The sequence below is a fragment of the Pantoea sp. LS15 genome (genome assembly GCF_012241585.1).
Classification (GTDB): domain Bacteria; phylum Pseudomonadota; class Gammaproteobacteria; order Enterobacterales; family Enterobacteriaceae; genus Enterobacter.
Map to the genome: position 1 here is coordinate 57,672 of NZ_JAAVXA010000001.1, position 57,671 is coordinate 115,342.

Here is a 57,671-nt window from a genome sequence, read left to right on the forward strand (position 1 = left end):
GCCCGTGGCAAAGTAGACAATAAGGCCTGAGCTTCACGCTAATCGCCCAGACGCCGGTTAAGCCGGCGTTTTTTATGGGCGCAAACAAAAGAGAACCCGTTTTGAATTACCAGATGATCACGACCAATGACGAGCTGGCTTCGCTGTGCGAAGTGACGCGCGACTTTCCTGCCATTGCCCTGGATACCGAATTTGTCCGTACCCGGACTTATTATCCGCAGCTGGGTTTAATTCAGATGTTCGACGGTAAACATGTGTCGCTGATCGATCCTCTTGGTATTACCGACTGGACGCCAATGCGTGACCTGCTGCTCGATACTGCCGTGACGAAATACCTGCACGCAGGCAGTGAAGATCTGGAGGTCTTTCTCAACACGTTTGGCATCATGCCGCAGCCGTTGATTGATACGCAGATCCTGGCGGCATTCAGCAATCGTCCGCTCTCATGGGGCTTTGCTGCCATGGTGGAGGAGTACACGGGCCTGACGCTGGACAAAAGCGAATCCCGTACTGACTGGCTGGCACGCCCTCTGACTGAGCGTCAGATGGAATACGCGGCGGCAGACGTATTTTATCTGCTGCCGATTGCCGGACAACTGATGAAAGAGGCTGAAGCTTCAGGTTGGCTGGCTGCGGCCCTGGATGAGTGTCGTATGGCGCAGCAACGTCGTCAGGAAGTGGTTGACCCGAAAGACGCCTGGCGCGATATCACTAATGCCTGGCAGTTACGTACGCGTCAGCTGGCGTGCCTGCAACTGTTAGCGGACTGGCGTCTGCGCAAAGCCCGCGAGCGTGACCTTGCCGTTAATTTTGTGGTCCGTGAAGAGCATCTCTGGGCGGTTGCACGCTATATGCCAGGTAGCCTGGGCGAGCTGGACAGCATTGGGCTTTCAGGAAGCGAGATCCGTTTCCACGGCAAAACCCTGCTGGCGCTGGTCGCAAAAGCGCAGGAGCTGCCGGAAGATGCGTTGCCGGAACCGCTGCTGAATCTGATGGATATGCCGGGCTACCGTAAAGCGTTTAAGGATATCAAAGCGCTGGTGCAGACCGTCGCAACGGAAAGCAAACTGAGTGCGGAACTGCTCGCCTCACGCCGACAGATTAACCAACTGCTGAACTGGCACTGGAAGTTGAAACCGCAAAATGGTTTGCCGGAAATGGTGGCAGGATGGCGTGGGGAATTGATGGCCGATCGTCTGAATACGCTGCTGGAAGGGTATCCGCGCTAATAAATATGCCGGGTGAAATACCCGGCATATTCCCCCGGCGGCGCTGCGCTTACCGGGGTTACAAAACCACAAACCTACGGACGTGACTCTTCCGCTTCCGGGAGCGTAACGTTCAGCTCCAGAATCGAAATATCCCCGTCTTTCTGCTCCAGCTGTACGGTGACCATCTCCGGGTCAATCTGCACATACTTACAGATCACTTCCAGGATGTCCTTACGCAACTGCGGCAGGTAATGAGGCTCGGCGTCGCTACGACGGCGCTCCGCCACGATAATTTGCAGACGTTCTTTAGCGATGTTGGCGGTGTTCTTTTTCCGCGAGAGAAAAAAGTCCAGTAATGCCATAACTTATCCTCCGAACAGGCGTTTGAGGAAACCTTTCTTCTCTTCTTCAATGAAGCGGAAAGGACGTTCTTCTCCCAGCAGACGGTCAACAGTATCAGCATACGCTTTACCTGCATCTGCCATTGTATCAAGGATCACTGGCTCGCCCTGGTTAGAGGCGCGTAACACGGACTGATCTTCCGGGATTACACCCACCAGTTTGATGCGCAGGATCTCCAGCACGTCTTCCATGCTCAGCATGTCACCTTTGTTCACGCGGCCAGGGTTGTAGCGGGTGAGCAGCAGGTGTTCTTTAATCGGGTCTTCGCCATTTTCCGCACGACGTGATTTCGACGCGAGGATGCCCAGAATGCGGTCAGAGTCACGCACGGATGACACTTCAGGGTTGGTGGTGATGATCGCTTCATCAGCGAAGTAGAGCGCCATCAGGGCACCGGTTTCGATACCCGCGGGGGAGTCGCAGACCACAAAGTCGAACTCCATTTTTTTCAGATCATCGAGCACCTTTTCGACTCCTTCACGGGTCAGGGCGTCTTTGTCACGCGTCTGAGAGGCCGGGAGAATGTAGAGGTTCTCGGTGCGCTTATCTTTAATCAGCGCCTGGTTCAGCGTAGCATCGCCCTGAATGACGTTCACAAAGTCATACACGACGCGACGCTCACATCCCATGATCAGGTCGAGGTTACGCAGACCGATATCGAAGTCGATAACGACGGTTTTCTTTCCCTTCTGGGCCAAACCAGTAGCGATGGCCGCGCTGGAGGTGGTCTTGCCAACGCCTCCTTTACCCGAAGTAACAACAATAATGCGTGCCATAGAAATTCCTTGTTAAAAAGGGATCAATTCAACGGTTGAACGGTCAACGCGTCGTCTGCCAGGCGCAGACGAGCCGCTTTGCCATAAAATTCGGCTGGGATCTTGTCGCTCAGCCAATATTCACCTGCGATGGACACCAGTTCCGCCGTCAGGTGAGTACAAAATATTTGTGCATCCCGATCGCCACTTGCACCCGCGAGCGCACGTCCACGCATCATACCGTAAACGTGAATATTGCCATCTGCAATCAGCTCTGCGCCAGCACTGACGTGGCTTGTAACAATCAGATCACAGTTTGGTGCATAAATGCGCTGACCGGAACGAACCGGTACATCAATCATTCGCGTTTTTGTGACAGCGGTAACGTTTTGCACCGCAGGAGGGGGCGTCTGGACGGCAACAGGTGCTGCACGTGAGGCTTTTTCTTTGCCCTCAGTCAGAAGTGGCAGCCCCGCACGGTCAATTTCCGCTTTCAACTCAGCATCTTTGCAGCCACTGATGCCCACAATACGCAGCCCGGTCGAGGAGACGGCTTGCTGGAGAAGTTTCCAGTTAACCGGCGCTTCAAGCGCGCTGACATTGATAACAACAGGGGCGTGTTTCAGAAAAGCGGGAGCCTGGGCGATTTTGTCTTCTAACGCCTGACGAATAACCTCGGGTTTTGCATCATGCAAATGTACCACTGATAAGGTGAAGCTACTGCCTTTAAGCTCGATGGGCGTGTTTGACATCCTGGCCTTACTCAATTTGCTATTAACCGCAACCACTCGCTGCGATATTCCGAAGAGTATCAGGCATGTTATAGTCAGGAGTATATTGAGGCAAGCAACCACCCATTAATTCAGAGTAAAAACATGTTTTGTGTGATCTACAGAAGTACAAGTCGTGACCAGACCTATCTTTATGTCGAAAAGAAAGACGATTTTTCCCGCGTGCCTGAAGAATTAATGAAAAGCTTTGGCCGACCACAGCTGGCGATGCTGCTGCCGCTGGATGGTCGTAAGACTCTGGTGAATGCCGATCTGGAAAAAGTGAAAACGGCATTAACCGAGCAGGGCTATTATTTACAGCTTCCACCACCGCCTGAGAATTTATTAAAACAGCATCTTGAGGCGAATGGAAAAAAATAGTCTCAACTGTTTTTGGACACAACACATCAACCGTTTAGGGGGCGACCATGTATCAACATCATAACTGGCAAGGTGCATTACTGGATTATCCCGTCAGCAAAGTGGTCTGCGTGGGCAGCAACTATGCAAAACATATTCAGGAGATGGGTAGCGCGACGCCAGAAGAACCGGTTCTGTTCATTAAGCCTGAAACGGCGCTTTGTGATATCCGTCAGCCGCTGGCCTTACCGCAGGGGCTGGGTTCAGTCCATCACGAAGTTGAACTCGCTGTGCTGATCGGTGCGACGCTGCGTCAGGCCTCTGAAGAACATGTCCAGAAAGCGATTGCCGGTTACGGCGTGGCTCTCGATCTGACACTGCGTGATGTTCAGGGCAAAATGAAGAAAGCGGGGCAGCCGTGGGAAAAAGCCAAAGGTTTTGATAATTCCTGCCCCATTTCCGGTTTTGTTCCGGTCAGCGAATTTACCCGCGATCCGCAGGACACGCCGCTCAGCCTCAAGGTCAATGGGGAGATCCGTCAGCAGGGCACTACGGCCGATATGATCCATAAGATTGTGCCGTTGATCGCCTATATGAGCCGCTTCTTTACCCTGAAACCGGGTGATGTGATCCTGACTGGTACGCCCGAAGGTGTCGGCCCCCTTATTAGCGGCGATGAACTGGACGTTGGTTTTAATGGCCTGTCGCTGAAAACCCGCGTGCTGTAACCGCATCTTGCCGCCTGAAGAGGGCGGCAAAACTTGCAACAACGTGCCAGACTCGTTATAAGGTGCGCTTTCTTTTGACGTGTGGACATCCTGATGAACGACATCCCTTTCTGGCAAAGCAAAACTCTTGATGACATGACTGACGCGGAATGGGAATCATTGTGCGACGGATGCGGGCAGTGCTGCCTGCACAAGCTGATGGATGAAGATTCTGACGAAATCTACTTCACCAACGTTGCCTGCAAACAGTTGAACATCAAAACCTGCCAGTGCCGTAACTATGAGCGTCGGTTCGAGTTTGAGCCGGACTGCATCAAATTAACCCGCGATAATCTGCCAACCTTCGAATGGCTGCCGCATACCTGCGCGTATCGCCTGCTGGCGGAAGGGAAGGATTTGCCGAACTGGCACCCGCTGCTGACGGGGTCGAAAGCGGCGATGCACGGTGAACGCATTTCAGTACGCCACATTGCGGTGAAAGAATCTGAGGTCCGGGACTGGGAAGATCACATCATGAATCATCCCAACCGTTGAGTTGAAATAAAAAACCCGCCGAGGCGGGTTTTTTATTGTTTGCTGTGTATCGGTTCGTGCTGCGTTTACCTTCCAAACAAATCGCGTTTCTTCGGTTTGAATGGCTGAGCAATCAGCACCAGCAGTGCCACGACGAAGTAGGCCACAAAAATACCCACCAGCCACTGCGGCATCTCCAGAGTCAGGAATTCCCACTGACGAACGGAGCAGTCACCGGAGGCAACAAACACCTGCGGCAGCCATTTATCCAGCGGCAACCAGCTCGGGAAGCGGGCGGCGAAATCACAGGTCATAAACGGTGACGGATGCAGCTGCATCATAGTGTGCTGCCAGGAGAGTTCAATCCCTTTCCAGGCGCTGTACAACCAGATAGCGATTGCGGCGTAGCGCAACGGCGTTTTCGGTGCAATCGCACCCACCAGGCCAGCGCCCATAATGCCGAACAGTGCGCAGCGCTCGTAGATGCAGAGCACGCAGGGTTTAAGTCCCATCACATGCTGGAACCACAGCGCGACCATTTCCAGCGCAAAGGCGGTCAGGGCCATTAACAACCACGCTCCGCGACCGCGGGAGCACTGGTTTAAAAATCTCAACATAATCATTTCCCTGGAACATGCTTAGAAAGCGCAGTGTAAACGAATTCGTCTTTCGCGCCAGATGTACCTGACGAAATAAAACGTAATTGGATGTTTATCGTGCGAAAAGGCAAACGGGCAGCGAACTGCCCGATATACATACTTTACTGCGCCGCAAGTATACCCGCTTGTATCAACCATTGCGTACAGGGAATGAGGGTAATTTTGACGCAAAGCAATCCCACGATCGTGAGCACCAGCGTATAGGGCAGGGCCATCCAGACCATCTTGCCATAAGAAAGTCGTATTAGTGGCGCCAGTGCAGAGGTCAACAGGAAGAGGAAAGCGGCTTGTCCGTTAGGCGTCGCCACCGACGGCAGATTGGTGCCGGTATTGATCGCCACAGCCAGTAACTCAAACTGACCTGTGCTGATGACGCCTTGCTCCATGGCAGCTTTCGCTTCGTTGATGTAGACCGTTCCGACAAAGACGTTATCTGATATCGACGAAAGCAGGCCGTTAAACAGATAAAACAGTGAGAGCTGAGCATCCGGTGCAGCCTGTAAAACAAAGGCAATAATTGGCGCGAAGAGGTGTTGGTCAATAATCACCGCCACAACGGCAAAAAATACAGCCAACAGTGCGGTAAACGGCAGGGCTTCAGTAAACGCTTTGCCGATAGCATGCTCATCCGTCACACCAGTGAAAGTGGCGGCGAGGATAATGACCGACAGGCCAATTAATCCTACTTCTGCAAGATGAAACGCCAGCGCGGCAATAAGCCAGACACCGATGATCCCCTGTGCAATAAGACGCAGTGTCTCCTGGCGTGTCCGCTGGCTACGGCTTTGCAGATCGAATTTTTGCAGTTCCTGACGTACCGGGTCCGGGAGTTGTGCACCGTAGCCAAAGAGACGAAACTTCTCCACCAGCATACAGGTCACCAGGCCGCAGAGCAGAACCGGTACACTCATCGGTGCCATTCGCAGGAAGAAATCACCAAAGTGCCAGCCTGCCGCTTTGGCAATGATCAGGTTTTGCGGTTCACCCACCATTGTCATCACGCCACCCAGTGCGGTGCCGACACCGGCATGCATCATCAGGCTTCGCAGGAAGGCGCGGAATTGTTCCAGCACTTCCCGGTGGTAAGTGTCAACCTGGCTGTCATCCAGCAGATCGTCCCCGGGGCGCGAAGAGGCCGCCCGGTGGTAAATTCCGTAAAATCCAACGGCTACGCTTATCACCACGGCAACAACCGTCAGTGCATCCAGGAAGGCCGAAAGAAACGCGGCAGCCATGCAGAAGGCCAGCGACAGAAGCGTTTTCGACGGAATACTGAGCAGCAGGCGGGTAAAGATAAACAGCAGTAGCTGCTTCATAAAGTAGATACCGGCCACCATAAATATCAGCAGCAGAAGTACTTCAAGATTCGAGGCCAGTTCTGCTTTCACGTGCTCTGCGCTGGTCATACCGATAACGACTGCTTCAAAAGCCAGCAAGCCGCCAGGCAGCAGGGGATAACATTTTAGCGCCATAGCCAGAGTGAAGATAAATTCCGCGACCAGCAACCACCCGGCAATAAACGGGTTCACAATAAAAATGATGGGGTTAACGATCAGGAACACCAGTAATAACAGTTTGTACCAGTCGGGTGACTGGCCTAAAAAATTGCGCCACACTGCGCGCCCAAAAGAAATTTCCACGACAGACGTCCTTCCCCGTCAACTAAGACAAAACATGAGTATACGCAAAAATCGCGGCCTGGAGGTGGATATGACAGCATTGTAAATTTCACAAAAATGAAACCGTGATCCCTCTTTTCTCTCTTTGCCGCGCTATCTGCTACAGCGTGCCTCTGGTATGATGAGTCCAATTTGCTAAAGCTGTGTAATGGAAATCTCACTATGGTCATTAAGGCGCAGAGCCCGGCGGGTTTCGCGGAAGAGTACATCATTGAAAGCATCTGGAATAATCGTTTTCCTGCGGGGTCCATTCTTCCGGCTGAACGCGAACTCTCTGAACTGATTGGCGTCACTCGCACCACGCTGCGTGAAGTGCTCCAGCGACTGGCACGTGATGGGTGGTTGACGATTCAGCACGGCAAACCAACGAAAGTGAACAACTTCTGGGAAACTTCCGGGCTGAACATTCTTGAAACGCTGGCGCGTCTCGACCATGAAAGCGTGCCGCAGTTGATCGATAATCTGCTTTCTGTTCGCACCAACATCGCGACGATCTTTATTCGTACCGCTTTTCGTCAGCATCCTGAAGACGCTCTTGCAGTACTGGCCAGTGCGAACGAAGTTGAAGATCACGCAGATGCGTTTGCAACCCTCGATTACAACGTCTTCCGTGGGCTGGCGTTTGCCTCTGGCAACCCAATCTATGGTCTTATTCTGAACGGGATGAAAGGGCTGTATACCCGCATTGGTCGCCACTATTTTGCTAATCCGGAAGCCCGCAGCCTGGCACTGGGTTTCTACCATAAACTGAGCAAGCTCTGTTCTGAAGGTCTGCACGATCAGGTCTATGAAACCGTGCGTCGCTACGGCCATGACTCTGGTGAAATCTGGCACCGTATGCAGAAAACCCTACCGGGTGATTTAGCGATTCAAAGTCGTTAAATAAAAAAACCTCTCATATGAGAGGTTTTTTTTCGTCGGATGGCGCGACGCTTAGCGGACAAACAGGGCAGAGCTACAGCGTATTCAACCGCGCCGGACAACGCTCAAGTAACTCCACGCTACCATCTTCATTCTGCTGCTCAAGTTGCACGTCAAAGCCCCACAGGCGATGCACATGCTTCAGCACTTCTTTACGCCCTTTATCCAGCGGCGCGCGGTTGTGCGGGATATAACGCAAGGTCAGAGAGCGGTCACCGCGTAAATCAACGTTCCACACCTGAATATTGGGTTCAAGATTGCTCAGGTTGTACTGAGAAGAGAGGCGAGAGCGGATCTCACGGTACCCCTCTTCGTTATGGATCGCTGAAATCTCCAGATAATTATTCCGGTCATCGTCCAGAACGGTAAAGAAGCGGAAATCACGCATGATCTTCGGCGACATAAACTGGCTAATAAAGCTCTCATCCTTAAAGTCGCGCATGGCGAAATGCAGCGTTTCCAGCCAGTCGGAACCGGCGATATCCGGGAACCAGTACTTGTCTTCCTCTGTGGGTGACTGACAGATACGTTTAATGTCCTGGAACATGGCAAAGCCAAGCGCGTACGGATTAATACCGCTGTACCACGGGCTGTTGTACGGCGGCTGGAACACCACATTGGTATGGCTATGCAGGAATTCCATCATAAACCGCTCGGTGACTTTTCCTTCGTCATACAGGTGGTTGAGAATGGTGTAGTGCCAGAATGTTGCCCAGCCCTCGTTCATCACCTGGGTCTGTTTTTGCGGGTAGAAATACTGGCTTACCTTGCGCACGATACGCAGGATCTCACGCTGCCATGGCTCCAGCAGCGGAGCATTCTTCTCCATAAAATAGAGCAGGTTTTCTTGCGGCTCAGACGGATAGCGACGCGCTTCGGCAACTGCTTTCTCTTCCTCACGCTTCGGCAGGGTACGCCACAACATATTCACCTGGCTTTGCAGATACTCTTCGCGGCTTTTCTGCCGGGCTTTCTCCTCCTGCAGGGAGATTTTCTGTGGACGTTTATAGCGATCCACGCCGTAGTTCATCAGCGCGTGGCACGAGTCGAGCAGTTTTTCCACTTCATCCACGCCGTAACGCTCTTCACAGTCGGTAATGTACTTACGGGCGAAGATGAGGTAATCGACAATAGAACTGGCATCTGTCCAGCTGCGGAACAGGTAGTTGTTCTTGAAAAAGGAGTTGTGTCCGTAGCAGGCATGCGCCATCACCAGCGCCTGCATGGTAATGGTGTTCTCTTCCATCAAATAAGCAATACACGGGTTGGAGTTGATGACAATCTCATACGCCAGCCCCTGCTGGCCGTGCTTATACAACCGTTCCGTTTCAATAAATTTTTTACCAAACGACCAGTGAGGATAGTTAATCGGCATCCCGACGCTGGAGTAAGCGTCCATCATCTGTTCGGACGTAATGACTTCAATCTGATGCGGATAGGTATCCAGGCGATACAGTTTTGCAACCCGGTCGATTTCGGCGAGGTAGACATCCAGCAGCTCGAAGGTCCAGTCGGGTCCATCGCTCAGACGTGTGTTGTCCTTGTTCAGGGAATCAATAGTAGCCATTAGCGCGCCCTCGTTGTGGGTGCTCTCTCTGTCTGGAGAGCCTCCTTTCAAGCATAGATCAACGTGTTAAAAAGCGTGCTGGAGCAGAAATTTTTTCTTTGCGATTTCGCGTTTTTGATACCGCAAATAAACGGTGTCTCGCAGCATATTATGCTGGTTAAAAATAACGCGCAGCAGGAGATCCTAAATTAGCACTATCCCCTGATGCTGGGGGATGTGTGAGGTAAGTCACCATAAAAAAGTCATATGTTGAATAATATTTTCAACTAGGTTATCAATCTGTAATTAGAAGATTGTTCTTTTGCACATAATGGAGTGGCTATGCGTGTTGTCATACTGGGAAGTGGTGTCGTTGGCGTAACCAGCGCCTGGTATTTAAGTCAGGCGGGACATGACGTGACCGTTATCGATCGTGAGTCAGGACCTGCGCTTGAAACCAGCGCGGCGAATGCCGGACAAATTTCTCCGGGCTATGCGGCGCCGTGGGCGGCCCCCGGTGTTCCACTGAAAGCGATTAAATGGATGTTCCAGCGCCATGCGCCGCTGGCCATCAGCCTCGACGGCACCCAGTTCCAGTTGAAGTGGATGTGGCAAATGCTGCGCAATTGCGACACCCGGCACTACATGGAAAACAAAGGGCGTATGGTGCGTCTGGCGGAATACAGCCGTGATTGTCTGAAAGCCTTGCGTGCGTCGACCGGTATTGAGTACGAAGGCCGCCAGGGCGGGACACTGCAGCTGTTCCGTACAGAGCAACAGTACGAAAATGCGACCCGTGATATCGCCGTGCTGGAAGATGCCGGAGTACCGTATCAATTGCTGGAAGCCAGTCAGCTTGGTCAGGTTGAACCGGCTCTGGCGGAAGTGGCGCACAAACTGACGGGCGGTCTGCGTCTGCCTAATGACGAAACCGGTGACTGCCAGCTCTTTACGCAACGTCTGGCGCAAATGTGCGAGCAGGCGGGGGTGAAATTTCGCTTTAATACCTCTGTCGATAAGCTGCTGTCGGAAGGGGAAAAGATTTACGGCGTGAAGTGCGGCGACGAGGTGATCAAAGCCGATGCCTACGTCATGGCGTTTGGCTCGTACTCCACAGCCATGCTGAAAGGCATTCTCGATATTCCGGTCTACCCGCTCAAGGGCTACTCGCTGACCATTCCGGTGAAAGAAGAGAGCGGCGCGCCCGTGTCGACCATCCTGGATGAAACCTACAAAATTGCCATTACGCGCTTCGATAACCGTATTCGCGTAGGCGGGATGGCGGAGATTGTCGGCTTCAACACCGAGCTGCTGAAGCCACGTCGTGAAACACTGGAGATGGTGGTAGGGGATCTCTTCCCGCGCGGAGGTTTTGTTGAACAGGCGACATTCTGGACCGGTCTTCGTCCAATGACCCCGGACGGCACACCTATCGTGGGCCGCACACCGTTTAAAAATCTGTGGACCAATACCGGACACGGTACGCTTGGCTGGACGATGGCCTGTGGGTCTGGCCAGCTGTTGAGCGACCTGATTTCCGGGCGCACGCCGGCCATTCCGTTTGACGATTTAAGTGCCGCACGCTATCAATCGGGGTTTACCCCTTCGCGTCCACAGCACCTGCACGGCGCGCATAACTAAGGAGTCGTCATGTCCCGTCCTGTTCTGGCTCAGCTGGATTTGCAGGCCCTGAAGGATAACCTGCAAATTGTACGCCGGGCAGCACCTGGTTCACGCGTCTGGTCGGTGGTGAAAGCGAATGCCTACGGCCACGGTATTGACCGTATCTGGAGCGCACTGAGCGCCACCGACGGTTTTGCGTTACTGAATCTGGAAGAGGCCATTCTGCTGCGTGAGCGCGGCTGGAAAGGGCCTATCCTGTTGCTTGAGGGTTTCTTCCACGCCGACGACCTGCCGTTACTGGATAAGTACCGTCTGACCACCAGCGTTCACAGCAACTGGCAAATTAAAGCCCTGCAGGATGCAAAACTGCACGCACCGCTGGATATTTATCTCAAGGTCAACAGCGGTATGAACCGCCTGGGCTTCCAGCCTGAGCGGGTTCATACAGTCTGGCAACAGCTTCGTGCGCTGAAGAATGTGGGTGAAATGACGTTGATGGCGCACTTTGCCGATGCGGAAAAACCTGATGGCATTGCCGATGCCATGGTGCGTATTGAGCAGGCGGCTGAAGGGCTGGATTGTCCGCGCTCGCTGTCAAACTCAGCCGCCACGCTATGGCATCCTGAAGCCCACTATAACTGGGTGCGCCCGGGGATTGTCTTGTACGGTGCATCTCCGTCAGGTCAGTGGCAGGATATCGCCAACAGCGGCCTGAAGCCGGTCATGACCCTGCGCAGTGAAATCATCGGCGTGCAGACGCTGAAGGCCGGTGACACGGTGGGCTACGGCAGCCGTTACCGGGCGAAGGGTGAGCAACGGATTGGTATTGTGGCGGGCGGCTATGCCGACGGCTACCCGCGCATCGCCCCGACCGGCACGCCAGTCCTGGTAGATGGTGTGCGCACCGGTACGGTGGGTACTATCTCTATGGATATGCTGGCCGTTGATTTGACGCCATGCCCGCAGGCGGGGATCGGTTCACCGGTTGAGCTGTGGGGTAATGAAATCAAAATTGACGATGTGGCTGCCGCGGCAGGAACGGTGGGGTACGAATTGATGTGTGCTCTGGCACCGAGAGTGCCGGTTGTGACGGTGTAACATATATTCGCCGGGTAGCGCGAGCGCTTACCCGGCAGAAAACCGCTACTCCGCTTCCTCGTCCATTGGCCTCACGCCAACTTTCCTGACCTCGTTATCTTCTTTTTCGGCCACCGTCCAGATCATCCCGGCAAACTCCACCTGGTCACCAACGACAGGGGCTGCACCCAGCAGTTGCTGAATGATTTCACCCAGCGTTTGCTGTTTATCGCGGTACTCCAGTCCCTCATCCAGACCGTAAATCAGCGCCACATCGGCAAACTTAGCACTCGCTTCCAGAATAAAATCACCAAAGAAGCGCTGATCCAGTGCCACTGGTGGCGACTGACTGAACAGTTTGCCCAGCGCAGGCAGATCGCGCTCGCGGCCAATGACACACAGGATATCGCCTTCGCGCAGACGAGTGCTGCCGGTAGGATGCAGCAGGGCATTATCACGGAACAGCGCGGCAATGCGCGTTTCGGTTGGCATATGTAAATCGCGAAGCGATGCTCCCACACACCATTTGTCGGCGCTCAGCTGATAGACGAATTGTTCCCATGGGTTCTCAGGGTGAATGTCCAGCCCCACGCGGGAAACCGGCCAGCCGACAGGCGGGACCACCACTTTGGCTTTTTTCGCTGCCCACCCGAGCGAGGTTCCCTGGAACAGCAGGGAGATCAGAACCACGAAGAACGCCACGTTAAAGAACAATCGCGCATTATCCAGACCGGCCATCATCGGGAAGACGGCAAGAATAATCGGCACCGCACCACGCAGCCCCACCCAACTGATAAAAACCCGTTCACGCAGATTGAAACCGCGAAACGGTAGCAGGCCCGCAAACACCGATAGCGGACGGGCGAAGAAGATCATCCACGCAGAAAGCATCAGCGCCGGAACGGCAATCGGCAACAGGTCTGACGGCGTGACCAGCAGACCCAGCACCAGGAACATGCCGATTTGCGCCAGCCACGCCAGACCGTCGAAATTCTGCAAAATGGCATGACGATTGCGAATCGGACGGTTGCCCATCAGGAATCCGCAGAGATAAACCGCCAGAATGCCGCTCCCATCCAGCGCCGTGGTAACGGCAAAAATCAGAATGCCGCCGCTCAGCGCCAGCAGAGGGTAAAGCCCCAGAGGAAGCGAGATACGGTTGATCATCTGCTGTAACAGATAACCTCCCGCCAGACCGATGATAATACCCAGTCCGAACTGCTGCAGAATATGCCAGGCAAACATCCAGCTCAGCCCGTTTTCGTGCTGTTGAATCATCTCGATTAACGTGATGGTGAGAAACACCGCCATCGGATCGTTACTGCCGGATTCAATCTCAAGCGTGGAACCGACACGTTCGTTAAGCCCCTTTCCGCCGAGCAGAGAAAACACGGCTGCGGCATCGGTTGAGCCAACGATAGCGCCAATCAACAAGCCTTCCATGATATTGAGATGGAAAAGCCACGCGGCCATCATCCCGGTCAGGCCAGAGGTAATCAACACACCGACCGTGGCGAGCGACAGTGCAGGCCCTAAGGCCACACGGAACGAACTCGCCTGGGTGCGCATCCCGCCGTCCAGCAGGATCACCGCCAGCGCGAGGTTACTCACCATGTAAGCGAAAGGGTAGTTATCGAATGGGATACCGCCGATGCCATCAATGCCAGCCAGCATGCCGATGGCAAGGAAAATAACAAGAATAGGTATGCCGAGACGCGATGAAAATGAACTTAATAAAATACTGCTGGTTACAAGCACAGAACCCAGAATGAAAAGGCTGATTATCGCTGCGGCATCCAATGTTGTCTTTCTCCCACCTCAATGTTAACGCTGTTACTAAAACCCTAACATATTAACGGTGGCAACAGCGTTTTATTAAGGGGGTTAAACGGTTTTTTTATGCCTTTATGACAGGATGGCCGCTGATGGTTAGTCGACTGCCTGAATCATCATGAACCAGTGCGGCGTGTGCCCCCAGCGCCAGGGTCACAGTCTGCTGCTCATGGCCAAAATCCAGCCCAGTAATAACCGGAATATCCAGCCGCGAGCGAATGAAGTCGACCATGGTCTCAAGAGAGTAACCTGCGTCATAATCATTCGGTGCCGAGCCGCTAAAACTGCCCAGAACAATCGCGGCCTGACTTTCGAGGATCCCGGCGTGATAAAGCTGCAATAACATACGCTCAACACGGAACGGATGTTCGTTGATATCTTCCAGCACCAGAATGCCGCCCTCAATTTGCGGCAACCACGGCGTACCAATCAGCGAGACCAGCATCGCCAGGTTACCGCCCCAGAGCTGGCCCTCACACTCCCAGTGTGGACCGCGGCCTTGCCATTCCACGCTATAGGTCGGTTTTTGCAGCGCACGCCAGAAATGTTCCATGGTAAACGTATCCAGTTCTGGTGCGCCGAAATTACCCGCCAGCATCGGACCGCTGAAGGTAATAACGTTATGCAAAGCGAGCAGCCCAAGCTGGATCGCCGTGAAATCGCTGTGTCCGCAGATCAGCAGCGGGTCCTGCTGTTGACGCTGTGCCAGCCCTTGCCAGTCGATACTCTCCAGTAAGCGGCTCGCACCGTATCCCCCGCGCACCGCGAGCACAATCTGGTTTTCGCCCTTCAGGTTCACCAGGCTATTAATATCATTCAGCCTCTGCGCTTCCGTTCCGGCAAAACGCTGAAGACGGCGAGGGATAATCGTCTGATTTTCTACCTGATGGCCAGACTCCAGCAAGCGCTGAACGCCCCGTTGTGCCGCGTCCTGGTTAATGCAGTAGCCCGATGGCGCGATGAGATGAAACTGAGACATGGCAATTCCTTGCTGAATGAGAAACTAATTGTCTATATCATGCCGCTTATACGCCGCCTGCTTCAAGAGGCGGCGCACCGCGATGACCGGCTATAAGGATAGATGACGTGAAATTGAGATGGTTTGCTTTTTTGATTGTGTTGCTTGCTGGCTGTAGTTCCAAACATGATTATCAAAACCCGCCCTGGAACCCGGAAGTGCCTGTAAAACGGGCCATGCAGTGGATGCCAATCAGCGAACAAGCCGGAAAGGCCTGGGGTGTTAGTCCACGACTGATCACCGCGATTATTGCGGTGGAGTCCGGCGGTAATCCAACGCTCGTCAGCAAATCCAACGCGGTGGGGCTGATGCAGCTTAAAGCATCAACGGCGGGAAAAGAGGTCTACCGCTATATGGGCTGGAACGGTCAGCCTTCGACCAGTGAGCTGAAGAACCCGGAACGCAACATTTCGATGGGAACCGCCTACCTGAGCATTATGGAACATGGGGTGCTGAAGGGGATTCAGGACCCGGAGGTGATGCAGTATGCGCTGGTGGTTTCTTATGTTAACGGTGCCGGCGCGTTGCTCAGAACCTTCTCCTCTGACCGGAAAGAGGCGATAGCAGAAATTAATGGCATGGACAAAGATGAGTTCTTTGAACATGTGGCTAAGAATCATCCGGCACCACAGGCGCCTCGTTATATCTGGAAAGTTCAGAAAGCGATGGATGCCATGTAATGCCGTACACGGGCGGCGGTTACGCTGCCCGACTTTTCTCACAGAACTTTATTGGCGCGTTGCCGCGCTTCCCGCTCCAGTGAATAGATAATACGCTGAAGCTCGCGCTCTGCGCCGGGCCCCACATTAAGGAAACGGAAGCTCAGGCGTGGCGTAGTGATAGTCTCGTTTTTGCTGTCTACGACTTTGCGATCGCTGATGGCAATCAGTTGTGCATCAAAATAAAAGCGACCCCAGCCTCCCATATCCAGTTCGATCTGGGTAAAACGCATGCCTTCAACCAGCCCCTCAGGTTTCGCGGTATCCATCAGTGCGCCCATACCGCCAAGAGACAGATCGAAAAGGCGGAAACGGATCTCTTTTTTGTCCGGCATTTTGGCCTTACAAAAATAGGCTGGCTGAAGCGGAGCGCTGATGCGGAAATACTCACGACGCTGGACAAACCAGAGATTGGTTGGAAGAGGCGTAACAAAAGCAGGAAGCCCCTGGTATTCGCTCAGTTCCAGTCGTGGCAGGACAAACTCCACTTTCGCCCCCTGCGTTTCGGCCATCACCGCGATATTTTCCGCTTTCAGTGCGGCGCGGTTTTCATACTCCTGACTGCCCAGGTCGATAACCAGCCGCTCCTGCGAGGCATCAAGGATCTTGCTGATGAACTGATTATTCGACCAACTGATGCGCAGCGGCACTTCGCCTTTTTGCAGGTCGCGTAATACCCCTAATACAGCCAGCGGATTTTGCTTGAGGAACTGCTCACTGTAATGACTCACGCCGGATGGCTCCTTGAAAGATGACAGACTGTCTTAGCGTTATCGGCAATCAACAATGAAACTTAATACAAACCGGTGAGTTTTTTTACCTGTTTAAGAAAAGATAAGTCGGTGAGATGAAAATGGTTTTCTGGTGATGACCTATAATTAAGGTAGCTGTGCAGAAGGTTTTCTGCACATGCGTTAAACCTGCAAGAGGGCATCGCTATGGGTATCATCGCCTGGATTATCTTTGGTCTTATTGCTGGCGCTATCGCTAAATTGATCATGCCGGGAAACGATGGCGGCGGCTTTATTTTGACCTGTGTACTCGGGGTCGTTGGTGCGGTTGTGGGCGGCTGGCTGGCGACGATGTTTGGTTTTGGAGGCAACATAAGTGGTTTTGACCTGCACAGTTTTCTGGTCGCTGTCGTGGGTGCCGTTGTGGTGTTGGGCATATTCCGATTACTGCGACGAGCATAAAATGACATAAACGGCTCTCTGCGGAGGGCCGTTTTTTTACCTGAGTATTGATTTGTTAATCTAAATGATAATAATTGTCGTTCCTAATTACATCTAACAACAAGACGACATTATGAATACCTCACGTTTTGCGCTGTGCGCCCTGGCAGGTGCCGTCACGCTGGCATTGCAGGCCCAGGCGTTTGCCGAAGAATCAACAATCGTTGTTACGGGCTCAGAGCAGGGCAGCGCATTGCCGGCCTGGACGAACAGCGCAACGAAATCGGCCGTTGCCGAAAGTAAAACGCCGCAGGTCATCACGACCCTCTCTGCACCGGAAATAGAAAAGCGTCACGCGAATTCGGTGAATGAAATCCTGCGCTATGCCCCGGGCGTCTCAACCGAGGTGCGCGGGAATACCTCCTACATGAGCGAATATAAAATTCGTGGTTTTACCGTCGACCAGGAGTTCTACAACGGGTTGCAACTGCCCTATAACGTCACCGGAAACACCAAGGCGCGAATCGATCCGCTTTTAATAGACAGTGTTGATATCCTGAAAGGCCCTTCATCGGTACTTTATGGCGGCGGTTCTCCGGGCGGGCTGGTGAATATCCAAAGTAAAAAGCCGCAGCGAGAAGCCCGAACTGAGGTCGGTTTTAACACCGGGAACCGTAATCTGAAAGAGGGCTATCTCGACTCAACCGGACAAATTGCCGACAGCGACTGGAACTACCGTTTGCTGGGCAAAGCGACGGAAAATGACGATCAGCCGCACACTACCCGCTATGAAAACTACCTGATTGCTCCGTCAGTCACCTGGCAACCGGACAGCAAAACCCGTCTCACCCTGGATGCCCTGGCGCAAAACACCCCGAGCCTGACGCCGTCTAACCCGTTGCCGCTTGCTTATCTGCGCTCGAAATACGCGGGCAAGCGCGATTACGCTGGAGATGAGTGGAACGGGTTTAAACAACGTCAGTGGATGCTGGGCTACAGCTTCGAACACGAATTTGACAGCGGCTGGGGCTTTAATCAGAAAGCGCGCTATTTCGACGTCGATACCCACCAGCGCAGCGCCTACGCGACAGGGACAGGAAGCGAGGTATACCAGCTCAACCGCTTTGCCTACACCACCGATGAAGACCTTAAGAGCTTTAACATCGATAACCAGGTGACCAAAACCGTTACGCTGGGTGACTGGAAACACCATCTGCTGGCCGGGTTTGACTATCAGAAGCTGGACTCCCATTTCCACTATCGCTACGCATCGGCCACGCCGGGTATGGATATGCGTCATCCTGATTATTCGCAGATCCATGAAAGCGCGCTGGAACTCTACACCGCCCAGAAAAACCGTCTCAGCTACCAACAGAACGGTTATTACCTGCAGGATCAAGTGGAATTTGGCGGCCTCAATCTGCTGGGTAGCCTGCGCTACGACGATTACCGCTCCGTCACCACCAACTATCTGCAAAACGGCGATAAAGCCTGGGTATCGCAGGATCGCGTTACCAAACGCCTGGGGGCGCTTTACGCCTTTGATAACGGGATTTCGCCATTTATCAGCTACTCAGAAGGTTTTGCGCCGGTCTCCCCGCAGGGAACGCTCGTGGCGAAAGACGTCAAACCGACCACCAGCAAGCAGGTGGAAGGTGGGGTAAAATATCTGCTGGCTGACTACGCCACCACCTTTACCGCCTCGGTGTTTAACATCCGTCAGAAAAATGTCGTCACTTCCGATCCGGGTTTCCTGAACTATCGTCAGACCGGGGAAGTGGAGTCTAAAGGGGCAGAGTTGTCCGCCATCAGCCGTCCGATGGACAACCTGACGCTGATTGCCAACTATGCGTACACCCACGCGATCAATACCGAAGATGATAAATACCAGGGGAAACGTCCAACGCAGGTTCCGGAGAATGCCTTCAATCTCTGGGGGGATTACACCTTTGAGAACACGGCGTTGAAAGGGCTGATGCTGGGGGCGGGCGCACGCTACACCGGCCCGATGGAAATCTCTCCGTCTAACGATGCGGGTAAACTGGGCGGCACTACGCAGTACGATCTGGCGGCCACGTACCGGATAGGCGAAATTCTGCCCTCGCTGGCAGGGCTAACGCTTAAAGCCAGTGCGCAGAACATCACCAATAAAGAGACACTGACCTGCTACGATGCGACCAACTGCTGGATTGGGCGTGACAGGACGTATCAGTTAGGGGCGAGTTACAGTTTCTAAGCGAAGCCCTGTGAGTTCAACATGTAAGCCGGGTAAGGCGTAGCCGCCACCCGGCAATACTCACTTACTGCGCCGTCGCTTTCACCGGCGCTGTTTCATCATTTGCCGCAGGCTGATTTTCCGGCACGCTGTCGCAGGGTTTCGCTTTCGGGCAGACCCGATCCAGCATTTTCAATGTCACACCGTTACTCCAGCCGAAGCCGTCCTGCAACGGATACTCACCGCCGCCGCCACCAGTACCGGTTGTCGACACGTCATACTTCTCGACCAGTTTCTTTTCCCGGTCGTAAGTATGCTGAACGTTCTTCAGGAAACGCCAGGTTACCTCCATCGAGACCTTCTCTTGCCCGTAATTCTGCAGCCCTTCCGCGGCCACCCACTGCAGCGGGGCCCAGCCGTTTGGCGCGTCCCATTGCTGGCCGCTACTAATAGTGGTGGTGGTAATTCCGCCTGGTTTCAACAAGCGAGACGAGGTTGCCGCTGCCACTTTGTCGGCCCGATCCTGCGCCGCCGCCTTCACGTAAAGTGGGAACAGGGCTGCCGCCGTGAGTTGATTACGCACCTTCTTGCTCTTGAGATCGTAATCGGCGTACCAACCCTCTTTATCATTCCACAGATGGCTCTCAATGGCTTTCTGACGCGCGGTTGCCAGCGTTTCGTATTTGCTCGCGCTGGCGGCATCGCCACTCTCCTGGCTTGCCCGCGCCAGCAGTTTTTCCATCTTAAACATCAGGGCATTCAGATCGACGGGCACAATGCTGGTGGTCCGGATCGTGCCGAGTTTTTGCGGATCGTCCATCCAGCGGGAGCTAAAATCCCAGCCCGAAGCCGCAGCGGAACGTAAGTCACGGTAGATCTCGGTCGCAGGGCGGTTAGGGTTACTTTTGGCGGTATTCACATCGTCAAGCCAGGACTCCGGGCGTGGGGTATCGCGGTCATCCCAGTAGCGGTTGAGGATGGCGCCATCATCCAGTTTCACCACCCGTTTGTTGGCTTGTCCCGGCTGAAGGGCATCTACGCCATCCATCCAGTAAGCGTACTCTTTCTCCATCTGCGGACGATATTTCTTCAGCGCATCGCTGTCATGGGTTGCCAGCAGCTCAACCATCATTGAGAAAAACGGTGGCTGGGAGCGGCTCAGGTAGTAGCTACGGTTGCCGTTGGGAATGTGGCCGAAGGTGTCAATCTCATACGCAAAGTTATCCACCATGTCGCTGATTTTGTCCCAGTGATCGCTTTCCGCCAGGCCCAGCATGGTGAAATAGCTGTCCCAGTAGTAGACCTCACGGAAACGACCGCCGGGCACCACGTAAGGTTTGGGTAACGGCAGAAGGGAATCCCATTTGTTGCTGGCTTTATCCGTGGTGCGCGTCAGTACGGGCCAGAGATCATCAATGTGCTCACGTAAACTTTGTCCAGCAGGCGGAACATATTTTTCCCCTTCCGCAGGGAGCGTGAAGTTCATCTCGACAAAGTGGCGTAAGTCAAAGCTGGACTGCGTGTGCTGCATCCGATAATCCGCCAGAATCATTAGCGGGTCGCTTTTGGGGACGGCATCAGCGAAGGTTTTCTGATCGGGAAACAGTTTGGCACTTTGCACATCATTGAACAGAGGGCCCAGCAAAATATCAGGTGAGGTTGTCTGGGTCGCGGGGCTATCGTCGGCATAACCCAATGTCGTTACGCCGAGCAGCGCGCCTCCTGACGCAAGGGCCAGGAACGCGGGGCGTAGTGTATGAGGTCTTATCATCAGTTCGTCTCCTGTCTTCACTAAACAGCGTGACCGCTGTTGTCAATCACCTGAAAACCTTAGACGAATATTGTCTGATTCGCGTTAAATATTGCTGTTCAGTCAGGCCTCTTCCGGCGTCTGACTGGCTTCCCGCAGCGTGCCCGGTGCATGTCCAATAATGCGCTTAAATGCCCGGCTAAATGCCGCCAGAGAGCCGTATCCCAGTCGCAGCGCGACGGTTTCAATCGGCTGATTTTCGTGTCGAATGTACTGAATGGCCAGCCTCATCCTCAACTCGCTGAGATATTTTGCCGGGGTGGTTCCCGTCGCGGCCAAAAAACGTTCCGCGAACACGGAACGGGACGTACCCGCTTCTTTTGCCAGGTCCGCCACGCTCCAGTTCAGGCCAGGCTGCTGGTGCATAGCGTAAATGGCCCGGCTCAGGCGCGGATCGCGCAGTACCTGCACCCAGCCGGTGGCTTTGCCACAGCCGCCTTCAACCCAGCCACGCACGATTAACGCTGCCACCACGTCGGCCAGCCGCGCAAGGATCCCTGCGTACCCGGCCTGACGCGCCACGGATTCCCGCTCCATCGCCGCCAGCAACGGGTGGATCTCCGGCCAGGTGGACATCAACCGGCTGACCATCATCACTTCCGGCATCGCCTTGATCAGCGGCTGCATCCCGCCCAGCTCAAAATCCATGCACCCGCTAAAGATAATGGTGTTCTCGCTTTCCGGGCAGGGCTCGCAGGTGATGGCACACACCGAGCTGCAGATGGGTTCGCTGGGAAAAGCGTTGATGGGCGTAATAGTTGCCTGCTCGTCAGAGAGCAGGGCATGGGAATTACCGCCAGGAATAAAAAGGGCGTCACCACTACTCAGTTCGAATGTGGCACCACTCTCCATTCGCAGCAAGGCGCTACCGTGGCTCACAAAATGAAACTGCGCCCTACCGGGCGCCTGATGGAACGCGACGCCAAACGGTGCACTGGCCTGGATCCGCCGGTATTTCACACCTGACAGGCGCATGCCGCGTAAAAGTTCGCTGATAAGATCGGGTGACTGCACGGTCATGGCATAACTCCGGACGAATAATCAATAAGTGGAGATTATATGTCATAGATCGTCCAGGGTGAACCTTCTATGCTTTTGCGACAGATGTCACATTTTCATAACAGGAGAACAGCAGATGAATTCATGTGTCGCGGCGAGAGAGGCCATCGCGCCTGCAAAACCCGCCTGGCGAGCGGTCTATTCACTGGGGCTGGGGGTGTTTGGGTTGATTACGGCAGAGTTTCTGCCCGCCAGTTTGCTGACGCCAATGGCTGCGAGCCTGGGGGTAAGCGAGGGGATGGCCGGTCAGGCCGTGACCGCCACCGCACTGGTGGCGCTGGTCACGGGATTGTTAATCACGCCGGCCACCAAAAGCATCGACCGCCGCTGGGTATTGATGTTTTTCTCCGTGCTGCAAATCATCTCCAGCCTGCTGGTGGCCTTTGCGCCCAACTTGCACGTCCTGCTGATGGGGCGCTTGCTGCTGGGGGTTGCCATCGGCGGATTCTGGGCGATGTCGACGGCCACGACGATGCGTCTGGTTCCCGCGGATAAAGTGCCGAAAGCGCTGGCGGTGATCTTCTCCAGTGTATCCATTGCCACCGTAGTTGCTGCCCCACTGGGGAGCTATCTGGGCAGCCTGATTGGCTGGCGTAACGTCTTTGTACTCTGCATTCTGCCAAGTATGCTGGCGCTGCTGTGGCAGCTCTGGGTGCTGCCTTCCATGAAACCGGAGAGCAGCGGTAGTCTGAGTACCCTGTTCCGGGTGTTGCGTCGTCCGGGGATGATCGGCGGTATGCTGGCGACCATTCTGATCTTTAGCGGTCACTTTGCTTTCTTTACCTACCTGCGTCCGTTCCTGGAAACAGTAGGGCAGGTAAGCGTTGAGATTATTTCACTGATCCTGCTGGGTTTTGGACTTGCCAACTTTGTCGGCACTTCTGTCGCCGGGCATCTGCTGGCACGTAATCTGCGCCTGACGCTGGCGCTGGTACCGTTTGCGATGGGCGTACTCGCCCTCACGATGGTAGCGTTTGGTCATCTGGCGATGCTGGATGGGTTCCTGGTTGCGTTGTGGGGCTTTGCGTTTGGTCTGGTTCCGGTGGGCTGGTCAACCTGGCTTGCAACCACCGTTCCGGATGAAGCCGAAAGTGCAGGAGGGTTGCTGGTAGCGTCCATCCAGCTGGCGATCAGTGCCGGTGCGGCCGGGGGCGGGGCGGTATTTGACCTTAACGGCGCCAACGGCGTATTTGTTGGCAGCGGTCTCCTGCTGGTGACTGCGATGGTGATTGTGTTTATGGGTGTCAGGGTGAAGGCGGAGTGATCTTTTTCCCTCTCCAGTGGGAGAGGGAAATTATTGATATCCAATGTTCTACGCTGTCGCTCTTTCATTCCAGGTATCTTTGAACATTATGTTGCCGTCGCAATATTTCCATTCAATTGATTCATATCGGATTTCGACTTCTTCCATGTGCGCACTCGCGATACCTAATGGATGCAATACTGGCGAAATCCTCGTTATCTTGACGTTTTCCAGAGTGATATTGAAGTATTCGCGCTCAATACCGGCGTCATCAATTTTATACATTTTTATTAATGCTGATTTGAATGTTTTGCCTGTACATACAGCACGACATAAATAGGGTGTGATGCGGTCTATTTCCTTTTCAAAGGTAATGGGAACATGAAGGCGTGTCCCCGTCAGTTTTCCCGTGTTGGAACAGGTGGGGATCCAGACAGAGTGGTTAAACGATTTTAGTTCGGTAGAGCCCAATCTTGTAGGCATTAAACATTCACCAATAACGGGTGCGTTATTTTCATCAGTAAACCATATATGTGCTGGTGTAGACATGTTTTTATCTTCCTTTATAAAAAAAAGCGATTGATAAAACAACGAGTGCAATTACCCCAATTATTCGAATTGCTATCATGTCATCATCAATAACAGACACTGTAATCATTGATAAAAGAAGAATGATTACGACGACTCCACATGCGCGCAAGTCTCTAATTATATCATCTAAAATTATTTTCAATATACTCTTAAAGAAGTTAAACATTATTTCATCATCTTGATTAAGGCTTCGGCAATATCATCGTCTGAAGCAGAGTAAACATTGAAATTACCTGATTTTGTTATAACGGGTTCAATCAGGAAGTACATCATTTCAAGATGTTCCGTATATAGAGCATGATAAAAAAGCGGGCTATTATTTTTTAATCTATTTGCACTATCAGCGGCATGCTGAACCAGGCTATAAGTATTAAGTACAAATAAAGCTATTGCACCCTTACCTGCTATTTTATTAATGAAGGCGTTTTGTACGGCAGAGTTCATTTTGTTACCATAACAGATGTATTTGGCCACTGCATAGAGTAAACCTATTTTGGATATTTGTTTGACGGAGTAGTGTATTGTAAGACGTATTGTTTTTTCAAGAATATTTCTTTTTCGATCTTCACTTTTGCCATTTAATAATGTTTCTATATAAATCCTTATCATTCTAAATATAATGTCTCTGTGTGTCACAAGTTGATAAATACCATCAGCAAATCGCTTGTCTTCTATGCTCAATCGTTTACAGACATCCTGATAATTATCGGTAAAGCAAGATGTATAATAAAGCAAGCGCGTGGTAGCATCACCAAGATTGTTTAAATATTCTATGGCACCATCCTTTACCCCCGCGACGGCGCGATCGAGTCTTACTGCGAGGTCCTTATCGGATCCAATTCTTTCTATAATTTCCTTGCTGTAATACATAATATGTCCCTGTTGTGTACAGGGTTTATCATGGTCTACGTTATCGTCTAAGGACAGTGATCGTACTCTCAATTTTAAAAGTAAAATAAAGAATAACCACTAACCTATTATCTAAGTTAATCGATGCTTATTTATAATTGATGCGATGAATTGGAAATTGTTGAATATAACTAAGTTTATCTTGAATTATATATTCAGCGAGGAGTGGGTGATATTACAGAGTGAGGACATATTTTGCAGGCCGGGTAAGCGTAAGCGCCACCCGGCATCAAGGTAAGATTTACAACCCTTTCTTATCCATCCACACAGCCAGATCCACCAGGCGGTTTGAGAATCCCCATTCGTTGTCATACCACGCCAGGATCTTCACCATGTTCCCGCCAATCACCAGCGTGGAAAGCCCGTCGATAATTGAGGAGCGTGGGTCGCCCTGGTAATCGCTGGAGACCAGCGGTTCATCGCTATATCCCAGAATGCCTTTCAGTGGCCCACTGGCGGCAGCGTGACGAAAAGCATCATTCACTTCTTCGACAGTCACGTTACGGCTTAGCGTTACCGTTAAATCCACAATCGACACCACTGGAACTGGCACACGCAGGGAGTATCCGGTCAGTTTACCGTCCAGGGAAGGGATGACTTTCCCCAGCGCTTTTGCCGCACCGCTGGAGTACGGGACAATTGACAGTGCTGCAGCACGTGCTCCACGCAGATCCTTTTCAGGCTGATCATGCAGCGCCTGACTGTTGGTATACGCATGTGTCGTGTTCATTAGCCCATGCTCAATCCCGAACTGTTGATGCAGCACTTGCGCAGCGGGAGCCAGGCCGTTAGTGGTACAACTCCCGTTGCTTACGACAACATGCCGGGCCGGATCGTACTGCTCGTGATTGACCCCCATGACTATCGTCAGGTCATCGTTTTTCCCGGGAGCGGAGATGATAACGCGCTTAGCGCCACCGTGGGTGATATGCACTGCCGCTTTTTCCCGTTCGGTGAAGAAGCCGGTGGCCTCAATCACCACGTCAACGCCGGCATCACGCCACGGAATATTCGCCGGGTCGCGTTCGCTGTATACGGTAATTCGTTGACCATCCACCTGCAACGCGCCGTCAGCTGCTTCAACGGGAACCGGCAGGGTACCGAGAAGGGAATCGTGTTTGAGCAAATGGGCGAGGGTTTTGCTGTCCGTCAGATCGTTAATGGCCACAATCTGCAGATCCGCGTTGCCCAGCGCCGCGCGCAGGAAATTACGTCCGATACGGCCGAAACCGTTAATACCGACCTTAACCATGGTGCACTCCTTATCTCTGTTGTCTGGAGTCACTGTAGGCGTCAGGCCGGGTGGCGTAAACGACAAAAAAGGATCAGATTACGCCATCTTCCGGCAATGAAAGCGCTGGCGGTACTCGCCCGGAGTGAGGTGGAGTTGTTTCTCAAACACGCGTCGCAAATTAATACTGCTGCCAAACCCGGTTCGCTCAGCAATAAGCTCAAGGGGATCCCGGGTCTGCTCCAGCAGTTGTCGGGCGGCAGCCAGACGCGCTTCAGTGACGTAGCGGGCCGGAGAAACCCCGGTTTCACGGGTAAACACACGGGTGAAATTGCGCGGGCTCATCGCCGCTTTTCCGGCCAGATTTTCCACGCACAGGTCTTCCGTGAGGTTTTGCAGGATCCAGGTTTGCAACGCACTGAGCGGGCCAGAATCACCGGGTTGCTGAAGGCTATAACGACTGAACTGCAGTTGCCCACCGGGGCGGCGCAGATACATCACCATATCCTGCGCCACGTCGCGGGCGAGGGTAAAACCATAGTCATCTTCCACCAACGCCAGAGTTAGATCGAACCCGGAACTTACGCCGCCAGAGGTCCAGACAGGACCATCCTGAACATACAGCGGACCACTTTCGACCCTGATAGCCGGATACTGGGTTTGCATTGTTTCCAGCAGCCGCCAGTGGGTGGTCGCACGACGACCATCGAGCAATCCCGTCTGGGCCAGCAGCATCGCACCGCCACAAATTGACGCGATCCGTCGCGCATGCGGCGCAGCAAGGTGCAGCCAGTCCACCACGGCGGTACTTTCCTGTTCGTTCATACCACGACCGGTGATGATAATCGTATCCAGCGGTTCACGCGGATCCAGCTCCGGCAGACGGTAGTCCGCCAGCAGATTCAGGCCGGACTGACCGTGGATCACCTGGTGGGGTTGGGTCGTGGCGATGATAATGCGATAGCGGGGATGCGAAATACCTTCCGGATGCAGTCGATTGGCCTGCATCAGAATGTCAGCGATACCGGCGGCTTCAAACAGCATGCCGCCGTCGGGAACAATAATCAGGATTTTCTTCATGTCCTGAAAAGTACCTTTATTGCAAAATAAGTCAAGTGGCGGAGCCTGCCCACGTTTCTGGCAAAGCAATGCGATTTAAGTTCTTTGTTATTTCAGACGTTATCCCCGATCGTCAGGGCACTGTCTCTGGCGAAACGGCGTCTGAAGGAATGGGTAAACGAAACTCCCTCTATTTACATCCGCAACAACGCGAACAAATCCGCCATCTCGCATCGGGTTTTATATGGCGAAGCGAACTGCCCACGTGGCTATTGATCATCACTATTTATGCAGGCTGGTTTGCCACACTGACGTTCTGGAAAACGCTCGGCCTGCTGCCCACCACGTTGCTGCTCATCGGGTTTACCGCCTGGTATATGTCCTTGCAACATGAGTTGATCCACGGACATCCCACGCGTTTTGCCTGGCTTAACCAGCTGCTTGGTACGCTCCCACTGGCTGTCTGGTATCCATATGGTCTGTACCGGGATTCCCATCTCGCCCATCATCGGCACCATAGCCTGACTTTTCCGGTGGATGACCCGGAGTCGTACTATTTTACGCCGGAGAGCTGGGCGCGCTTCTCCCCCTGGCAGAAACGCGTGATCCAGGCGCGGAATACCTTTACCGGGCGGATATTGCTGGCGCCGCTGCTGGATATCGTTCAGACACTGGGCAGTGCCGTGGTGGCGTTTCGTCATCTTCAACTGCGGGCAATATCAATGTGGCTGGTTCACGTTTTGCTGCTGGTGGCTCTCTTCGCCTGGATGACGCAGACCGGCTTTTCACCCGTCTGGTTTGTACTGGCGGTCAGTTATCCGGCGCTGGCGCTGACCAAGGTCCGATCATTTTTCGAACATCGCGCGGCGGATGACCCGCTCGCACGTTCCGTCATTAACGAGGCTGGGTTGTTCTGGCGGGTACTGTTTTTGAATCTTAACTACCATTCAGTACATCATGATTTACCGGGCGTGCCCTGGTATGGGCTGAAGACAATCTACCAGCAAAACCAGGAGGCGTATCGGCAGCGAAACCGTGGTTTTCTCGTGCGGGGCTATGGCGAATGGTTCCGCCAGTTCTGGAGCAGACCCGTTGACGTTACCGTCCATCCAGGGCGCCAACAAAGGACAAACGATGAGTAATCTGCTGGCATTTCCTATGTATGCCATTGATCAAGCCAATACCCGCGCGCTTTGGCTGACGGTAAAGCGTTTGCTGGCCGCACGCGGTGTGTCCGTTGTTCGAGACCCGGGCGAGCCGGAATCTGACCTGCTGACTCACTGGCAGCAGCCTGAACTTATTCTCAGCCAGACCTGTGGCTATCCGCTGGTCACGCAACTGCCGGACGTGCAGGTGGTCGGTTGTTTTCACTACACGGCTCCGGGATGCGATGGGATCCAGTACCGCAGTCTCCTGGTGGTGCGTGCACAGGACCGGCATCTCACGCTGGCGGATTTTCGCGGAGGTCGGGCGGTCTGTAATTCCGCGGACTCGCAGTCCGGCTACCATGCGCTGCGAAAGAAAGTGGCTGACGACAATTTTTTCTCACAAACGACATTCAGTGGCAGCCATCGTCAGTCGCTGATTGATGTCAAACACGGAGAAGGTGATATTGCAGCCATCGACTGTGTGACCTGGGCACTGCTACAGCGTCACGAGCCGGAACGGCTTGCGGGGCTGGCGGTTATTGACCGTACCCCTTTGACGCCGGGGCTACCGCTGATTACCTCGCATAACACCTCGCCTGAAACGCTTAACGCCATTCGTGATGCGCTCCGCGCGCTGGTGGAATCACCGGAACATCGGGACGTTTGCGACGCGGTGTTGATCGGCGGTTTTAGCGTGGTGACGCGTCAGGCTTACGCTTCATTGTCTGCGTGAAAAATCGCCTGAGCGTCAGTGAAACAGCGCAGCGCCAGGGAGGAGACGGGCTTCTGTCTGCGCATAATCAGGCCGACAGGGGCCTCAATATTGGCGTCGGCGATGGGGACTATCCTGAAATTGCTGTTCAGGTCTTCCAGCCCGTTGCTCAGCGGCATCACGGCGCAACATACGCCGCTCTGAACCGCCTGAATAATCTGGAACGTGGAGTCGCTTTCAAAAACGGACGTGGGTTCGATCCCTGCGGCGTTAAAGCTGGCCTCCATATGCGCCCGGTAGTGCATCCCTTTGGTCAGGAACCCCAGCGGAAAATCCATCAGGTCGCGCCAGGTCAGGGTGACCTGATCCAACTGAAAATGACGCGTATCGTGCAGCAGACCCATCTTCGTCTTTGGCAACTGAATAATGTCAAACAAGCTGGTGTCGATACTGTTGAGGTAGCATATACCCAGCTCAAGCTGATTACGGCTGACGCCATCGGCAATCTGTGCCGAGGACATGGAATAAAGGCTGTAAGTCAGCTCCGGGTATTTTTGCGTCAACAGGCGGATAAAGATCATCGGGTCCACGCTCGCCAGCGGGACCATTCCCAGGCGTAACTCACCCACCACCTGGCCTTTGCACAGCGCGGCTTCAGCCTGTAATCCGTCATGGGCAGCAAGCAAGGCACGCGCCCATGCCAGAATGCGTTCACCTTCCGGTGTAAAGCCTTCAAAGCGCTGCCCGCGCACAATCAGCACCAGCCCAAGCTCCTCTTCCAGATTGCGGATGCGCATGGAGAGCGTCGGCTGGGTGATGTTGCACTGCGAGGCCGCCTTACCAAAGTGGCGGGTCTCGTCGAGTGCGATCAAATATTTCAGCTGTTTTATATCCATCGTCTTTCTCTGCGCAAACAGCCTTACAGCATGCGGATCTCTTTCGAGCGCAGGGTGATGCGAACCGGAACCGATTTATAGGACGGCGTGCCGCTGTCCTTATCCAGATAATCAAGCGGCACCAGCACGTTGGCTTCCGGATAGTACGCTCCGACAGAGCCCGGTGCGATGCTGTATGCCACAACCGTAATATCTTCCAGACGCTGAACACTGCCGGGAAGGGCGGTTTCGATATCCACGCGGTCACCGTGTTCCAGCCCTGCCTGTGACATATCATCTTCATTCATAAACAGCACATCCCGGCGACCAAAAACGCCACGGTAGCGATCGTCCAGGGCGTAAATGGTGGTGTTGTACTGGTCGTGGCTGCGCAGCGTGATCAGGCGCAGAACATGCTCTCCTTCACCACTGGCATTTTCATGCACGCCGTCGAATATTGAGAACATCGCTTTGCCCGTCGCCGTTGGCCAGATACGTTTCGTTGGTGGCAGTGGCATACGGAAGCCGCCGGGAACGCGGATCCGCGCATTGTAGTTCTCGAACCCCGGAATGGTTTGCTCGATGAGATCGCGGATGCGGTCGTAATCCTCAATCAACGTCATCCAGTCCACACGGGTTGCCTGCAGAGTGGCTTTCGCCATGCCGGCGACAATGGCCGGTTCAGCCCGCAGCAGTGGAGACGCAGGTTTTAGCTTGCCTGAAGAGGCATGCACCATCGACATCGAGTCTTCGACGGTAATGGACTGACGCCCGGTGGCCTGAACATCCAGTTCGGTACGCCCAAGACAAGGTAAAATAATCGTCTCTTTACCGACCAGCAGATGGGTACGGTTGAGCTTGGTCCCGACGTGGACACTTAACGCCAGGGATCCCATCGCCGGAAAACCGCGCTCGTGATCGGGCATCGCGACGGCAAAATTACCGCCGAGGCAGATGAGCGCTTTTGCATGGCCGTCGATCATGGCTTGCGTTGCCTGCACCGCATCATGGCCGTGGTGGGAGGGGGGCTCAAACCCAAAAACGTCTTTCAGACGCTGCAGAAATGCCGGCGTCGGCTTCTCACTAATCCCAACGGTGCGGTTTCCCTGCACGTTTGAATGACCGCGCAGAGGGCAGATCCCCGCACCAGGCTTGCCAATATTGCCGCGCATCAGCAGAAGGTCAGCAATCAGCCGGACGTTAGCCGTGCCTTTATTGTGCTGGGTAATCCCCATCCCGTAAGTAATGATAGTGGCACTGGATTTCGCATAGGCGTCGGCCACGCTTTTAAGCGCCGCCTGGCTCAGCCCTGACTCTCGCTCGATCTCGTCCCACTGCGTGTGGGCAATATCGGCAGCAAAGTCCTCAAAGCCCTGGGTGTGTTCGGCAATAAACGCGTGGTCGAGCACGTTACCGCGTTCGGCCTCCATGTGCAGTAGGTGTTTAGCAATACCTTTTAACGCGGCGGCATCACCTCCGGCCTTCACCTGGAAGTAAGTCGACGCGATATCTGTCGAGCTGTAGGTCGCCATTTCAATGACGCTTTGCGGGTCCGCAAAACGTTCCAGAGCGCGTTCGCGCAGCGGGTTAAAGACGATAATCGGCACGTTGCGGCGCGCAAGTTCATGAAGGGTACCCATCATCCGAGGATGGTTAGTCCCGGGGTTGTGACCGATGGAGATCACCAGCTCTGTTTTATCGAAATCATCCAGTGAGACAGTACCTTTCCCGATACCAATCGAGCGTGGCAATCCGACGCTGGTGGCTTCGTGACACATATTCGAACAGTCGGGGAAGTTATTAGTACCGTATTCGCGTGCAAAGAGCTGGAACAGGTATGCCGCTTCGTTGGAGGCGCGCCCGGAGGTATAGAACTCAACCTGATCCGGATCGAGCCCGCGCAGGACCTCACCGATGCGTTGAAACGCCTCGTCCCATTCGACAGGCTTGAAAGTATCGCTTGCCCGGTCATAGCGCAGGGGATGTGTCAGACGGCCGTATCCTTCCAGCTCAAAGTCAGATTTAGCCAGCAATGAGGCAACTGTGTTTTCGGCCAGAAAAGCCGGGGTGACGCGTTTGTTGGTCGCTTCCCAGGTCACTGCTTTCGCGCCGTTCTCACAGAACTGGAACGTCGATTTGTGCTCTTTATCAGGCCATGCGCAGCCCGGACAGTCAAAGCCGTCAGGCTGGTTGGTGCGCAGCAGCGTCGCGGGGGCATCAAAGGTATCCATTTGGGTACGCACCGCGATGGCAGTGGCTTTTAACGCCCCCCAGCCTCCGGCAGGACCGTCATAGTGCCTGATCCCGGGAACTGAGCGTCTTTTCTTATTCATACCAACTCCTGACTCGTTAACTCATACACCGCCGGGCCCGTAAAACCACTGTGGAGGGACAATAAGCGCAAGCAATGATGATCACGTGTATCAATGCACACGGTGCTGCAAAGCGCTTTAACTTAAATACATCTTTATTACAGTGGCTTATAAGCGATGTAGTCTAAAAATTTAAAGAAATTATAACGAAATTTTATCATTTTGATAATAAATCTTATCTATCACACGTTCGGTGGGATAGATGACGCAGGAAGAAAAAAATAATGTAGTAGCGGTAAAACTTCATATGAAAGTCGGGAAGGGTGAGCTAGCGGTAAACCTCAGTGTAAATTGATCTAAAGAAAATTCTGAACATCATTGCAGCAGGAAAGTTTACCCACGCTTAATTGTTAATTCATCCAATTGATGTCTGAATAGACAGTTATCACGATAAAAAATACATACTTATTTTGAGGTGTGAAATTAACTGCCTGCCAGCGGTCTGAAATAATCTGATTTAAGATGTCCTGCCGGGCAGAAATAAACATACTCTATCGATGCAACAAATAATTCATAAAGAATATATTCATTGCAAACCGAAAATAAGCGAAATTCTACTAATTATGGTAGTGGTGAAAATAGGTTGGTTGCGTTAATGCAACTCGTTCTCTTTTGTGTTTTTATGTTATTAAACATGTTGTTACGTTAGTGGTTCGCCTAATAATAACCTCTTTCAGAATGCGTCGACTCTGTTTGTCAGATTAATCCTATAATGCATCGAGTGCTTCATTAACCATCACTTGCGTGGCGTTAAATATTGAATTGATACGAAGCTCATGTAAACTTGCTCGCTGTTTCTTAAAATATGTCAGGAAGACGCTGGGCCTTATTCTGAAGGGCTCGTGCGGTAGCTATGCCCTTAAAATAGTCACGCCCCGAAATTATCCTGCATGTTTTAACTTTAGTACTTAAAACAAACTTCATTCCCTCATCTTCATCATCGAAATATCGCTACGGAAAAGCATATGAAAATGCGCGTACTGTTTTCACTTCTGTTTGTAATGGCGGTGGCGGGCTGTAAAGCGCCGCAGAAACCTGTTATCAACGACGATACGATCGTGACCAGCCAGGTCAACGGCGTCACCTTAACCCACCGTCACGCGGTTACACCGCCTGCAGAATTCACCCAACTCAATGAGCCGTATCGTGCCATGTATCCGGCATCCGTGATGAGCCGTCCTGACTTTGGCGGAAAGGTTATCCGTACGCTGGAAACCGGAAAAACCTACGTGGTGCTGGGGCAGGTTGAACACTACTGGATGGCGCTTGCCGATGAAGGACAAGACCAGCTGATTGGTTACGTTCCGATGCGCGCCGTCATCAAGGCCGATCAGTACGAGGCCGCAGTACGTAAACAGGCCATTCGTCCTAAGTCACGTAAAAAAGCGACCTGCGTCGATGTTGATGGCAACAGCAAAGCCTGCAAAGACAGCGCTAACGGTACCTGGATCCTGAACTAAACGGCTTTTATGAGCGTGTTTTTATGAATAATAAAAATTTTCATCGGTTATGGTTGGTCTTTTACGCGGTGGTTTTCACCCTTGTCAGTGGTTGTACGTCGTCTTCACACAGCGACCCTTCCCGCTACAATCTGCAGTTTCAGGCTCATCCACAAATCAATGAATCTGCGCCGCTTAAAGTCCGGGTACTGTTGCTGAAATCCGATGCGGATTTCATGTCCAGTGACTTCTATTCCCTGCAGAACAACGCGTCAGCAACGCTTGGCGCGAATCTGCTGAACAGCGATGTGTTCTTCCTGATGCCAGGACAGCTGTCGAAAACCCTCAGCGGACAAAGCTCTCCGGAGGCCCGCTATATCGGTGTGATGGCGGAATATCAGATGCTGGATGGCAAAAAATGGCGCGTTTCAATCCCTCTGCCTGTGCCAGGCGAAAATCATCTCTATCAGTTCTGGAAATGGTCCGCGGATGAACTCCAGGCCAACGTTTTTCTCGACGTGAATGGTATTCGTGTCATCAGTCAGTAACGCGCGTTAAAACAGGAAACACATCATCATGACGAAAGCAGAAAAGGTCGTCTGGACCGAAGGCATGTTCCTGCGTCCACACCATTTTCAGCGGACTGAAAGTTATCTGCTCAACCATGTTCGTGAATGGGGTGCGCTACAGCGGTCATATCTCTGGGGCTTTCTTGACGTTGAACTCGATGAAGCAATGCTTCGTCAGGGTTGCATTGCCCTGAGCTACTGCAGTGGATTGCTGCCGGACGGTACCTTTTTCCAGGTGCGTAACGGGCGCAACGGCCCTGCTCCGCTGAAAATCCCGGACAACCTCACCAATGAAAAGGTGGTGCTTGCACTGCCGGTTCGCCGTGGTGAAAGAGAAGAGGTGATTTTTAGTGAAGAGCAGGCCTCTCTGGCGCGCTTCATCGCTTTCGAGCAAGAGGTAGAAGACGATAACGCCATGTCGGTGGGGGATGCCACCGTCCAGTTTGGCCGTCTGCGTCTGACCCTGATGCTGGAAAAAGATCTGACAGCAGAATGGACCGCCATCGGCGTGGCGGTGGTAACCGAGAAACGTAACGATAACCTCGTGCGACTCGATAACAGCTACATTCCGCCGATGCTGAACGCCAATAACAGCCCGCAGATCTACAGCATGATCAACGATCTTCACGGCTTACTGGTGCAGCGCAGTCAGCAGATTGGCGGTCGTCTGCGTCAGCCTGGCCGCTTTAACACCTCTGAACTGATCGAATTTACGCTGTTGTCGCTGGTGAACCGCCATCTGGGTGAAGTATCTCACTTAAAAACGCTGCCGTTGCTACACCCGGAAACGCTCTGGCGCAGCTGGCTCCCGTTTGCGACCGAACTCGCCACCTGGACCTCGCAACGTCACGCCGAAAACATTCTGCCGATTTACGATCATGACGATCTCGCGAACTGCTTCAGCAAGTTGATGCTGATGTTACGTCAGGGGCTGTCGCTGGTGATGGAAGATCACGCGATTCAGTTGCCGCTTAACGAGCGCTCCCACGGTCTGAACATCGCCACGGTGCCTGAAACCAGCATGGTGCGCGAGTTTGGCTTCGTACTGGCGGTAAAAGCCAGTGTGCCAGGCGAACACCTGCAAACTCATTTCCCTGCTCAGATGAAGATCGCGCCGGTATCGAAAATCCGCGATCTGGTCCAGTTGCAACTGCCTGGCATTATGCTGCGCGCCATGCCGGTTGCGCCGCCGCAGATCCCATGGCATGCGGGCTACAGCTACTTTGAGCTGGAGAAAGGCAGTGAGCTGTGGCACGAGATGGATAAGTCCGGTGCATTTGCCCTGCATCTTGCAGGGGAATTCCCGGGACTGGATATGGAGTTTTGGGCCATCCGTAGCCCGACAGAATAATATAGCGAGCGCTAAATATGCAGGAACGACAGGATACCGGCAGTGATGCCGCGATTACCGGAGCCAGTAGTAACAATCCGCTGGTGGCGGCCGCTAATCCGCTGCTCAATGCGATTCCGCAGATCCGTCATTCGGTGTCTCATGACGATCAGGTGGCATTACGCCAGCGTCTGATCGATGAAATTCGCCGTTTCGAAGTCCGCTGTCAGCAGGCTGGCCTCGCCTATGAGGTGATCGTCGGGGCGCGTTACTGCCTGTGTACGGCACTGGATGAAGCGGCTGCGCTGACCCCCTGGGGCAGTAGCGGCGTCTGGTCAAGCAACGGCCTGCTGGTGACGTTCCATAACGAAACCTGGGGCGGTGAAAAGTTCTTCCAGTTGCTGGCGCGTCTGTCGCAAAACCCACGCGAACATATTCTGCTGCTGGAGATGATCAACTACTGTCTGCTGCTCGGCTTCGAAGGGCGTTATCGGGTGCTGGATAATGGCCGCACCCAGCTCGAGACGATCAAGCAGCGACTCTGGCAGATGATCCGTGGCGTACGTGGCAGCTATCCGCCACCGCTTTCCCCCCATCCGGAAGATCGTCCGGTGCTGCGCAAATTGTGGCGCCCGATGGTACCCCTCTGGGCCTGCGTAGCCCTGGTCGGGTTTATCGCCTGTCTGTTTTATATCGTGCTTAACTGGCGTCTTGGCGATAACACCAACCCGGTGCTGGCGAAGATTTACCAGTCCCAGTTACCGGAAACCACCATCCAGCAGCCGGCCCGTCAGCTACCTGCGGTGTTGAACCTGCGCGGGTTCCTGAAACCTGAAATCGAGGCGGGTCTGGTCGCGGTGAAAGACGAAGCGGACCGTAGCGTCGTGATCCTGAAAGGTGACGGGCTGTTTGCCTCTGCCTCCACCGTTGTGCGTGATCGCTATGAACCGGTGATCAACCGTATTGCGCAGGCAATGAATAACGTCAGCGGCAAAATTCTGGTGGTGGGCTACAGCGACAACGTGCCGATTCGCAGCGCGCGCTTTGCCTCTAACTATGAACTTTCTCTGGAACGTGCCCGGTCTGTACAGAACATGCTGCAGGGAAGCCTCTCCCGGCCTGATCGTGTGAAAGCGGAAGGGCGGGGCGAAATTAACCCAGTAGCACCAAACGATACGCCTGAAAACCGCGCCCGTAACCGCCGTGTGGAAATTACTCTGCTGGTGTCGCCTGAAAATACGCAGGCTGAGCTGAACGGATTGCCGCAAGGAAACTAAGGATGCTGACTACACTTCTTTCCATTTTGACCAACCGCATTCTGTGGAGCTTCCTCGGCGTAACGGCGCTTGCGGCGGTGATCTGGATGATCGGTCCACTGTTGTCCATCGTGGACACCCGACCGCTTGAGTCTGAACAAAACCGTATCATCAGCATCGCTGTGGTCTATCTGCTCTGGGCGCAGGGCCATATCCTGCCGCGGTTGTACAATGCCTGGCTGAACCGCAAGCTGATGGACAAGCTCAATGAGAACACGAGCAAAGCGGAAGCCGCAGATCCGCAGAAACGACTGAATAGTGAGGAGCAGATCCTCGCCAGCCGTTTTGATGAAGCCGCGCAGATGCTGAAAAAAGCGCACTTCAGCAAAGCGGGGCAGAGTGCCCAGTGGACGCAGCGCTTCAGCACGCAATATCTGTATCAACTGCCGTGGTACGTCATTATTGGTGCACCGGGTTCCGGTAAAACCACGGCGCTGGTCAACTCCGGGCTGCAGTTCCCGTTGGCCGATCGTTTCGGTAAGACTGCGCTGCGGGGTATTGGTGGCACACGTAACTGCGACTGGTGGTTCACTAACGAGGCGGTGCTGCTGGATACGGCGGGTCGCTATACCACTCAGGAGAGCGAGCAGATACAGGATGCCGGAGAATGGCTGGAATTCATGGGGTTACTGCGTAAGTATCGCCGCCGCCAGCCGATCAACGGTGTCATCATCACTATCAGCATTTCTGACCTGCTCACCCAGTCTGCCGAGGCGTCCCGCCAGCAGGCGGTGAATCTGCGTCAGCGTCTGTCTGAGCTGCATGAACAACTGGGCATCCGCTTCCCGGTTTATGTGATGGTGACCAAGGCTGACCTGCTTAAAGGCTTCCGTGCCTGGTTTGCCGACTACGACAAAGCCCAGCGCGATCAGATCTGGGGCTTTACGCTGCCGTGGGAGCAAACCAGACACGCCGATTACGACCTGATGGGCAACTTCCAGCAGGAGTTTTCTCTGCTACAGCAGCGCCTGGATGCCGGGCTGCCGGAAACCATGCTGAAAGAGCATGATGCGAAAACCCGCGCCGAAGCCTATCTCTTTCCGCAGGAGTTTGCCGCGCTGCGTCCGCTGCTGGCGGACTACCTGAGCACGGTCTTCGCCCGTTCGAATTTCGAAACTGAGTTTTCCCCGCGCGGGATCTACTTCGCCAGCGGGACCCAGGAGGGCATGCCGTTCGACCGCGTGATGGGCGAACTGAACCGCGCGCTCTCTTTACCTGAAGGTGCCGAGGGCGATAGCTGGGATGCAGTCAGCAAAGAGGCCCCCATTCCTGGTGCGAAAGGCCAGAGCTTCTTCATCAAGAATATGTTGCAAAACGTCATTTTCCAGGAAGCAGGTATTGCCGGAGAAAACCGCTGGTGGGAACTGCGCAACCGGGCGGTGATATGGTCCGGCTATGCAGCACTGCTGTCTCTGCTGGTGATCCTCGGTGGACTGTGGCTGACCAGCTACGCCAAAAACAAGGCGTATCTGGAAGAGGTCGATGCGAAGGTGCCGCTGCTGGATCAGCAGAGCAAAGCGTTACAGAATCAGCCTCAGCGTGACCTGTTTGATCTGTTGCCTCTGCTCAATGGTCTGGTGGACCTGCCGAAGAGTGACGCGTTTGATGTAAACGATCCGCCAGTATCCCGCCGTATGGGGCTTTATCGTGGGGATGACGTCAGTGATGCATCGCAGTCTCTGTACCAGAAAGCGCTGGATCAGATGCTGTTACCTGCTGTCGCCATGCACATCACCACCTGGCTTCGTAACGACAACGGTAGCGATACGGAATACAGCTATGAAGCGTTAAAAGCCTATCAGATGCTGTATCAGCCGAAGCACTACGACGGTAAATTCCTGCATTCGTGGGTGATGCTCAATCTGCAGCGGAACCTGCCGCAAAACGTAACGAAGGCACAGCTGCAACAGCTTGAATGGCACCTGACTCAGTTGCTGGAGCCGAAAATTCAGGCCTCCCCGTACGCCCAGGACGAATCTCTGGTTACCCGCGAAAGAGCGCTGATCAACCAGCAGCCGCTCTCCACCCGCGTGTATGGTCGTCTGAAGCGTCTGCTGGAGCATGATGAAAATCTGAAGCCGGTGTCTCTTACCGACCTGGGAGGACCGCAGAGCGAACTGGTATTTTCACGTAAAAGTGGCAAACCAGTGAGCGAGGGTGTGCCGGGGCTCTATACTCCGGACGGCTACTGGAAAAGCTTTAACGGCCAGATTAACAGTGTGACCACCGCCCTGCATGAGGACGACGCCTGGGTTCTGGGTGCTTCCATGGCGCCGGAAGATAAACAGCAGATCGATAACGACGTGCGCCAGCTCTACATGCGTGACTTTATCGCGAACTGGGATCCCTATCTCGCCGACATTCAGCTTAACAACAGTGCCGACCTTTCTCAGCGCATCAACACCGCGCGTCTGCTTTCTGGCACAAACTCACCACTGCGCCGTCTGGTGCTGAGCCTGAGTCAGGTACTGACGCTGTCTCGTGATGTGCCAGCAGCAGACAATGCCGGTAAAGCACAGGATCAAAGCAACCGCGCTACCCGCACGCTGGAAACGCTGTTCAGCAATAACAACTCTGCTCCGTCACAAGCTGCCGTTGTCGCCCAGTCACCGGAACAACTGGTTACCGATCACTACGCCCCGCTGATTGAGCTGGCGCAACCGCTGGAGAAGGGCGGCAAGACTATCGTCTTTGATGACTTTCTTAAGCAGGTAGATGAGCTTTATCGTTACCTGACCGCCGTCCAGGATGCCGCCAACAGTGGTATGCCGGCACCGGGTGGTGAGGCGATAAGCCGTCTGCAGGCCAGTGCCGGTCGTCTGCCGGGTGGGCTGCAAACCATGTTCAGCAACATGGCGGTGGGAGCCAGCAGCGATACCCAGCGCCGTGATCTGGACAATGTGCGTAAGCGGATCAATGTCGAAGTGGGTGGATTCTGTCGTCAGGCGATTGCCGGTCGCTACCCGCTGGTGCGCAGCGCCAGCACCGAGGTCACTCCTGACGATCTCGCGCGTATGTTTGCGCCGGGAACCGGGCTGATGGATGCCTTCTTCCGCGACAATCTAACCAATAAAGTGGACACCACCCAGGCAAACTGGCGCTTTATGCCGGGCATCGACGGTAAAACGCTGCCAGGAAGTGAAGGTCTGCTGAGACCGTTCCAGCAGGCCCAGTCGATCCGTGATGCCTTCTTTGCAAACGGTGCCACGACCCCGTCTTTCAAAGTGACGGTCCGCACCGTGCGCATGGATAACACCATTCTGAACCTGACGCTGGACGTTGATGGCCAGCAACTGCGCTACAGCCATGGTCCTCAGGCGGTGCAGATCATGAACTGGCCAGGGCCGGGTGGTACCAATCAGGTACGTATGCAACTGGGGCTGGCGAATGGCAGTACGGCGACGCTGGTGACCAACGGTGCCTGGGCGCTAAACCGCTTTTTCGATAAAGCGAGCACCAGCCCGGGAGCAGGTAGTCTGAGCCGTCAGGCCACGTTCAACGTCGACGGACATCAGGTCACGCTGGAGTTTGCGCCAAACAGCATTCGCAACCCGTTCCAGCTTCCTCGTTTCTCATGCCCATAACCGCAAGGACAGCCGTATGACGAATACCTCTGCGATGAACCGCTACAGCTGGTATGGCAAGTTACCCAGCGCCGGAGATTTTTTGCAGCGTCGCTTTCCTGACACCCTACAGCGCCAGTGGTCACACTGGTTTCAGGTCGGCCTGCTGGCCTGGCAGCAGGAAGAGCAGCGCAGCGGCGAGCGCCAGTTCAATAAAGCACCGGTCTGGAATTTTGTTGTCCCCCCGATGCTGGGCAGCCAGATGATCCAGATGGGCTGTCTGCTGCCCGGCCGTGACAGTGTTGGTCGACAATACCCGGTTTGTATTCAACTGAGCTTCGCCCCGACAGAGTGGTCGACGAGCCTGCTCAGCCAGGCTGAAAGCTGGTATCAGCAGATTGGGCGCCTGGGTTTGCACGCGGTGCGCAACAGTTTTTCCGCCTCGCAGCTGGATGAGATGCTGATGACCATTCCGGCGCCGCAGCCTGTCGAGCCGCAAAAGCGTTCTGACATCCTTGATGTGATTGGTTATGACGAGGACGGTCAGAACACGCTGGGCTGGCCCCAGGCCGCGGAGTGCTTTGATCCGCTGCGCCAGACCAGCTACTGGTGGACTAACCGCTGCGATGGTTATCCGCTGTACACCCACGTGCACAGCGGTAACTTTACCGGGCAGCTTTTCACTCTGCTGTTCGACCCTGCAGGGGGCGCCCGCCCGGGCCGTCACGGTCTCTATCCGCCCATGTTTGAATAAGCAGGGAACTCATGAATATCGAAGAATTTCTCGCGCCAATAAGCCCCGACAAACCCTGCGGCGAAAACCTGGAGTACGACGCTGACTTCCAGATCATGAATCAGGCCAGTCAGGGGAAAGCAGAACAGCAGTTTGGCGACACCATTATCCCCGCAGAGCCTGCTGACTGGAACACGGTAGAAAAGTTCGCCACCAGCCTGCTGACCCGCACCAAAGATCTTCGCGTACTGCTGGCACTCACGCATGCCTGGACCCGCCGTCGCGGCCTGGCAGGTTACGCAGACGGGTTATTACTGGTGCAGGAGGCTATCAGTCGTTACTGGGAGCCGCTTTATCCGCTGCTGGAAGAGTATGGCGAAACTGATCCGTTCTATCGCATTAACGCTCTGGCCGCGCTGAGCGATAAATCTGACCTCACCGTCGCCGTGCGTAACGCTTCGCTGCTGCGTTCAAACGGCGATGAAATTTCGCTCCGGGATGCCCAGGCGCTGCTGGATGGCAGCAAGACCGAATGTCCGGATTATCCGGGTGGCCGTCCACGACTGATTGACGAACTGGCTCGCGGCGACCAGCCAGGTACCACCGCGGTTATCGTCATTCACGAACGACTGCAGGCCATTCGCGATCTCCTCACCGGGTATCTCGGTGAAAGCGGTGTACCCGAAATGGAGCAGTTGCTGAAAACCGTGGGGCTGGTCGCCGGAGCTTGTCAGGTGACCGACATCAGCAAGTTGCTGCCAAACCGTGAAGCGCAGGCTGAACAACATACTGAGCAGCAACAGGTGGCAGCGCAGCCTGTTCAGCAGGTCACCGACTGGCGCAGTGTGCAGGTCACCAGCCGCGCCGATGCGCAGCTGATGCTGGAAAAAGCGAAGCAGTATTTTGCGCAGTACGAACCGAGTCACCCTGCGCCGCTGATGATTGAACGGGTACAGCGGCTGTCAGAACTCAACTTTATGGACATTATTCGCGACCTGGCGCCGGACGGCGTTAACCAACTGGAAAACATCTTTGGACGCCGCGAATAACGCGTCCAGGCATTATGACGACAGGCATGGAGCCTGCCGTTTCAACTTCACCGCGCATCTTTGATGGAGAACATCATGGCAATGAGTAACAGTGGGCAGAAATTCATCGCACGTAACCGTGCCCCCCGCGTGCAGATTGAGTACGACGTAGAGATCTACGGTGCAGAACGTAAAATTCAGCTGCCGTTTGTAATGGGCGTCATGGCCGATCTGGTCGGCAAACCGGTGGAAAACCTGCCGGCCGTGGATGAGCGTAAATTCCTCGAAATCGACATCGACAACTTTGACGAACGCATGAAGGCACTTAAGCCGCGTGTGGCGTTCCAGGTTGATAACACCCTGACCGGCGAAGGTAAGCTCAATGTCGATCTGACCTTCGACAGCATGGACGACTTCCTGCCAGATGCAGTGGCACGTAAGGTTGAACCGCTGAACAAGCTGCTGGAAGCCCGTACACAGCTCTCTAACCTGCTGACCTATATGGACGGTAAAAACGGCGCGGAAGAGCTGATCGCGAAAATTCTCCAGGATCCGACGCTGCTCAAATCTCTGAGCCAGTTGCCGAAAAATGACGAAAGTGCGAAAGGTAGCGAGGAATAATCGATGAGCAACCAGACTCAACAACATGAGCAACAGGCGGGTCAGGCGTTCAGCCAGGATGAATTCAGCGCGCTGCTGAACAAAGAGTTCCGTCCTAAAACCGATCAGGCGCGTTCCGCTGTAGAAAGCGCGGTCAAAACTCTGGCGCAGCAGGCGCTGGAAAATACCGTCACCTTCTCGAACGACACCTATCGCACCATCCAGAACCTGATTGCTGGTATCGACGAACAGCTGTCTCAGCAGGTGAACCAGATCATTCACCACGACGAGTTTCAGAAACTGGAAAGCGCCTGGCGCGGTCTGAGCTACCTGGTGAACAACACTGAAACCGACGAGATGCTGAAGATCCGCTTTATGAGCATCTCCAAGCAGGAGCTGGGTCGCACTCTGAAACGCTATAAAGGCGTGGGCTGGGACCAGAGCCCGATCTTCAAGAAAATCTACGAGCAGGAGTACGGTCAGTTTGGTGGTGAGCCGTTTGGCTGCATCGTTGGTGACTACTACTTCGACCACAGCCCGCAGGACGTTGAGCTGCTGGGTGAAATGGCGCGCATCAGCTCTGCGGCGCACTGTCCGTTTATCACCGGTACCGCACCGGGCGTGATGCAGATGGAATCCTGGCAGGAGCTGGCTAACCCGCGCGACCTGACCAAGATCTTCCAGAACACCGAATACGCCGCCTGGCGTTCACTGCGTGAATCTGAAGATGCCCGCTATCTGGGTCTGGTGATGCCACGCTTCCTGTCACGTCTGCCATACGGCATTCGCACTAATCCGGTCGACAGCTTTGACTTTGAAGAGCAGACCGACGGCGCGAACCACAACAGCTACTCCTGGGCGAACGCGGCGTATGCGATGGCTGCCAACATCAACCGCTCTTTCAAAGAGTACGGCTGGTGCACTTCGATTCGCGGCGTGGAGTCTGGCGGGGCGGTAGAAAACCTGCCATGCCACACCTTCCCGAGCGATGACGGCGGCGTGGACATGAAGTGCCCGACCGAGATCGCCATCAGCGATCGTCGTGAAGCCGAGCTGGCGAAAAACGGCTTTATGCCATTGGTTCACCGCAAAAACTCCGACTTTGCGGCCTTCATCGGCGCACAGTCTCTGCAGAAACCGGCCGAGTACCACGACCCGGATGCCACCGCCAATGCGCGTCTGGCATCACGCCTGCCGTATCTGTTCGCCTGCTGCCGCTTTGCGCACTACCTGAAGTGCATCGTGCGCGACAAAATCGGCTCCTTCCGCGAGCGCGAAGAGATGGAACGCTGGCTGAACGACTGGGTCATGAACTACGTCGACGGTGACCCGGCTAACTCCTCCCAGGAGACCAAGTCCCGTAAGCCGCTGGCGGCTGCGGAAGTGCAGGTGCAGGAAATCGAAGACAACCCGGGCTACTACGCCGCGAAGTTCTTCCTGCGCCCACACTACCAGCTGGAGGGTCTGACCGTTTCCCTGCGCCTGGTTTCTAAACTGCCGTCGCTGAAGACGAAAGACGCGTGATGACGATTGCCGGCTCGAAGGAGCCGGCCATTTGAACGTAAAGAGCTTAGCTAATTTCTGTCAGTGAATAAGGATATACGGTGAAACATATACTTTTGATCGCAACCAGTTTGCTGGCAGTTTCTACTCTGGCAAGCGCGGACGCTGGAAATTATAAATACCCACAAGCTGAAGCATTGCCTCAGGATGACACATCAAACTTCCAACGCGATCCGATGTTGTTAACGGGATACGATTTAAATTTGAGTGCAGATCGTTTCGCTAAAGCCTGGCTGTCGAAAACGAATGAACGTGAACGCATCAAGGCAAATATGTATCTTCTCGGCGTAGTCGACGCGTCTGAGGGCACTGCATGGTGCAACGGCAGGCCTTTTTTGCCAAATACTCTACATGAGTTTCTCTATTCTCGTTTTGCGAACTTATCGAAACAGCAAGGCGATGAACGCGCTTCAAAAATCATCATTGACGGAATGAAAGAATTACGCCCGTGCAAAAAGGAGAGTGATAAATGAGACCATTATACGAACAACTAAAACGTCAGCATTACTCTTCAAATCATACGCGCGCGGGTTTTGCCTCGGGTGAACAGGTCTTCTCAGAAATTGGCTATGATTATTCAACAATTATCAAGCAGCAACCGGCATACGAAAATACCTGCGCGGTAAGAATGAGTCTGGCATTGTTAAAATGTAATGTTGAATTCACAGGTCGTTTACCCATAAACTCGGGTCCCTATAAAGGAAAAACAATCGAACCTGGCGCAAAATTACTTGCCGATCAACTTTATAAATCCCATGTATTTGGCAAGGCAGAAATCTTTAAAGACCGCGAGGCGGGTGCGCGCGCAATGTTGGGTCGAAAAGGTGTTGTTTTCTTCAATAAAATTGATGGGTATGGCGGTGGGCATATCGACCTTATCGAGCCTCTGAGTAATAACTCGTTTATATGTAACTCCGATTGCTTTCCGTACTGTCAGGAAATCTGGTTTTGGGAATTAAAATAATTTCATTCAGGTATCTAAAGACAGCATTTATTTTGCTCACTTGCTTATGTTTTTCTGCCCACGGTGATAACCCACACGTAGATTTTTATCAGCAGCAAACATACCGGCAGGTGGTCAAAGATTTTGTCCTGGCGCGCTGCCTTGCGCAGGTAGCAGATAAGGGTAGCCAGTTCTCTGTCGATGCGGCCCGCAGTGCGAGTGCATTCATCGAATGGATACCGTTTGATGCTGAAAACGGTACTGACAAAGTTAACGCCATTATTGGAAAATATAAAAACAAAATTAACGGTTTCCACTCGGAGCGAGAGGCTGATGTAAAAGGCGTGACATTAAATTGTTTACGTCTTTACCACAGTGACGAACTTAATAAACTGGTTCCGCAATTGATTACAGGAAATCCTGACCGCACGTGGCTTCAGGATAATCCGCAATAGTAAAAGACTTCACATTCTTTCCGTTCATTCAGGGGGAGTGTAAGACTGTCAAATGACATGAGTCGTTTGATATGAGGCAGAGGTAAAATATGGACGGTTTTATTCAGCCCCATGCTTTCCTGTTTGCCATATAAGTGCTTTTTCGAAAGCAATATTGTTCATCCACGAAGAGTAGATATTATGGCTATTGATATGTTTCTGAAGGTCGAGGGTGTTACGGGCGAATCTAAAGATTCTAACCACACCGGCTGGACTGATATTACCTCCTTCTCCTGGGGCGCTTCCCAGCCAGGTAATATGAGCGTCGGCGGTGGCGGTGGTGCCGGTAAAGTTAACTTTAACGATCTGCACGTTAACGCTCTGATTGACAAATCCACTACAGCAATCCTGAAACACTGCGCCAGCGGTAAACACCTGACCAAAGTTGAGCTGTCCGTCTGTAAAGCCGGTGGCCAGCAGGTAGAATACTCCCGCATCACACTGGAAGACGTTCTGGTAACGTCTGTTCAGTACACCGGTGCAGATAACGGCGATACCGTTGGTGTGACCTACGCATTCCAGGCTGCGAAAGTGAAACAGCAGTACTGGGAGCAGACCACTTCTGGTGGTAAAGGTGCTGAAAGCAGCGCTGGCTGGAACATCAAAGAGAACAAAGAAGCGTAATTGTTCATCTATGGCCGGGGATATCCCCGGCCATGATGCGTGATCCAGGTTCTGCTTCGGGTTAATCATGTTACGAGTGATAAGTGTCGTATCGATTGCATTATTGTGTAGTGCTTGCATCTCGCATCCTGCACAGTATGAGAATCTTACGGTTACGTTAGTAAACGACGTTCCCTGTTTTGGTATCCCGGGGGATTTGAAATCCAGAGAAACACTATTCATTTACGAACCTTCGGTAATGAAACGTGTCGGTGAACAATGGGAAACAGTTTTTTCACCCCATACATCTTCTCCATTAGGGAGCCTAATCTCTGGCGAATGCATTAGCTGGAAAAAAGTTGACTGGCAGACTGGGGAATATGATGCTGTGGTCAAGGTGATAAGGGATAATAATTCTAAACGTTATGCTGCACGTTTTATATTTAATAAAGATAAAAATGGGGTGGCATCGCTCATTAAAATTGAGTAAGTAAGCAGCATCTTACTGCAGAGTAAACATAGGTACGGCAGGAAATGAATGTGGTTGTTAATGATATTTTCTCCATTTTTATGATTTTTCTGTTTGTTCTCTTTTTGACCCTGGCTGTTACTTTCTATGTTGATTATCGAAAGCACTCAAGTGAAGTATCGAAAGTATATAATTCATTAACGCAGATTGGGTTGTTAACGAAAGAGGACTATCAACTTTGGGAAGGTTTGGGTTTCTGGGGTTTTGGTTTTCGTGTTACAATATTATCCAGACTGTTACGGGGTAGGGACGTTAAACTAACCAACTCTCGAATGCTTCATTCCCATTCGTGCCATAACATTTTGTCCGATTCTGAGCTCTCCTGGGTTTATTCTTATGACAAAAAAATAAAATTCACGGCGGCTGTTTTTATACTGCTTTTAGTCTTGACTGGTATTAATAAAGTATAAATCCTCTCGTGGTAGTAAGCTATGGTGAATATAGAGAGTTTACTGTTATTCCTTATTGTGGCTTTATTTATTATTGTTGTGGTTATGGATCTGTTCAATTCTCGTGACTTCAAAAAACACGAGGCTGATTATAATCAGTTGCTTTCTGACTACCGACGCAAAGGATATAACCTGGATCTTGTGACAAATTACGCTTCTTTTTTGGGTTCACTGACTAATTATCAAAAAATAATCTGGTTTGTACGCCTTTATAAAGGCGTGAAAATGAAGTTCACTCATGAAATACCGGTGCAGGAAGAAACTTATAAATACGTGCAGTCGTTGCCGGATGAAAGAATTGGCTGGATACTAAAGTTACATCGTCGTTATAAATTACAGGCGTTAATATTCACTCTGTGGCTCATAGTTGGATTGTATTTTATAACCTTCATTAAATAGTTTTTTGATATTCTCTTTCTCAAACGCCGCCGTTTTCACCCTCGAGAGCGGCAGCGTTTGAGCGCTAATCATACCAGCAGGAATACGCCATGCGATTCACGATTATTTCTACAAAACCTGGTCATCAGCCGCCACAAAGCAGCTGTGATTTTTACGCCCCGGGCGGCACCATTGGGCGCGGTACGGATAACAACCTGGTGTTGCCGGATAATGACCGCACTATCTCTCGTCTGCAGGCCATTGTTCACGTTGACGCCCAGGGTGAATGCCGCGTGACCAACCGTGGCAGCGTCACCCGCGTGGTATTAAATGACATTCCGCTGGAGCGGGGGCGTCAGGTTGAACTGCAGGATGGCGACATTCTCGGTATTGATGACTACCGCCTCGAAGTGACTGAGCTGATCCACGACACGCAGCCCGTGAGCCGTATGGCGGCCAGCATGCAGCAGCAGGCGCGTCCGACTGTCGCACCCGCACCCGCTCCGCAACCGAAGCCTGTGAGTGCAGCACCACGAGCGAAAGCAGAACCGACAGCTGTGCCAACGGAAATCTGGGATAACCTGATGCAGGAGTTCTCTATCTCCGACAGTATCTCCAGCAACCGCACAAAACCGCAGCCTGCAGCTTCGCACGATCCCTTCTCCCAGCCTGCGGCCCCGGAGCGTAACGCTGAAGATCCGCTGGCGATGTTCAACGACAGCGATCCTAAGCTTGAGCGTAAGAATGTCGATCCGGACACGCTGTTCAGCGATGAAGCGTTGTTCAAAAAAGAGAGCATCTTCGATGACGTTACCCCGTCAACACTGGTGCCGCCGGTAGAGAGTAAACCCGCACCAGAAGAAGAGGCGACGGATGAACTCGATCCGCTGGCCCTGTTTGGTGGCAAGGCCAGTGCGCCAGCTGCACGTAATGATGACCCACTCGGGCTGATGGGCGGCACGCCGTTAACCCATCCGGATGAGATCATCGACAATCAGCCAGTGCCTGAACCTGAGCAGGAAAACAACGTGCTGGCTGAGTCTCCGCTGTTTGCCCCTGAGCCGCAGGAAGCACCGCGTGCAGAAGAAGAGCCCGCGCGACCAGATTATGCAGGCTTCACGATGCCTACGCCGCAGGCTGTGGCGCGCAGTAGCGCTCAGGCCCCTAAGGGCCGTCTGCGTATCGATCCAGTCAATAACACTGCCTCCTCAACCGCCACGGTAAACAATGGTGAGAAAGGCGAGGTGCTGCAGGGCGAGCTGCTGGAGGCGCTACTGGAAGGCATGGGCCTGAGTGAAATGCAGCCGGTGCCGCAGTTTGACCGTGAAAATATGCGTCAACTGGGGCAGATTCTGGGTATGTTCTCTCAGGGAACCGTGGCGCTGCTCTCCTCGCGCTCCATCCTCAAGCGCGGCGTGAAAGCCGATATGACCATGGTGCTGGACGATGCCAACAACCCGTTCAAGCTGTTGCCGACCGGCAAAACCGTACTGATCCAGATGTTCGGCACCCCGATGCCGGGGTTTATGCCGCCAACAAAATCCGTGCGCGACGCGCTGATCGATTTGCAGGCGCATCAGTTGGGTATGATCTCCGGTATCCGCGCCATTATTGCCGCGATGCTGCAGTCCTTTAATCCGGAACAACTGGAAGAGCAGGCGAAGCAGAACGGGATGACCTCCCGTCTGGCGCTACCGGGCAGCCGCAAAGCCGCCCTGTGGGACTATTTTGTCCGCAGCTATGGTGAGACGGCCGGCGAGATTGAGGATGACTTCCATACCCTGTTCGGCGAAGCCTTCCTTCATGCGTATGACATGGAGGTGAATCAGTACAAAGACTCACAGAGCGGATCGGAAGACAAATGAATATCGCAACGGCTTCTCTCTCCCGCCAGGGGACGCGTGCCAGCAACCAGGATCAGACGGGAGAAACCATTGGGGAACGTTCAGCCTGCTTTGTCGTCTGTGACGGCATCGCGGGCCTGCCGGGCGGTGACGTCGCCGCTGAACTGGCCCGCAACAGCATTATCTCCCGCTTCGATGGCGACAAGCACCTCAACGCGCAGCATATACGTGACTATGTGAAAACGGCGAACCGCACCATTCTCAGTGAACAGCAGGCGGTACAGGATTATCGCCGGATGGGCACGACGCTGGTCAGCCTGTTTATTGACAGGGATTACGGTCTGGCGTATTGGGCGCACGCCGGAGACAGCCGCCTGTATCTGTTTCGTCGGGGCTGGTTGTGGCATGTCACCACCGACCACAGCCTGGTGCAACAGATGAAAGATGCCGGACACCAGACCGACGACCTGAACAGCAACCTGCTGTATCTGGCGCTGGGGATTGAAAACGGTGGACCGGAAGCGAGCTACAGCGACGTGGTACAGGTTGAAGACGGCGATGCCTTTTTACTCTGCACAGACGGTTTCTGGCATGGCGTCAGCGAAGAGCAGATGAAACAATCGCTTCACATGGTCAACACACCGCAAGAATGGTTGACCTTAATGAATCAAATCATTCAAAAGAATGGCGAGCAGGAGGGGAATGCGCAGGATAACTATACCGCCCTGGCGGTATGGATGGGCAACCCTCAGGACACCACATTGCTGCACACACTCTCTGACGCAGCACAATTTCTTCCCTGCGGAACTGATTAGACACACAAGGAACGATATGAAACTTTGGCTATCGGGTTTGGCACTTCTGACGGTGGCTTCCACCGCGCAGGCTGAGAATTTCCGCATTGTGCAGTCACCTGCGCAGAAGCTGGATATCTGGATCGACAACATCAAAGACAACACGCCGCAGAGCTGGTGTAAGCCAGAGGTGGCCCTGCGTATTGTGGCGAACGGCAAGAAAGACGTTTCCGTTCTGGAGAACTTTGTGCCGCGTCTTGGTTCTCTGCTGGAACACCAGTGCAGCAAAGTGAATAAGCTCAACTGGACGCTTAACGATCCGGCGGGCACCACACTGGCACAGGGCACAGCAGGTAAAGCGCAGGATTGGGCACTGGTGGTGAAGCAGGAGCAGACCGCCCCTGCAGCGACCGTAACCGCAACCCCAGCCAGCGGTGCGTTAGTGCCGCCGGACCAGAATATCGCCGCCCAAACTGCTGCCGCCGACCGCACTCCGTGGCAGGAATTTACCCTTCAGGATGGTTGCCACCTGCGCACCTTCTGGGAAGGGGGCTCCTCAGCACCGGCGCTGTTTATTCCCGATACTGACACCACCCGCTGCGGTAACGGGAGCTGGCTCAGTGGACACGCCGTCATCTCACAGTCCCGTAACGGCGGGCAGAAAGAGATGGCAGTGACATACATTCATGGCTTCCCGGTAATGGGGCTGAATCAAAGCGCCAACCCTGAAAACGCGCTGATCACCTCCGTCAACAAAGAGCGCATGGTATTCAGCACCCCAAACAGCGACCAGAGCTGGATGATCCTGCCTTACGACGACACCCTCAATAGCTGGAAGAGTAACGGCACCGTAGCGGTGGAGATTTCCCGTGAAACCGCCAGCGACGATGCAAAACTACAGGCGCGTATTGCGGCAGTGAAAAAAACCTGGAGCGCATGGGTTGCCCCCGGCACCCCGGTAAATATCGTTCTGATTGATACCCTGCGTCCTCAACTGCGCGACCCGGCAGTCGGTGCGTGGCGCGCGGCGAATTAAGGAATGGCTATGAATACGCTCTATCAACACCTGGCGGGTGAGTCGCTCAACGATGCGCTGGCGCGTCTTGAAGCAGAGATCAAAGCCCGTCCAGCAGATGCCGATCTCCGCGCCGCGTTCGTGCAGTTTTTAACCCTCAGCGGCAACTGGACGCGTGCGCTGACCCAACTGAAAAGCTGGCTGGCGCTGAAACCTCAGGCAAAGCCAACAGTTACGCTGCTGGAGCAGTCAATCCAGGGCGAGTTGCAACGTGCGCAGGTAATGGCGGGACAAGCGCGTCCGGCCATGCCTGAAACCCAGTGGCCGTGGCTGACCACGCTTGCTGCGGCGCTGAGCGAAGAAGGCGAACAAGCAGCCGTACTGCGTCTGGACGCCCTTGAGCAGGCACAGGCAAACCCGGGACAAATCACCTTCGAAAACGAGGAAACACAGACGTTTGACTGGCTGATGGATGGTGATGCCCGTCTCGGTCCGGTGTGTGAAACCATTATGAACGGTCGCTATTTCTGGCTGCCGTTTAGCGCTATCGCAGAAATCCGCTTCCAGGCCCCGGCCAGCGTCACCGATCTCGTCTGGCGTCATGCGCTGGTGCGTCTGACCGACGGTACGGAACAGGTGTGCCAGATCCCGGCGCGATATCCTTTCACGGCCGATGCCTCTGATGCCATCAAGCTGGGGCGAACCACCGAATGGTTACCGCTCGACAAAGATGGCACGCTCTATATCGGGATGGGACAGAAGTCCTGGCTGAGCGAGCAAAGCGAAAGCCCGCTACTGTCGCTGAACCTTGTGACGTTTGCAACGGATGGAGCCCATGAGTAATCCTGCGGGTGAGGGCGATCTGCTGCGCAGCGGCTGGCAAGCCCGTAGCAAGCAGGAGAAGATGGGGGCGCGCGATAAAATGCAGCCCTCACTGCTGGATCGCCTCACCGATAACGACCCGGAAAAAAAACGCGAGTCGGCCAACAGCAATCTGATCACCCACGCTGCGCTGCGTCGCAGTGTCCTGCGGGATCTGCAATGGCTGTTTAACACTATTAACCATGATGCGTCCGGTGATTTGAGTGCGTTGCCACACGTCAACCGCTCGGTGATCAACTTTGGTGTTGCGCCGCTGGCCGGGAAGCGAATGTCGGATATCGAATGGCATGACATTCAGCGCAAGCTCACTGAGGCCATCATCAATTTTGAACCGCGTATTTTGCCGCAAGGGCTGCAGGTTCGCTGCGTATCGGATACCTCCTCGCTGGATCTGCACAATGTGCTGTCCATCGAAATCAAAGGGCGTTTGTGGTGTGTGCCATACCCGCTGGAGTTTCTGTTTCGCACCGATGTCGATCTGGAAAACGGCCATTTTGAACTGAAAGATGCGGGGTAATCATGGAAAGTAAACTGCTCGAATACTACAACCGTGAACTGGCCTACCTGCGTGAAATGGGGGCCGAATTTGCAGAACGCTACCCTAAAGTCGCCGGACGACTGGGCATGCGTGGCATCGAGGTTGCGGACCCGTATACCGAACGTCTGATGGAGGGCTTTGCCTTCCTGACGTCCCGCGTGCAGATGAAAATGGATGCGGAGTTTCCGCGTTTCTCTCAGCGCCTGCTGGAGATGATTGCGCCGAACTATCTCGCCCCGACCCCCTCAATGGCGATTGCTGAAATCCAGCCAGACAGTAGCCGGGGTGATCTGAGCAAAGGCTTTATCGTGCCGCGCGGCACTATGATGGACAGCCTGGCACTGAAAAAAACCGGCGTGACCTGCAGCTATACCACTGCGCACGAGGTCAACCTGCTGCCACTGAAAATCGAGAAAGTCGAACTGGGCGGGGTGCCTGCTGACCTGCCACTGGCGCAACTGGGCCTGAGCCAACGGGGGATCAACAGCGCTTTGCGGATCCGCATCGCCTGCGACGGCCCGCAAAACCTCGGCCACCTGGAATTCGACCGTCTGGAATTTTTCCTCGGCGGTCCTGACATTGAAGCGCTGAAGCTGCTGGAGCTGGTGATGGAGCACCACGCCGGGATCGTCTGCCAGACGGTCAGCCCGCAGCCGCAGCAACAAGTGCTGGCGTCTGATGCTTTGCGTCAGGAGGGCTTTGAACCGGATCAGGCGCTGCTCCCGGACGATCTGCGTAACTTTGACGGTTATCGCCTGTTGCAGGAGTATTTTGCTTTTCCGGCACGTTTCCGCTTCATCAGCCTGAGCGGTCTGAGCAGGCTTATTCAGCGCTGCGAAGACGAAAAAGCCTTCGATATTTTCATTCTGCTGGATAAGTCGGATGAGCAACTGGAGCGCGTCGTTGATGCCAGTCATCTGGCGTTGCACTGTACGCCGGTGATCAACCTGTTCCCGAAAGTGGCGGCGCGGCAAAAGCTCAACGACGGTCAGCATGAATACCATCTGGTGGTGGATAACATTCGTCCGCTGGATTATGAAATTTACGCGGTGAAAAAAATCTTCGGCAGTGTCGATGGCCAGCGTGACGACCAGACGTTTCGTCCCTTCTGGAGCACCTGGAGCGGCGATGCAGGCAATTACGGTGCCTATTTTTCTCAGCGCCGGGAACAGCGCGTGCTCTCAGAACATGCTCTGCGGTACGGCACTCGTACCGGTTATATCGGCTCGGAGGTCTTTGTTTCGCTGGTGGATGAACAGCATGCACCCTGGCAGGAAAACCTGCGCTACATCTCTGCCGAGGTGTTGTGCACCAGCCGTGATCTGCCGCTGATGCTGCAGCAGGAGCTCGGGCAGTTCATTATGGCCGACTCCATGCCGGTGAAATCCCTGACCTTGCGTAAAGGCCCAACGCCACCGCGTCCGGCACTGGCCGAAGGGTTCAGTACCTGGCGGCTTATCAGTCAGTTGCAGATGAACTACCTCAGCCTGATGGACAGCGAAAATGAAGAGGGCGCGGCTGCGCTGCGTCAGCTGTTAGGGCTGTATGCCAACCTGGCAGAAACGCCCGTTGCGCGTCAGGTCGAAGGGGTTCGTCACTGCGTGCTGGAACCCGTTCACCGTCGTGTTCCTGAACCCGGTCCGGTCGTTTTCGCCCGTGGGATCGGTATTACCCTGACGGTGGATGAGCGGGCGTTTTCCGGTGCCAGCCCCTGGCTTTTTGGCAGCGTGCTGGAGCGCCTGTTTGCCCGGCTGGTGTCGATCAACAGCTTCACTGAGTTCACCCTGCAAAGTCAGCAGCGCGGCGAGATCGGCTACTGGGCGCCGCGGATGGGTAAAAGGGCGCTGCTATGAGTGATGTTGCTGTCGCACCGCTGCGTGTCCAGCGTCTGACGCCGCTGTCGGATACGTTCTGGCATGGCGTTCGCGAGACCCCGTGGCGCTACGATCTGTTCCAGCTCTTAAGGCGTATTGATGCTCAGGGCGGCGAGCGCTACCCGCTGGGACGCGCGCCACTGCCAAAGTTTGAGCCGTTACGCATCGGTCAGCAGCCGTCGATGAGTTTTGCGCCGTCGACGGTGGCACAAGTCGGTCTGCGGGAGGAAAGCGGGCTGCATGAGGTGTCTATCCTCAGCTTCGGTCTGTTTGGCCCTAATGGCCCGCTGCCGGTACACATGACCGAGTACGCCCGCGAGCGTATTCATCATCATCAGGACACCAGCCTGAGTGCGTTTGCCGATCTGTTCCATCATCGTCTGACGCTGCTGTTTTATCGCGCGTGGGCGGATGCGCAGCCTGCGGTCTCTCTGGACCGTGCCGATAACAAGCGCTTTGAGGGGTATCTGGCGTCGCTGATTGGCATGGGGCAGCCGGGCCAAATGGAAAAAGGCAGCCTGAGCTCGCATGCACGCTTTACCCACGCCGGGCACCTGACCCGTCACGGGCGGGATCCCGAGGGGCTGGAGAAGATCCTGCGCAACTATTTTAAAGCGCCGGTCAAACTGGTAAGCAACGTGCCGCAGTGGATGCCGCTTTCACCGCGTGAGCAGGCACAGTTAGGCGAAGGACGTCGTTTGCCACGTATGGGCGAATCTGCGTTTCTTGGTGTCGCCGTCCGCGACGTGCAGCACAAGTTTCGCATCGACATTGGCCCGCTGAGCGCGGAGGAGTACAACCGTTTTCTGCCGGGCGAAGCGTGGGTCACCGAGCTGCGTGACTGGGTGCGCCAGTATCTTGGGGTGGAGTTTGAATGGGAAACACGGGTGATCCTGCGTGAAGACGCGGTAAAGGGCACCACGCTCGGCAGCGCCGGGCGATTAGGCTATAACACCTGGCTTGGGCTTCAGCCGCAGCCTGTCCCGCGTGGCGACCTGGTGTATCGCGCAGAGCGGTAATCCTTCCGTATACCGAATTATTGTTAATGGAAACTAACATGTCAGAAATTAGCCGTGCCGTGCTTTTCGGCAAACTGGATACGCTGTTATTTACCTCTCTGGAAAGCGCCACTGCGTTCTGCAAGCTGCGCGGCAACCCCTATGTTGAGCTGGTGCACTGGCTGCATCAGTTGATGCAGCAGCAGGACGGTGATCTGCAGCAGGTCATCCGCCACTTTGGTCTCGACGAACAGCAACTGACGCGTGATATCGTGGCCGCGCTGGACGCACTTCCGCGCGGCGCGAGTTCCGTTTCCGATCTCTCTGAACATATTGACAGCGCTGTGGAACGTGCCTGGGTGTTCGGTTCGCTGAAGTTTGGCGTCAGCCGTATTCGTGGCGGGCATTTGCTGATCGGCATACTGAAAACCTGGAATCTGGCTAACGTGCTGAAAAGCATCTCTGCGCAGTTTACTCGTCTGAATGTCGAGGTGCTGATTGAGCAGTTCGACGCTATTTGCGCCAACAGCAAAGAGACGCAGCAGGCTGCTGCCGCAGCGGATGTGCCAGCAGGTGCAGTACCGGCTGCACAGGGCACGCTGGCTCAGTATGGTCAGGACCTGACTGCGCGTGCCCGTGAAGGGAAAATTGACCCGGTGGTCGGGCGTGATGAAGAGATCCGCCAGATGGTCGACATTCTGATGCGCCGCCGCCAGAACAACCCGCTGCTGACCGGAGAAGCCGGGGTCGGGAAAACGGCGGTAGTGGAAGGACTGGCGTTGCGTATCGCCGACGGCGACGTGCCGGAACCGTTGCAAAATATTCAACTCTGGCTGCTGGATATCGGCATGCTGCAGGCTGGCGCAGGCATGAAAGGCGAGTTCGAAGCACGTCTGCAGGCATTAATCAATGAAGTGCAGTCCAGCGCTACACCGATCATTCTGTTCATTGATGAGATCCACACTCTGATTGGTGCAGGTGGCCAGCAGGGGACCGGTGATGCGGCAAACCTGCTGAAGCCTGCCCTGGCTCGCGGGCAACTGCGTACCATTGGGGCCACGACCTGGGCAGAGTACAAAAAATACATTGAGAAAGATCCGGCGCTGACCCGGCGTTTCCAGACAGTTCAGGTTCACGAGCCGGATGAAGCCAAAGCCATTCTGATGCTGCGTAGTACCGTTTCGCCGCTGGAGACCCATCACCAGGTCCTGTTGCTGGACGAAGCGGTCAGCGCGGCGGTGAAGCTGTCGCATCGCTACATTCCGGCGCGTCAGCTACCGGACAAAGCTGTTGCATTGCTTGATACCGCCTGTGCCCGCGTCGCGGTCAGCCAGAGCGCGCCACCTGCGCAGCTGGAAGACTGCCTGCGCCATCTTGCCGCGCTGGACGTGGAAATTGAGATAGCGGAGCGCGAAGCCCGCGTGGGGGCCGGTGACGTCGATCGCGTCACGGCATTACTTGCAGATCGCGACGCGTATGAAACAAAACGCGAAACCCTGACCCAGCGTTGGGAAGAGGAACGTAACCTGGTGCAGGAGATTATCCGCCTGCGTGCCGCGCTGTTTGCAGCGGGCGACGACGATACCGTTGAGCTTCGCCGCCAACTGGTGGAACAGCAGAATGCGCTGAATGCCTTGCAGGGTGATGAACCGCTGCTGTTCGCGGCGGTGGATGAGAACGTGGTCGCTGCAGTGGTCTCCGACTGGACAGGCATCCCGCTGGGCCGGATGGTGAAAAACGAGATCGACGCGGTGCTGAACCTCGCCGACACGCTCAACCAGCGCGTTATTGGCCAGCGTCATGGTCTGGATCTCATTGCCCGCCGCGTCAAAACCTCACGGGCGAAACTCGATGACCCGAACAAACCGGTCGGTGTCTTTATGCTTTGTGGCCCGTCTGGCGTAGGTAAAACCGAAACCGCACTGGCGCTTGCGGAATCGCTGTATGGCGGCGAGCAGAATGTTATTACCATTAATATG

The 57,671-nt window shown here is 54.1% G+C and carries 53 protein-coding genes and 1 pseudogene (2 of these 54 cut by a window edge); 37 read left to right on the forward strand and 17 right to left on the reverse strand.

The annotated features are described in order from the left end of the window. Together fadD and rnd are read left to right on the forward strand one after the other, a co-directional pair. Nucleotides 1-30, forward strand: partial view of a long-chain-fatty-acid--CoA ligase FadD gene (gene fadD, locus HED65_RS00275; protein ID WP_133175275.1) — the final stretch only. 1,656 nt of this gene lie to the left of the window's left edge; only the last 30 of its 1,686 coding nucleotides appear in the window; the start codon falls outside the window, past its left edge; it ends in the stop codon at nt 28-30. 83 nt (nt 31-113) lie between these two features. Further along, on the forward strand, nt 114-1,229 hold the full coding sequence (rnd, locus tag HED65_RS00280; protein WP_168112369.1) for a ribonuclease D: 1,116 nt from the start codon (nt 114-116) through the stop codon (nt 1,227-1,229). A 74-nt stretch (nt 1,230-1,303) separates the two neighbouring features. Here the strand turns inward: rnd and minE are convergent, their stop codons facing one another. Genes minE through minC form a run of 3 tightly spaced genes read right to left on the reverse strand, consistent with a single transcriptional unit; the run spans nt 1,304 to nt 3,120 of the window. Continuing rightward, nucleotides 1,304-1,573, reverse strand: a complete 270-nt coding sequence (gene minE / locus HED65_RS00285) for a cell division topological specificity factor MinE (protein ID WP_008500504.1) — start codon at nt 1,571-1,573, stop codon at nt 1,304-1,306. 3 nt (nt 1,574-1,576) lie between these two features. After that, nucleotides 1,577-2,389 carry a septum site-determining protein MinD gene (gene minD, locus HED65_RS00290; protein WP_114976930.1) on the reverse strand — a complete coding sequence of 271 codons (813 nt, stop codon included), beginning with the start codon at nt 2,387-2,389 and terminating at the stop codon, nt 1,577-1,579. 23 nt (nt 2,390-2,412) lie between these two features. Beyond that, on the reverse strand, nt 2,413-3,120 hold the full coding sequence (gene minC / locus HED65_RS00295) for a septum site-determining protein MinC (RefSeq protein ID WP_114976931.1): 708 nt from the start codon (nt 3,118-3,120) through the stop codon (nt 2,413-2,415). A gap of 123 nt (nt 3,121-3,243) precedes the next feature. Here minC and HED65_RS00300 point away from each other — a divergent pair, with 123 nt between their 5' ends. The 3 genes from HED65_RS00300 (at nt 3,244) to ycgN (ending at nt 4,760) form a co-directional block, all read left to right on the forward strand. Next, complete coding sequence (locus tag HED65_RS00300; RefSeq protein WP_028018682.1) at nt 3,244-3,519, forward strand: YcgL domain-containing protein; 276 nt, start codon at nt 3,244-3,246, stop codon at nt 3,517-3,519. A gap of 47 nt (nt 3,520-3,566) precedes the next feature. Beyond that, nucleotides 3,567-4,226 carry a fumarylacetoacetate hydrolase family protein gene (locus HED65_RS00305; protein ID WP_114976932.1) on the forward strand — a complete coding sequence of 220 codons (660 nt, stop codon included), beginning with the start codon at nt 3,567-3,569 and terminating at the stop codon, nt 4,224-4,226. 93 nt (nt 4,227-4,319) lie between these two features. Further along, on the forward strand, nt 4,320-4,760 hold the full coding sequence (ycgN, locus tag HED65_RS00310) for a cysteine cluster protein YcgN (RefSeq protein ID WP_028018684.1): 441 nt from the start codon (nt 4,320-4,322) through the stop codon (nt 4,758-4,760). 65 nt (nt 4,761-4,825) lie between these two features. Here the strand turns inward: ycgN and dsbB are convergent, their stop codons facing one another. Continuing rightward, nucleotides 4,826-5,356, reverse strand: a complete 531-nt coding sequence (gene dsbB, locus HED65_RS00315) for a disulfide bond formation protein DsbB (RefSeq protein ID WP_114976933.1) — start codon at nt 5,354-5,356, stop codon at nt 4,826-4,828. 143 nt (nt 5,357-5,499) lie between these two features. Continuing rightward, complete coding sequence (gene nhaB, locus HED65_RS00320) at nt 5,500-7,038, reverse strand: Na(+)/H(+) antiporter NhaB (protein WP_114976934.1); 1,539 nt, start codon at nt 7,036-7,038, stop codon at nt 5,500-5,502. A gap of 201 nt (nt 7,039-7,239) precedes the next feature. Here nhaB and fadR point away from each other — a divergent pair, with 201 nt between their 5' ends. Next, nucleotides 7,240-7,959 (forward strand): fatty acid metabolism transcriptional regulator FadR, encoded by a 720-nt coding sequence (fadR, locus tag HED65_RS00325; RefSeq protein WP_028018687.1) that lies wholly within the window; start codon nt 7,240-7,242, stop codon nt 7,957-7,959. Nucleotides 7,960-8,032: 73 nt separating this feature from the next. On the opposite strand, the gene HED65_RS00330 is transcribed toward fadR, so the two are convergent. Next, on the reverse strand, nt 8,033-9,565 hold the full coding sequence (locus tag HED65_RS00330; RefSeq protein WP_024909810.1) for a SpoVR family protein: 1,533 nt from the start codon (nt 9,563-9,565) through the stop codon (nt 8,033-8,035). Nucleotides 9,566-9,886: 321 nt separating this feature from the next. On the opposite strand from HED65_RS00330, the gene HED65_RS00335 reads away from it, so the two are divergent. Together HED65_RS00335 and dadX are read left to right on the forward strand one after the other, a co-directional pair. After that, the gene (locus HED65_RS00335; protein WP_028018688.1) at nt 9,887-11,185 is read left to right on the forward strand and encodes a D-amino acid dehydrogenase; all 1,299 of its coding nucleotides are present in this window, start codon (nt 9,887-9,889) and stop codon (nt 11,183-11,185) included. A 9-nt stretch (nt 11,186-11,194) separates the two neighbouring features. Then, nucleotides 11,195-12,265: a catabolic alanine racemase DadX gene (gene dadX / locus HED65_RS00340; protein WP_108089702.1), complete on the forward strand. Its 1,071-nt coding sequence runs from the start codon at nt 11,195-11,197 to the stop codon at nt 12,263-12,265. Between the two features lie 111 nt (nt 12,266-12,376). On the opposite strand, the pseudogene HED65_RS00345 reads toward dadX, so the two are convergent. Both HED65_RS00345 and ldcA read right to left on the reverse strand, forming a co-directional pair. Next, nucleotides 12,377-14,044, reverse strand: a pseudogene (locus HED65_RS00345) (potassium/proton antiporter); the annotation flags it as partial. A gap of 97 nt (nt 14,045-14,141) precedes the next feature. After that, on the reverse strand, nt 14,142-15,056 hold the full coding sequence (ldcA, locus tag HED65_RS00350; protein WP_114976936.1) for a muramoyltetrapeptide carboxypeptidase: 915 nt from the start codon (nt 15,054-15,056) through the stop codon (nt 14,142-14,144). A 107-nt stretch (nt 15,057-15,163) separates the two neighbouring features. Here ldcA and emtA point away from each other — a divergent pair, with 107 nt between their 5' ends. Beyond that, nucleotides 15,164-15,775: a membrane-bound lytic murein transglycosylase EmtA gene (gene emtA / locus HED65_RS00355; protein WP_114976937.1), complete on the forward strand. Its 612-nt coding sequence runs from the start codon at nt 15,164-15,166 to the stop codon at nt 15,773-15,775. 38 nt (nt 15,776-15,813) lie between these two features. Here emtA and ycgR read toward each other — a convergent pair whose 3' ends face one another. Then, nucleotides 15,814-16,545, reverse strand: coding sequence for a flagellar brake protein YcgR (gene ycgR / locus HED65_RS00360; RefSeq protein WP_114976938.1), 732 nt, complete (start codon nt 16,543-16,545; stop codon nt 15,814-15,816). A gap of 207 nt (nt 16,546-16,752) precedes the next feature. On the opposite strand from ycgR, the gene HED65_RS00365 reads away from it, so the two are divergent. After that, complete coding sequence (locus tag HED65_RS00365; protein ID WP_114976939.1) at nt 16,753-17,007, forward strand: GlsB/YeaQ/YmgE family stress response membrane protein; 255 nt, start codon at nt 16,753-16,755, stop codon at nt 17,005-17,007. Between the two features lie 112 nt (nt 17,008-17,119). After that, the gene (locus HED65_RS00370; RefSeq protein WP_114976940.1) at nt 17,120-19,222 is read left to right on the forward strand and encodes a TonB-dependent siderophore receptor; all 2,103 of its coding nucleotides are present in this window, start codon (nt 17,120-17,122) and stop codon (nt 19,220-19,222) included. Between the two features lie 64 nt (nt 19,223-19,286). Here HED65_RS00370 and HED65_RS00375 read toward each other — a convergent pair whose 3' ends face one another. Both HED65_RS00375 and HED65_RS00380 read right to left on the reverse strand, forming a co-directional pair. Continuing rightward, entirely contained in the window at nt 19,287-20,972 is a 1,686-nt protein-coding gene (locus tag HED65_RS00375; protein WP_114976941.1) for an alpha,alpha-trehalase, read from the reverse strand. A 102-nt stretch (nt 20,973-21,074) separates the two neighbouring features. Beyond that, on the reverse strand, nt 21,075-22,031 hold the full coding sequence (locus HED65_RS00380; RefSeq protein ID WP_114976942.1) for an AraC family transcriptional regulator: 957 nt from the start codon (nt 22,029-22,031) through the stop codon (nt 21,075-21,077). A 115-nt stretch (nt 22,032-22,146) separates the two neighbouring features. On the opposite strand from HED65_RS00380, the gene HED65_RS00385 reads away from it, so the two are divergent. Beyond that, nucleotides 22,147-23,334: an MFS transporter gene (locus HED65_RS00385; RefSeq protein WP_114976943.1), complete on the forward strand. Its 1,188-nt coding sequence runs from the start codon at nt 22,147-22,149 to the stop codon at nt 23,332-23,334. 48 nt (nt 23,335-23,382) lie between these two features. Here HED65_RS00385 and HED65_RS00390 read toward each other — a convergent pair whose 3' ends face one another. From HED65_RS00390 to HED65_RS00405, 4 genes are all read right to left on the reverse strand, one after another. Continuing rightward, nucleotides 23,383-23,862 carry an Hcp family type VI secretion system effector gene (locus tag HED65_RS00390; RefSeq protein ID WP_114976944.1) on the reverse strand — a complete coding sequence of 160 codons (480 nt, stop codon included), beginning with the start codon at nt 23,860-23,862 and terminating at the stop codon, nt 23,383-23,385. Between the two features lie 207 nt (nt 23,863-24,069). Continuing rightward, on the reverse strand, nt 24,070-24,774 hold the full coding sequence (locus HED65_RS00395) for a hypothetical protein (protein ID WP_114976946.1): 705 nt from the start codon (nt 24,772-24,774) through the stop codon (nt 24,070-24,072). Between the two features lie 280 nt (nt 24,775-25,054). Then, nucleotides 25,055-26,065, reverse strand: a complete 1,011-nt coding sequence (gene gap, locus HED65_RS00400; RefSeq protein ID WP_114976947.1) for a type I glyceraldehyde-3-phosphate dehydrogenase — start codon at nt 26,063-26,065, stop codon at nt 25,055-25,057. 78 nt (nt 26,066-26,143) lie between these two features. Beyond that, a complete protein-coding gene (locus HED65_RS00405) occupies nt 26,144-27,124 on the reverse strand; it encodes a GlxA family transcriptional regulator (protein ID WP_114976948.1) in 981 nt (326 codons plus the stop codon). A gap of 149 nt (nt 27,125-27,273) precedes the next feature. On the opposite strand from HED65_RS00405, the gene HED65_RS00410 reads away from it, so the two are divergent. Further along, the gene (locus HED65_RS00410) at nt 27,274-28,245 is read left to right on the forward strand and encodes a fatty acid desaturase (RefSeq protein WP_114977448.1); all 972 of its coding nucleotides are present in this window, start codon (nt 27,274-27,276) and stop codon (nt 28,243-28,245) included. Further along, complete coding sequence (locus HED65_RS00415) at nt 28,238-28,984, forward strand: phosphate/phosphite/phosphonate ABC transporter substrate-binding protein (protein ID WP_114976949.1); 747 nt, start codon at nt 28,238-28,240, stop codon at nt 28,982-28,984. Before HED65_RS00410 ends, HED65_RS00415 begins: the two co-directional genes overlap by 8 nt. On the opposite strand, the gene HED65_RS00420 is transcribed toward HED65_RS00415, so the two are convergent. Together HED65_RS00420 and HED65_RS00425 are read right to left on the reverse strand one after the other, a co-directional pair. After that, complete coding sequence (locus HED65_RS00420; protein WP_114976950.1) at nt 28,963-29,859, reverse strand: LysR family transcriptional regulator; 897 nt, start codon at nt 29,857-29,859, stop codon at nt 28,963-28,965. The two genes, HED65_RS00415 and HED65_RS00420, sit on opposite strands and share 22 nt — an antisense overlap. Nucleotides 29,860-29,882: 23 nt before the next feature. Next, nucleotides 29,883-32,171, reverse strand: a complete 2,289-nt coding sequence (locus HED65_RS00425) for an FdhF/YdeP family oxidoreductase (RefSeq protein WP_114976951.1) — start codon at nt 32,169-32,171, stop codon at nt 29,883-29,885. Between the two features lie 1,004 nt (nt 32,172-33,175). Between HED65_RS00425 and HED65_RS00430 the strand changes: the two genes are divergently transcribed. The 23 genes from HED65_RS00430 to tssH all read left to right on the forward strand — a co-directional run. Then, nucleotides 33,176-33,670 carry an SH3 domain-containing protein gene (locus tag HED65_RS00430; protein WP_114976952.1) on the forward strand — a complete coding sequence of 165 codons (495 nt, stop codon included), beginning with the start codon at nt 33,176-33,178 and terminating at the stop codon, nt 33,668-33,670. Nucleotides 33,671-33,693: 23 nt separating this feature from the next. Continuing rightward, entirely contained in the window at nt 33,694-34,197 is a 504-nt protein-coding gene (gene tssJ, locus HED65_RS00435; RefSeq protein WP_049008586.1) for a type VI secretion system lipoprotein TssJ, read from the forward strand. Nucleotides 34,198-34,225: 28 nt separating this feature from the next. Continuing rightward, a complete protein-coding gene (gene tssK, locus HED65_RS00440) occupies nt 34,226-35,569 on the forward strand; it encodes a type VI secretion system baseplate subunit TssK (protein WP_114976953.1) in 1,344 nt (447 codons plus the stop codon). Between the two features lie 17 nt (nt 35,570-35,586). Further along, nucleotides 35,587-36,825: a DotU family type VI secretion system protein gene (locus HED65_RS00445; protein WP_114976954.1), complete on the forward strand. Its 1,239-nt coding sequence runs from the start codon at nt 35,587-35,589 to the stop codon at nt 36,823-36,825. Nucleotides 36,826-36,827: 2 nt separating this feature from the next. Continuing rightward, nucleotides 36,828-40,448 carry a type VI secretion system membrane subunit TssM gene (gene tssM / locus HED65_RS00450; RefSeq protein ID WP_114976955.1) on the forward strand — a complete coding sequence of 1,207 codons (3,621 nt, stop codon included), beginning with the start codon at nt 36,828-36,830 and terminating at the stop codon, nt 40,446-40,448. 16 nt (nt 40,449-40,464) lie between these two features. After that, nucleotides 40,465-41,181 carry a type VI secretion system-associated protein TagF gene (gene tagF, locus HED65_RS00455; protein WP_114976956.1) on the forward strand — a complete coding sequence of 239 codons (717 nt, stop codon included), beginning with the start codon at nt 40,465-40,467 and terminating at the stop codon, nt 41,179-41,181. Between the two features lie 11 nt (nt 41,182-41,192). After that, on the forward strand, nt 41,193-42,209 hold the full coding sequence (tssA, locus tag HED65_RS00460; RefSeq protein ID WP_114976957.1) for a type VI secretion system protein TssA: 1,017 nt from the start codon (nt 41,193-41,195) through the stop codon (nt 42,207-42,209). A 75-nt stretch (nt 42,210-42,284) separates the two neighbouring features. After that, a complete protein-coding gene (tssB, locus tag HED65_RS00465; RefSeq protein ID WP_008502644.1) occupies nt 42,285-42,809 on the forward strand; it encodes a type VI secretion system contractile sheath small subunit in 525 nt (174 codons plus the stop codon). A gap of 3 nt (nt 42,810-42,812) precedes the next feature. After that, nucleotides 42,813-44,312, forward strand: a complete 1,500-nt coding sequence (gene tssC / locus HED65_RS00470; protein ID WP_114976958.1) for a type VI secretion system contractile sheath large subunit — start codon at nt 42,813-42,815, stop codon at nt 44,310-44,312. Between the two features lie 80 nt (nt 44,313-44,392). Next, nucleotides 44,393-44,824 carry a Rap1a/Tai family immunity protein gene (locus HED65_RS00475; RefSeq protein WP_114976959.1) on the forward strand — a complete coding sequence of 144 codons (432 nt, stop codon included), beginning with the start codon at nt 44,393-44,395 and terminating at the stop codon, nt 44,822-44,824. Continuing rightward, the gene (locus HED65_RS00480) at nt 44,821-45,315 is read left to right on the forward strand and encodes a T6SS effector amidase Tae4 family protein (RefSeq protein WP_114976960.1); all 495 of its coding nucleotides are present in this window, start codon (nt 44,821-44,823) and stop codon (nt 45,313-45,315) included. The genes HED65_RS00475 and HED65_RS00480 overlap by 4 nt, the downstream gene beginning before the upstream one ends. After that, the gene (locus tag HED65_RS00485) at nt 45,300-45,749 is read left to right on the forward strand and encodes a T6SS amidase immunity protein Tai4 family protein (protein WP_223256792.1); all 450 of its coding nucleotides are present in this window, start codon (nt 45,300-45,302) and stop codon (nt 45,747-45,749) included. Before HED65_RS00480 ends, HED65_RS00485 begins: the two co-directional genes overlap by 16 nt. 180 nt (nt 45,750-45,929) lie before the next feature. Next, nucleotides 45,930-46,412 carry an Hcp family type VI secretion system effector gene (locus tag HED65_RS00490; protein ID WP_008502640.1) on the forward strand — a complete coding sequence of 161 codons (483 nt, stop codon included), beginning with the start codon at nt 45,930-45,932 and terminating at the stop codon, nt 46,410-46,412. Between the two features lie 67 nt (nt 46,413-46,479). Beyond that, on the forward strand, nt 46,480-46,881 hold the full coding sequence (locus HED65_RS22890) for a putative T6SS immunity periplasmic lipoprotein (RefSeq protein ID WP_353653599.1): 402 nt from the start codon (nt 46,480-46,482) through the stop codon (nt 46,879-46,881). 470 nt (nt 46,882-47,351) lie between these two features. Next, the gene (locus HED65_RS00500) at nt 47,352-47,768 is read left to right on the forward strand and encodes a hypothetical protein (protein ID WP_114976962.1); all 417 of its coding nucleotides are present in this window, start codon (nt 47,352-47,354) and stop codon (nt 47,766-47,768) included. 89 nt (nt 47,769-47,857) lie between these two features. Further along, nucleotides 47,858-49,612 carry a type VI secretion system-associated FHA domain protein TagH gene (tagH, locus tag HED65_RS00505; protein WP_114976963.1) on the forward strand — a complete coding sequence of 585 codons (1,755 nt, stop codon included), beginning with the start codon at nt 47,858-47,860 and terminating at the stop codon, nt 49,610-49,612. Then, nucleotides 49,609-50,406 carry a PP2C family protein-serine/threonine phosphatase gene (locus HED65_RS00510; RefSeq protein WP_114976964.1) on the forward strand — a complete coding sequence of 266 codons (798 nt, stop codon included), beginning with the start codon at nt 49,609-49,611 and terminating at the stop codon, nt 50,404-50,406. Before tagH ends, HED65_RS00510 begins: the two co-directional genes overlap by 4 nt. Before the next feature lie 16 nt (nt 50,407-50,422). Continuing rightward, nucleotides 50,423-51,421, forward strand: coding sequence for a hypothetical protein (locus HED65_RS00515; protein ID WP_114976965.1), 999 nt, complete (start codon nt 50,423-50,425; stop codon nt 51,419-51,421). A 9-nt stretch (nt 51,422-51,430) separates the two neighbouring features. Then, a complete protein-coding gene (locus HED65_RS00520) occupies nt 51,431-52,243 on the forward strand; it encodes a type VI secretion system accessory protein TagJ (RefSeq protein ID WP_114976966.1) in 813 nt (270 codons plus the stop codon). Further along, nucleotides 52,236-52,799 (forward strand): type VI secretion system baseplate subunit TssE, encoded by a 564-nt coding sequence (gene tssE, locus HED65_RS00525; protein ID WP_114976967.1) that lies wholly within the window; start codon nt 52,236-52,238, stop codon nt 52,797-52,799. Before HED65_RS00520 ends, tssE begins: the two co-directional genes overlap by 8 nt. A gap of 2 nt (nt 52,800-52,801) precedes the next feature. Next, nucleotides 52,802-54,673, forward strand: a complete 1,872-nt coding sequence (gene tssF / locus HED65_RS00530) for a type VI secretion system baseplate subunit TssF (protein WP_114976968.1) — start codon at nt 52,802-52,804, stop codon at nt 54,671-54,673. Continuing rightward, the gene (tssG, locus tag HED65_RS00535; RefSeq protein ID WP_114976969.1) at nt 54,670-55,713 is read left to right on the forward strand and encodes a type VI secretion system baseplate subunit TssG; all 1,044 of its coding nucleotides are present in this window, start codon (nt 54,670-54,672) and stop codon (nt 55,711-55,713) included. The genes tssF and tssG overlap by 4 nt, the downstream gene beginning before the upstream one ends. Nucleotides 55,714-55,751: 38 nt before the next feature. Then, nucleotides 55,752-57,671, forward strand: the 5' portion of a protein-coding gene (gene tssH, locus HED65_RS00540; protein WP_114976970.1) for a type VI secretion system ATPase TssH. 696 nt of this gene lie beyond the right edge of the window; only the first 1,920 of its 2,616 coding nucleotides appear in the window; the start codon lies at nt 55,752-55,754; its stop codon lies off the right edge, out of view.

What these genes read in the sequence shown, in the direction of transcription:
- HED65_RS00365 (WP_114976939.1), top strand. Translation starts at nt 16,753, where the DNA reads ATGGGTATCATCGCCTGGATTATCTTTGGTCTTATTGCTGGCGCTATC.
- rnd (WP_168112369.1), top strand. Translation starts at nt 114, where the DNA reads ATGATCACGACCAATGACGAGCTGGCTTCGCTGTGCGAAGTGACGCGC.
- gap (WP_114976947.1), bottom strand. Translation starts at nt 26,065, where the DNA reads ATGGTTAAGGTCGGTATTAACGGTTTCGGCCGTATCGGACGTAATTTC.
- minD (WP_114976930.1), bottom strand. Translation starts at nt 2,389, where the DNA reads ATGGCACGCATTATTGTTGTTACTTCGGGTAAAGGAGGCGTTGGCAAG.
- HED65_RS22890 (WP_353653599.1), top strand. Translation starts at nt 46,480, where the DNA reads ATGTTACGAGTGATAAGTGTCGTATCGATTGCATTATTGTGTAGTGCT.
- ldcA (WP_114976936.1), bottom strand. Translation starts at nt 15,056, where the DNA reads ATGTCTCAGTTTCATCTCATCGCGCCATCGGGCTACTGCATTAACCAG.
- tssG (WP_114976969.1), top strand. Translation starts at nt 54,670, where the DNA reads ATGAGTGATGTTGCTGTCGCACCGCTGCGTGTCCAGCGTCTGACGCCG.
- tagH (WP_114976963.1), top strand. Translation starts at nt 47,858, where the DNA reads ATGCGATTCACGATTATTTCTACAAAACCTGGTCATCAGCCGCCACAA.
- dsbB (WP_114976933.1), bottom strand. Translation starts at nt 5,356, where the DNA reads ATGTTGAGATTTTTAAACCAGTGCTCCCGCGGTCGCGGAGCGTGGTTG.
- HED65_RS00490 (WP_008502640.1), top strand. Translation starts at nt 45,930, where the DNA reads ATGGCTATTGATATGTTTCTGAAGGTCGAGGGTGTTACGGGCGAATCT.
- HED65_RS00480 (WP_114976960.1), top strand. Translation starts at nt 44,821, where the DNA reads ATGAGACCATTATACGAACAACTAAAACGTCAGCATTACTCTTCAAAT.
- HED65_RS00500 (WP_114976962.1), top strand. Translation starts at nt 47,352, where the DNA reads ATGGTGAATATAGAGAGTTTACTGTTATTCCTTATTGTGGCTTTATTT.
- HED65_RS00330 (WP_024909810.1), bottom strand. Translation starts at nt 9,565, where the DNA reads ATGGCTACTATTGATTCCCTGAACAAGGACAACACACGTCTGAGCGAT.
- HED65_RS00395 (WP_114976946.1), bottom strand. Translation starts at nt 24,774, where the DNA reads ATGTATTACAGCAAGGAAATTATAGAAAGAATTGGATCCGATAAGGAC.
- dadX (WP_108089702.1), top strand. Translation starts at nt 11,195, where the DNA reads ATGTCCCGTCCTGTTCTGGCTCAGCTGGATTTGCAGGCCCTGAAGGAT.
- HED65_RS00300 (WP_028018682.1), top strand. Translation starts at nt 3,244, where the DNA reads ATGTTTTGTGTGATCTACAGAAGTACAAGTCGTGACCAGACCTATCTT.
- ycgN (WP_028018684.1), top strand. Translation starts at nt 4,320, where the DNA reads ATGAACGACATCCCTTTCTGGCAAAGCAAAACTCTTGATGACATGACT.
- tssJ (WP_049008586.1), top strand. Translation starts at nt 33,694, where the DNA reads ATGAATAATAAAAATTTTCATCGGTTATGGTTGGTCTTTTACGCGGTG.
- tssE (WP_114976967.1), top strand. Translation starts at nt 52,236, where the DNA reads ATGAGTAATCCTGCGGGTGAGGGCGATCTGCTGCGCAGCGGCTGGCAA.
- HED65_RS00520 (WP_114976966.1), top strand. Translation starts at nt 51,431, where the DNA reads ATGAATACGCTCTATCAACACCTGGCGGGTGAGTCGCTCAACGATGCG.
- HED65_RS00370 (WP_114976940.1), top strand. Translation starts at nt 17,120, where the DNA reads ATGAATACCTCACGTTTTGCGCTGTGCGCCCTGGCAGGTGCCGTCACG.
- HED65_RS00510 (WP_114976964.1), top strand. Translation starts at nt 49,609, where the DNA reads ATGAATATCGCAACGGCTTCTCTCTCCCGCCAGGGGACGCGTGCCAGC.
- HED65_RS00445 (WP_114976954.1), top strand. Translation starts at nt 35,587, where the DNA reads ATGCAGGAACGACAGGATACCGGCAGTGATGCCGCGATTACCGGAGCC.
- HED65_RS00405 (WP_114976948.1), bottom strand. Translation starts at nt 27,124, where the DNA reads ATGAAGAAAATCCTGATTATTGTTCCCGACGGCGGCATGCTGTTTGAA.
- minE (WP_008500504.1), bottom strand. Translation starts at nt 1,573, where the DNA reads ATGGCATTACTGGACTTTTTTCTCTCGCGGAAAAAGAACACCGCCAAC.
- HED65_RS00415 (WP_114976949.1), top strand. Translation starts at nt 28,238, where the DNA reads ATGAGTAATCTGCTGGCATTTCCTATGTATGCCATTGATCAAGCCAAT.
- minC (WP_114976931.1), bottom strand. Translation starts at nt 3,120, where the DNA reads ATGTCAAACACGCCCATCGAGCTTAAAGGCAGTAGCTTCACCTTATCA.
- HED65_RS00425 (WP_114976951.1), bottom strand. Translation starts at nt 32,171, where the DNA reads ATGAATAAGAAAAGACGCTCAGTTCCCGGGATCAGGCACTATGACGGT.
- HED65_RS00515 (WP_114976965.1), top strand. Translation starts at nt 50,423, where the DNA reads ATGAAACTTTGGCTATCGGGTTTGGCACTTCTGACGGTGGCTTCCACC.
- HED65_RS00375 (WP_114976941.1), bottom strand. Translation starts at nt 20,972, where the DNA reads ATGATAAGACCTCATACACTACGCCCCGCGTTCCTGGCCCTTGCGTCA.
- fadR (WP_028018687.1), top strand. Translation starts at nt 7,240, where the DNA reads ATGGTCATTAAGGCGCAGAGCCCGGCGGGTTTCGCGGAAGAGTACATC.
- HED65_RS00380 (WP_114976942.1), bottom strand. Translation starts at nt 22,031, where the DNA reads ATGACCGTGCAGTCACCCGATCTTATCAGCGAACTTTTACGCGGCATG.
- HED65_RS00420 (WP_114976950.1), bottom strand. Translation starts at nt 29,859, where the DNA reads ATGGATATAAAACAGCTGAAATATTTGATCGCACTCGACGAGACCCGC.
- HED65_RS00430 (WP_114976952.1), top strand. Translation starts at nt 33,176, where the DNA reads ATGAAAATGCGCGTACTGTTTTCACTTCTGTTTGTAATGGCGGTGGCG.
- HED65_RS00390 (WP_114976944.1), bottom strand. Translation starts at nt 23,862, where the DNA reads ATGTCTACACCAGCACATATATGGTTTACTGATGAAAATAACGCACCC.
- tssM (WP_114976955.1), top strand. Translation starts at nt 36,828, where the DNA reads ATGCTGACTACACTTCTTTCCATTTTGACCAACCGCATTCTGTGGAGC.
- tssK (WP_114976953.1), top strand. Translation starts at nt 34,226, where the DNA reads ATGACGAAAGCAGAAAAGGTCGTCTGGACCGAAGGCATGTTCCTGCGT.
- tssA (WP_114976957.1), top strand. Translation starts at nt 41,193, where the DNA reads ATGAATATCGAAGAATTTCTCGCGCCAATAAGCCCCGACAAACCCTGC.
- tssB (WP_008502644.1), top strand. Translation starts at nt 42,285, where the DNA reads ATGGCAATGAGTAACAGTGGGCAGAAATTCATCGCACGTAACCGTGCC.
- HED65_RS00305 (WP_114976932.1), top strand. Translation starts at nt 3,567, where the DNA reads ATGTATCAACATCATAACTGGCAAGGTGCATTACTGGATTATCCCGTC.
- tssC (WP_114976958.1), top strand. Translation starts at nt 42,813, where the DNA reads ATGAGCAACCAGACTCAACAACATGAGCAACAGGCGGGTCAGGCGTTC.
- tagF (WP_114976956.1), top strand. Translation starts at nt 40,465, where the DNA reads ATGACGAATACCTCTGCGATGAACCGCTACAGCTGGTATGGCAAGTTA.
- HED65_RS00385 (WP_114976943.1), top strand. Translation starts at nt 22,147, where the DNA reads ATGAATTCATGTGTCGCGGCGAGAGAGGCCATCGCGCCTGCAAAACCC.
- HED65_RS00410 (WP_114977448.1), top strand. Translation starts at nt 27,274, where the DNA reads ATGGGTAAACGAAACTCCCTCTATTTACATCCGCAACAACGCGAACAA.
- HED65_RS00335 (WP_028018688.1), top strand. Translation starts at nt 9,887, where the DNA reads ATGCGTGTTGTCATACTGGGAAGTGGTGTCGTTGGCGTAACCAGCGCC.
- tssF (WP_114976968.1), top strand. Translation starts at nt 52,802, where the DNA reads ATGGAAAGTAAACTGCTCGAATACTACAACCGTGAACTGGCCTACCTG.